The sequence below is a fragment of the Rufibacter ruber genome (assembly GCF_014138425.1).
In the GTDB taxonomy this organism is placed as follows: Bacteria; Bacteroidota; Bacteroidia; order Cytophagales; family Hymenobacteraceae; genus Nibribacter; species Nibribacter ruber_C.
In genome coordinates, this window is sequence record NZ_JACJIQ010000007.1 from 115,344 (window position 1) to 172,548 (window position 57,205).

Here is a 57,205-nt window from a genome sequence, read left to right on the forward strand (position 1 = left end):
GCAATACCAGCTCATTAGACCAGGCCATGTCGCCCCGCTCCACGTCAGATGTCAACTCTCCGGCTTCGGCTTTCAGCACCTCATCTGAGATGGGTTTTACCTGCAGGTTGTCTCGGTCTACAATCATGTATTCCATCTCCACCCCAAACCCCTGAAATAACCCTAGTCTATTGTTCATGTTGGTTCAGGTTCTTCTGGTTGTCAATGCGGCGTTTGATAGATTTCAGAATGGTTTGATACAGGTCTTTCTTCAGGATTTTGTCTTCCACGCCATAATCAATGTTGGGGTTGTCATTCACCTCAATGATATAGGCTTTGCCGTCTATCTCCTTCAGATCTACCCCATACAAACCGTCGCCAATCAAGTTGGCAGCTTTCAGGGCGGTATGCAGCACAAAAAAAGGAACATCTGCAAAAGGGACCGTTTCAAAATCACCGGTGATGTCTTTCTTTTTGCCGTCCCAGTTATAAATCTGCCAATGGTCTTTGGCCATGAAATATTTGCAGGCATAGAGCGGCTGCTTGTCCAGAATGCCAATGCGCCAGTCAAAATCAGTGGGCTTGAACTCTTGCCCAATGATGAGGTCAGACTCAGAGAGCATCTCCTGCAGCTGTTCCTGCAGCTCCTCTTCGGTTTTCACCTTCACCACGCCCTGGGAGAAAGAAGAATCTGGTTTTTTCAGGACGCAGGGCAAACCCAGCTCCTCGGTCACCTTGGCGCAGTTGTCGCGGTGAATGATCATAGATTTTGGAATGGGAACCTTCGCTTTGGTCAGAAGTTCAGCCAGATAGACTTTGTTGGTGCACCTCAGGATTGACACAGGGTCGTCAATCACCACCAACCCGTCAGCATGCGCCCTACGGGCGAAGCGGTACGTGTGGTGGTTCACAGAGGTGGTTTCCCGTATGAAGAGCGCGTCAAACTCTGAGAGCCGCCGGTAGTCTTCCTTGGTTATTAATTCGGTATAAAAACCAAGGGAGTCTGCCGCCTCTATGAACTGCTGAATGGCTTTGTCATTGCTGGGCGGGTCACTGTCTGCGTGGTTCACCAGAATGGCCAAATCATAGATTTTTTTGTTCGTTCTGATAGAAGAGAAACGGTTGCGGGCAAAATACGCCTTGGCAAATTTGTAGAGGTCCTTTAAATGGTGTTCTGGCACCTCGTTAACCGGAATGGGGTTAATGCTCTCCAGCACCCACTCCTTGTTGTAGACAAACTGCGCCCGGAGCAAAGGAGCCTGAAACAGGTCATGCAGTTGCTTGCTCAGTTTCTCATACTGCTTGGCCACATTCTGCCCAAAGTAAATACTCAGGGTGAAGTTCTTTGACTTTAACTTGGAAAGGCTTTTCTGGATGGTCTCATTGATCTCATCTGTAATGGCCCGCACTATGGTCTGGGATTTCAGGTCCTGAATGGTGGTGACGTTGGGAATTGCCCGGTGCCCGCGCGCCTCAGCCAGCAGTGATACATAGTACCCGCTGCTTTGGTATTTATAGGATCGGCAGAGGTTAAATATGCGGGCACTTTTAAGTTCAGTGTAGGCTGGGTCGGTGAGGTACCGCTGCGCGTCTACTATTTCCACGTCTTCTACGTCTAAGTCCCAGTCTTTGGGATTATTGACCACTACTAGTTTGCGCATGCAGGTGTTGGGGTTCGGTTGAAGTTTTGTTAGTGTTTTCTTTGGGTTCTATGGCGAGCAGATTGGCATCATAGGTCACTATGCCCAGCATAATGGCATTGATGAGACGCGACACCTGCACATTGTAATAGTTATTGCCAAAAAGGGGGTTCTCCTGATAAGGGTCCGCCACAATCACATGTTCTTTGTCCTGGTCATCTACAAACCCGGCCAGAACCACAAAATGGCCCAGGGGCTCCCCCCTTACATCATCATAGATAGACTCTCCCCGCTCATTGGTGCGCTCCCTGGCGCAGTTATAGAGGTAGGTGGCGCTGAGGCCGGTTAACAGGGGAATTCCGCGGGAGAAATAACTGTCCAGCAGGCTTGGGGTAAGGTCCCGGTAGCAGATCTCCCCTCCCAGCTCCAGAAACTCTATGTAAGCGCGGGTGGCCACCTGGAGTTTGGTATCAGACTTAAACAACAGTTGTTCCTTGAGGTTGGCAATGAGTTTCTCAGTGCTCTGCTTGAACCACGTGGGGTCAAACACGTGCAGGTTATAGGAGTAGATGCGGGCGCGGTACCCTCTTTTAAGGGCATGGCATCCCAATAAAACAGCCAGGGTTCCCCCTTCCTCCAGAAAAGACACCTCTGAGATCACCTGTTCCAGCGGTAGCGCATCCTGGAAATACTGGTATACCGCATGCAGGCTGGTGGGCCCGCAAGTGGAGTCATCTGGCTGGGTCAGGATTTTCAGGGAGTTGAGCAGCGTTACAGGTAGCACGGTCTAATTTTATTTGGCGTGCCTCTTATACGTTTTTTTACATAAGTGTTTTGCGCAATGGCCACAAGAACTGAGAAACAGGAGTGGTTTTACAGCCGTGTTATTTGTGAAGCAGGAAGATTTTCTTATCTTACCTGTAACAAACCGCCCCTATAGGTGTTATTAACTATAATTTTACCTTTACCCCTAGGCGCTGCAAACGTTTAGAACTAATTTTGGGGTAAGAAATAAATAGAAACAATTTGACACAGGTCTACAAACTAATTACCGCTTGAAAAAGGAAACCCCCTACCGCGCTATCATCATTGATGATGATGAGCTCAGCCGCATGATACTGGAGCGCCACATCAAGGCGACTCCTTCTTTGGAACTGGTAAAAGCATTCAACTCCAGCACTGAAGGCCTTGCCTGGCTTCTGCAGAACGAAGGTGTGGATATACTGTTTCTGGATGTAGAGATGCCCGAGATGACGGGCATTGACCTGCTCAGAACCCTCCCTAAAAAACCGCAGACCATTCTGATCACCTCCCACAAAGACTTTGCCCTGCAGGCCTTTGAACTTCAGGTGTCTGACTACCTGCTCAAACCGGTAGATTTCACGCGCTTCACCCAGGCCGTTCTCAACACCACCAGCAAACTGGAGGCAGTACAGAGCGCCCAGGCTGCACCGGCCCCACCAGCCGCGGCTGCGGCGGCCCAGCCAGATGAGTTGTTTGTAAAAGTAGACAACAAGATCATCAAGCTGAAATATGAGAACATCTCCTTCATAGAGGCCCGGGGTGACTATGTAGTCATCAACACAGAAAACAAGAAGCACATTGTCTATACCACCATGAGTGCCATAGACCAGAAGCTTCCCGCTGAGCTATTCCTGCGCATTCACCGCTCTTTTATCATCAACCTTAAGAAAATTGAGATGATAGAAGATGACTCCGTATTCATGCAGGAAAAATACATTCCTATTGGTGGCTCCTACCAGAGTAAATTTTACAGCAGAATCAACAAACTGTAAGTAGAGCCCACTATTTCCCTGACTCCCGTTTTCGGGCTGTTTTTACGAAAACAGCCCGAAAACGGGAGTTTTATTTTGTTCTTACTGAAGCAGTTACTAATATTGAACAAACGTTCAATCAATATGTCAAAAAGGGTTTTACAGCGAGAAACAAGCGTGCACGCGATCTTGGAGGCGGCCGTGGAGCTATTTGCTGAGCATGGATTTGAGGGTACCTCTATCCGGCAGATTGCGGTGAAGGCGGGAATTTCTTTAGGGCTTCTTTATAATTATTTCAGCAGCAAAGAAGAGTTGCTGAAAGCCATTATCTTGAGGGGAAGGAAAAGTGAAAAACTTGAGAAGCCCGAGGGATTAACGCCCTTTCAGGCGCTGGAGCACCAGGTCAGAAACTTTTTTCAGGAATTGCAGCAGCAACCTACTTACTGGCGCCTGCTTTATCTTCTGCGTTTACAGCCAAGCCTGAAGAACAGCCTAGGAGCAGAATTGGAAAAGGAAACACAGGCCCAAGCTAATTCTTTAGTCAGCCAGTTGGCAGCGGCGGGTTCCCATTCCCCTTCGGCGGAGGCGGCTTTGATGCTTGCTACCTTAGACGGCATTGCGCAGCAGTATCTCACGGTGCCAAATTTCCCGTTGCAAGATGTGATGATCCGGTATTTGCTCCAGCTCAAAAACCATCTTAACGCGTAAGTAAGAAACTAGTGCTTTGCGACCTTTCCATCCTTACAGCAAGCTTTTCTTTTTGCTCAAATCTATGTGAAGCGTTCTGTAGCAAATAGAGTTTACTTCTATCTGTTGGAGGGCTGCAAGACGGGTCAGGTATATTCTACCTACAGAATCTGCCGAAGCAATGTGGGGGTTCGGCTGCCCTGCAAAATAAATTTGGACTGAAGCCCCTGGAAGGACCTCCAGGGTTTTCGCATCTTTCACCTCTCCTACTATTCGCGGTCCTCCATCTGTAGCGAAAGAAAGCTGTATCTGCCTTTCCACTACACAACCGTCTGGCCTGCCATCTCCATATAGCGGTTTCCTGTTGACAATGAACCGGTTTTTAGGTGCCGAATCTACTATGAATTTGGGCAAAGCCACCTCCCTCCTGATAGAATTGCAGGATGACTGCCCCAGTAAAAGGCATAGGAGTAGAAAGGTAAAGAAGTAGTTCCGCATCAGCTTTAGTCTTAGGATTTACATCTCTGTGGGTTCTTTTCTGAGAATACCAGCTTCTGCGGTTCTGTCAATCAGGGCTTTGGCGAAGTCCCAAAGCGCCGCTGAACCGTTCTGGATGTGCTGGGTCTTCTGGATGACCTTCTCATACGGAATGCTGTGCTCTTTCCAGGTGCCGCCGCCGTTGGAGATGTTTTGCAGAATGGGCTCCAAGCGGTCCACCGCTTGGGCGTAGCGGGCTTCAGGTGTTTGGCCGGCTTCAAACTCTTCCCAGACATCAATGAATTCCCCGGCTTGTGCCTCAGGCAGCAACCTGAAAATGCGTTCTGCGGCTTTGCGTTCGGTTTCGGTATTGGTGTGGTTCAGCACCGTATCAAACAAGAAGGTGTCACCGGCGTCAATTTCCACCAGATCATGGATCAGCAGCATCTTGAGCACCTTCAGAATATCTACCGGCTCATTGGCGTGCTGCGCCAGAACCAGAGCCATGACCATGAGGTGCCAACTGTGTTCCGCATCATTCTCATGCCGGTCGCTGTTGAAGAGGCGGGTTTTGCGGGTGATATATTTCAGCTTGTCCACCTCATGGATGAAAGCCATCTGCTGGAGGAGCGTATCAAGATTTTCCATATGAAAAGGGCTGAGACGTTGAAGGGAAAGCAGTTCAGTAAAACTAAAATACAGTCAGCCAAGAGGAATTCTTCTGTAGCAGCCGTTTTTGGCCTGTTTTTCTGAAATCAGGCCAAAAACGGAAAAACCAGGAAGCGCTACTCTCTGGGTTTATGCCGGCTTTCCAATACCTGCACCACCTCGGCCAGAGAAAGACCGGAAGCTTCCAGCAGCACCAGCAGGTGGAAAATCAAATCAGCCGCTTCGCCTTTCATGGTGTCGGTTTTGCCGGCCACTGCGTCAATGACTACTTCCACGGCTTCTTCGCCTACTTTCTGGGCCATTTTGTTCAGACCTTTGTCAAACAGGAAGTTGGTGTAAGAACCTTCTATTGGATTTCTGCGCCGCTCTTTGATGGTTTGTTCCAGCTTGGAGATGAACTGCAAGGCTTTCTCAGTAGGTGAAAAGTTCTGGAAACTTCTTTGGTGGTAAGAATCTGCATCTCCCTCCACATCAAAGCAGGTTTCAGTGTTGCGGTGACAGGCGGGCCCGGTGGGATTTACCAGAATCAGGAGCGTGTCCTGATCGCAGTCCAGTTCTATCTTCACCACTTGGAGCGTATTGCCGGAGCTTTCGCCTTTGGTCCAGAGGCGGTTCTTGGAACGGGAGAAAAAGGTGACCAAGCCGGTTGTTTGTGTCTGCTGAAAGGCTTCTTCGTTCATGTAGCCCAGCATCAGTACTTTTCCGGTGGCGGCATTCTGTATGATGGCGGGCACCAGTCCCTCTCCTTTGTTGAAATCTATGGTCATATTTTTTGGATGTTAGACGCTAGATAGTAGATGTTAGATTTCTAAAAACTCAAAAGTCATATCACTAAAGTCTAGCATCTAAATACTAACATCTAATGTCTATTTTATTCTCTGCTAAAAACTGCTTCAGGCCGGGCAAGGGTACTTCCTGGAAGTGGAAAATACTGGCGGCCAAGGCGGCATCGGCACCGGCTTCAAATACATCTAAAAAGTGCTGGGCATTCCCGGCTCCGCCGGAGGCGATGACCGGCACAATCACGTTACGTGAAATCTCCCCCGTAATGTCTAGCGCGAAGCCGTTCTTAGTGCCATCGTTGCTCATGGACGTGAGCAGGATCTCTCCGGCGCCGCGCTCCACCACTTCCTTAGCCCAGTCCATGGCCCAGAGGCCGGTATCTACGGTGCCCGCTTTGCTGAAAACTTTCCAGCCTTCCGGCGTGCTTTTGGTGTCAATGGCCACGGTCACGCACTGGCTTCCGAAACGGCTGGCCAGCTCCGTGATCAGCTCCGGACGGTGAATGGCCGAGGAGTTCACCGATACTTTGTCGGCACCGTTCTGTAACAGCACCTCCACGTCTTCCACGGCACTGATGCCGCCGCCCACGGTAAACGGAATGTCAATGTAGCGGGCCACTTCGCGCACCAGTTCCACCAGGGTCTTGCGCTTTTCATTGGTGGCGGTGATGTCCAGAAACACCAGTTCATCGGCACCTTGTTTGGCGTACAGCGCCGCCAGTTCCACCGGATCACCGGCATCCCGGATGTCTTCAAACCGCACGCCCTTCACGGTACGTCCGTTCTTAATGTCCAGGCAAGGGATAATTCGTTTTGTGAGCATTTGGTTGACCTCACCCTAAATCCCTCTCCCACGGAGAGGGACTTTCAGGCTTTTCTGTTTTTTTCTTAATGGCGTTTTTGAGCTGTTTTCGCAAAAACGGTTCAAAAACAGCTTTACAATTTATGAATTCAACTGGCGCGAGTCTCTGGACTCGTGACAAAGGATGATGCGAGTCTCCAGACTCGCCGGGAGCCACCAGCCGGAATACGGGAGTCTGGAGACTCCCCACATCCCAAGTCACGAGTCTGGAGACTCGCGCCAGTTAATAGCCAGTAGAACGCTACCGAACCTCCTTCGCCAGGTCTTCCAACTTAATGGTGCCCTCATAGATGGCTTTGCCGATGATGGCGCCATGCAGACCGGCTTCGCGGAGCTGACGGACTTCTTCAATGGTAGTCACGCCGCCGCTGGCGATGAACTGCAAGGTGGGGAACTTTGTAATCAACTGCTGGTAAATCTCCAGCGAGGATCCCTGCAGTTTTCCGTCTTTGCTCACATCAGTACAGATGAACGTTTTAGCGCCTTTTTCAGAAAAAGAGGTCAAAAACGTCTCCAACGTGAGATCACTCTGCTCGGCCCAAGCATTGATAGCGATGCGGTTGTCTTTGAAATCGGCGCCCACAATAATTTTATCGGCACCATATTCCTTCAGCCATTTCTGCACGGTTTTGGGTTCGCGCACCGCAATGCTGCCGGCCGTGATCTGCTGGGCACCCGCATCAAACGCTTGTTGAATGGCTTCACTGCTTTGCAGGCCTCCGCCGTAGTCAATGTGCAGGCTGGTCTCGCGGGCAATGCGGGCCAGCACCGGCAGGTTCACCGGCTGTTTGGCGCGGGCACCGTCCAGGTCCACCAGGTGCAGGCGGCGCAGCCCGAGGCCTTCAAACTGTTTGGCTACTTCCACAGGGTCTGAGTGGTAAGTGGTCTGCTGCGCGAAGTCACCCTCGGTCAACCGGACGCATTTGCCCTCAATCAGATCTATTGCTGGAATAATTTCCATGGCTTAGAGATTTAAGAAGTTCTGGAGAATGTGCGCCCCCGCGGGACCGCTTTTCTCGGTATGAAACTGAACGGCGTAGAAGTTTTTGTACTGCAAGGCGGCACTGAACGGCTCTGGATACGAACTCTGCGCAATGGTATGCTCCGTGACCGGCGCATAGAAGCTGTGCACGAAGTAGGCATATTCATCTTCCTTGATACCAGCGAATAAACCGCTCTTGAGGTGGTGCAGATTGTTCCAGCCCATGTGCGGTACTTTGATAGCCGCATCAAACTTGCGTACGGGCACCGGAATGATGTTCAGCATCTCGGTATCGCCTTCCTCTGAGTGTTGGCAGAGCAATTGCATGCCCAGACAAACGCCCAGAAAAGGCTGCGTTAAGGTAGGCAACAGCGTGTCCAGGTTATTCGCTTTGAGGGCGCGCATGGCCGAGGAAGCCTCGCCCACGCCCGGGAAAATCACCTTGTCTGCGCTCTGAATTTCCTCGGCGTTGGAAGTAACGGTAGCCTGGGCACCCAGTCGCTCCAGCGCGAAGAGTACGCTCTGCACGTTTCCGGCTTTATAATCTACGATGACGATTTTCATTACAGTACGCCTTTGGTGCTGGGGATTTCCATCTTATTCACGTCGCGGACCAAGGCCATTTTAATAGCTTTGGCCACGGCTTTGAAGATAGCTTCGATTTTGTGGTGCTCGTTTTCGCCTTCAGCCTTGATATTGAGGTTGGCCTTAGAGGTGTCTGAGAATGATTTAAAGAAGTGCAGAAACATCTCAGTGGGCATGTCTCCTACTTTCTCGCGGGTAAACTTTGCGTCCCACACCAACCACGGACGTCCCGAGAAGTCGATGGCGGCATGCACCAAGGCATCATCCATTGGTAACAGAAAGCCGTAGCGGTTAATGCCGCGTTTATCACCAATGGCTTGTGCAAAGGCTTCGCCCAGCGCTAAAGCGGTATCTTCAATGGTGTGGTGCTCGTCAATGTGCAGGTCGCCTTTCACGTGGATGCGCATGTCAACGCCGGAGTGGCGCGCCAGTTGGTCCAGCATGTGGTCAAAGAACCCGAGGCCGGTCTGCATGTCTGATTTTCCTTCGCCGTCCAGGTTTATCTCCACGCTGATCTGCGTCTCGTTGGTGTTGCGCTGAATGGTGGCTTTGCGGGCGGGCAAACGCAGGAAGTTGTAGATTTCGTCCCAATCGGTGCTCACGAAAGTGGCGTCTTCATTGGTGCCTTCCTGCAGCAAGATGCTTTTAGAGCCAAGATTTTTGGCCATCTGCACATCCGTCAGGCGGTCACCAATCACGTAGGAATTGGCCAGGTCATAGTCACCGCTGAGGTACTGGCCCAGCATGCCCAGACGCGGTTTGCGGTTGGGGCTGTTCTCATGCTCAAAACTGCGGTCAATGTGAACGTGCGCGAATGTAATGCCCTCGCCTTCCAGAATCTCCAGCATCTTGTTCTGGTACGGCCAGAAGGTGTCTTCCGGGTATGAATCGGTGCCCAGTCCGTCTTGGTTGGTCACCATCACGAACTCGTAATCCAGCTCAATAAAGATTTTGTAGAGGTTCCGGATGACCTTCGGGTAAAAAGAGAACTTCTCGAAAGAATCTACCTGGTAATCGGTGGGCGGCTCCAGCAGAATGGTCCCGTCGCGGTCAATGAATAAGACTTTTTTCATTCGTTTAGTAGTAGCACGTATCGCGCAGCAAGTAGCACGACAATGGTTAAGTATGTGAGGCGCAAGCATCTGCTTGGGCAGAAGTTATTTCTGTTTTTGGGCTGTTTTTCAAAAAAGAGCCGCTAAACGCATTTTATATTTCTCTGGCGCGAGTCTTCAGACTCGTGACTTGGGATGAAGCGAGTCTCCAGACTTGCCGAGAACCACCAACCGGGACACAGGAGTCTGGAGACTCCGTTCATCCATCGGCGCGAGTCTCCGAACTCGTGCCAGTAGTTCTTGATTTCCGTTTTTGGCCTTTTTTGGAAAAACAGGCCAAAAACGGAAACGCGGTTATGCTTCCTGCGCCGCGTACGTTTGCAGTGCCTCCAGCAGATTGTAGTTTTCTGCGGGCGTACCTACCGTGATGCGCAGGCAGTTGGCGCAGCCGGGTTGGGTGGAACGGTTGCGCACGACCACGCCCCGCTCCAGCAGATAGCCATACAGTTCATTCGCGTTGGGCACCTGCACCAGCACAAAGTTCGCATCTGAGGGATACACCTTTTCAATGAGCGGAAGCGCTGCAAATGCATCTACCAAACGGGTGCGTTCCTGGATGATAACTTGCAGCATATCGTCTAGTTGGGCAGTTTTATCTAAAGCGGCACTTACCAGCTCCTGCGTCACCACGTTGATGTTGTACGGCGGCTTAATCTTGTTCAGGTAACCTATAATTTCCGGCGAGGCGAAGGCCATACCCAACCGAAGACCGGCCATGCCCCAGGCTTTGGAAAGGGTCTGCAACACCATCAGGTTCGGAAACTCATCTAAACGCGTGCTCCAGCTGGGCTCGTCGGTGAAGTCAATGTAGGCCTCATCTACCACCACCAAGCCGTTGAAAGACCGGATGAGCTGCTCAACCGTGGCAGAGTCCAGAATATTTCCGGTGGGGTTGTTGGGCGAGCACAGGAACAAAATCTTAGTACGCTCCGTCTGTTTAGCGGCTATTTTTTCAAAAACAGGCTGAAAACGCTCATCCAGCGGCACCCGCTGAATGCCCACGTTATGGATGTTCGCGCTCACCTCATACATGCCGTACGTGGGCGGCAGCAACAGCACCTCATCGCGGCCCGGTTCACACACCAGCCGCACCAGCAAATCAATGGCCTCGTCTGACCCGTTCCCGATGAAGATTTGCTCCGGCCGTACGCCTTTCAGCTTGCTCAGCTTCTCTTTGATAGTTTTCTGGTACGGGTCTGGGTAGCGGTTGTAATCCACGCCCCCGGCCAGGCTGCCCAAGTTGTTTTCGTTCGCGTCCAGATAGACGCTGGCCTCCCCCTCAAACTCATCACGCGCAGAGGAATAGGGCTTCAGTGACTTGAGGTGCGGACGGATGAAATTCTCTATGGTGAACATGTTTCAAATTTGGAGATTTGGAGATGAGGAAATTTGAAAATGGCTTCCTGCACCAAATCTTATTTCATTGTTTTACTTTTCTATTTATACAAGCTAAGCCTTCTTTTCCCTTTTGTCATCCTGAAAGGACCTTGTGGGCAAACTAGAAAAGCAGAAGCTCAACCGCTTCTACCGTTTGCCACCAAGATTCTTTCAGGATGACAAAGGAGGTCAGTTATGTTGATTAGATGTGTTGGCAAAAATAATTTTCTTATTTCCAAATCTTCACATCTTCTTATTTTCAAATCTTCGCAAGGCGAATCGTCACCGCGTTTTTATGGGCGTGCAGACCTTCGGCCTCAGCCATGGTTTCTACGGCGGGGCCGATGCGCTCCAGTCCCTCGCGGGTGAGTTGCTGGAAGGTGATTTTCTTCACGAAACTGTCTAAGGACACGCCGCTGTAGTTGCGGGCGTAGCCGTTGGTTGGCAAGGTGTGGTTAGTGCCTGAGGCATAGTCGCCTACCGATTCCGGACTGAAGTGCCCCATGAAGACCGAACCGGCTTGGGTAACGCCTTCCGCCAAAACCTCCGGCTCTGCCAACGACAGAATTAAGTGCTCTGGGGCGTACAGATTAGAGAAGGCTAACGCTTCGTCTAAAGAACCTACCACCACGCCCACGCTATTATCCAAGGCTTGCTGCGCCACCGTCTGCCGAGGCAGTTTCGTCACTTGTTCCGCCACTGCGGCTTGTACGTTTAGGAGCTGTTTTTCTGAATTCGTGACGAAAACAACTTGGGAATCCGGACCGTGTTCAGCCTGGGAAAGCAAATCGGCGGCCACGAAGTCGGCATCCGCTGAATCATCGGCGATGACCAAAACTTCTGACGGACCCGCCGGCATGTCAATGGCGACGCCCATTTGGGTTACCATCTGCTTGGCGGCCGTCACGTATTGGTTTCCGGGTCCGAAAATTTTATCTACCGCCGGAACCGTCTCCGTCCCGAAAGCCAGGGCCGCGATGGCTTGCGCCCCGCCCGCTTTGAGAATGCGTTTGATGCCGAGCCTATGGGCAGTGTAGAGAATAGTGGCGTTAATAGAGCCGTCTGCACTGGGAGGTGTGGCCAGAACAATCTCCTGGCAACCGGCAATCTGGGCCGGAATGCCCAGCATAAGCAGCGTAGAGAATAACGGCGCCGAACCGCCCGGAATGTACAAACCCACTTTCTGGATAGCCACCGATTTACGCCAGCAGGTCACGCCCGACATGGTTTCAAGCTGTTGTACCGGCTCCCGCTGCGCTTCATGGAAACGGTTTATGTTGTTGTACGCTAGCTCAATGGCGTCTTTTAACTCTTGGGCTACTTGCGGAACGGCAGCGGCAACTTCTTTGTCAGTAACCCAGACGTTTTGCAAGGTGGCTTTGTCAAATTTGGCCGCCAGTTCAATCAAAGCCGCATCGCCGCGCTGTTGTACCAGGTCGAAGGTCTGCTGAACGCCCGCCCGCAGTTGGTCCAATTTCTGGACCGAACGTTGGGTAAGGGCAGCCCATTCCTCCCGTTCAGGATAAAGATAGGTTTTCATCTTAGCCAATCATCTTTTCAATGGGAACCACCAAAATACCCTCGGCCCCGGCCTCTTTCAACTTCTGGATAATGTCCCAGAAATCGTCTTCGTTTACCACGGAATGCAACGAGCTCCAGCCTTCCTCGGCCAACGGAATAATGGTAGGGGATTTGATGCCCGGCAGCAGCGGCTTGATTTGTGGGATAGCCGAGTTTGGTGCATTTAAGACCACATATTTAGACTTCTGCGCTTTCTGCACGGCTTCCATCCGGAACAACAGTTGCTGGAGCAAATGGTTTTTCTCGGCATCCAGATTCTGGTTCGCAATCAAGACCGCCTCAGATTTAAAAACCGTTTCCACTTCACGCAGGCCGTTGCTGATTAAGGTAGAACCCGAAGAGACAATGTCACACACCGCATCGGCTAGGCCAATGCTGGGGGCAATCTCCACTGAGCCACTGATGGTATGGATATCCGCCTGAACACCTTTAGAAGTCAGGAACTCCTGCAGCAGGTTGGGGTAAGAAGTGGCAATGCTTTTGCCCTGCAGAGACGTTACATCAGCGTAGGCATCACCTTTAGAAACGGCCAACGACAGTCGGCATTTGCTGAAGCCCAGGTTTTTCACCGTCAATTGCTGCAGCCCTTCCTCCACCAGCACGTTCTGGCCCACAATGCCAATATCGGCTACGCCGTCGGCCACGTAACCGGGAATATCGTCGTCGCGCAGGAACAGGATTTCAAGGGGGAAATTGGTGGCCTCTGTCTTCAGTTTGGAAGAAGCACTGAGGAAAGAAATACCGCACTCACGGATGAGCTTCAGGGAGTCATCTGACAAGCGCCCGGATTTTTGGATAGCTAAGCGAATCATGTACTGGAAAATGCTGTAAAAACGTGGTAAACGCAAAACAAAGATAGGATCTGATCTGTGCCTCTCTCAGAAACACCTCAGATAAATGGAGCCCAGCCCCAGTATGGACGATATGATAGTTTTATTCCCCCTGAGAGGAATGGTGGAAATGATGGCAATGCACTCCGTGAACCGCTGCAGTGGCGGTCAAAGAAAGGAAGATATGTGCGAGAGTGCGGTTCATATTGCTGTGCCAAAGGTAAAAACCAATATTGAAGAAACAAGCATTTTCAATAAATGTTTTCCCTCTGCTGCCTCTTCTCCTCTCCATCAATTTCTATTTTTGGCCTGTTTTCATAAAAACAAGCCAAAAACAGCCTATGTGGCATTATTTTTTCTTAAAAAGATTGAGCCTTTTTCTGCAAGCCTTTGTTCCGATCAAACCAGGGGCTGTAATTTTGCCTAATACTTGCCGTGACCATGAAAAAAACATTAGTAGCTTCCCTCTTTCTGTTTTTAATCACCCTTTGCGCCAGCGCCCAGGTACAGCTTAAGCTACCGCAGGCCAGCCCTAGAAACAAGATCACCGCCACCATTGGCGTCACTGAAATAACCCTTGATTACGGGGCCCCCGGGGTCAAAAACAGAGAAGTCTGGGGCAAGCTGGTGCCGTATGGCCAGATTTGGCGCGCCGGGGCGAATGAAGCCACCACCATCACGTTCAGTACAGAGGCGCGCATGCTGCAGGAAAATATCCCGGCCGGGACTTATAGCCTTTTTGTGCTTCCCACAGACCCTGAGAATGCGTTGCTGGTTCTGAGCAAACAGAAGGGTTTATGGGGTACTGAAGGCTATGACCCTAAACAGGACGTAGTAAGGGTGCCCATGACGGCACAGGCCGCGCCCTTCCATGAAACCCTGCAGTATTCCATTAAAGATATACAGCCTTCCAGCGGCCGCCTTACCCTTAACTGGGCCGAGAAACAATGGTCAGCCCCCATTAGGGTGGAGACGCACAGCTTCGCCATGAAGGCCATCAAAGACTCCCTGGCAATGGCCAAACCCACTGACTGGAGTGCCTATGCGCAAGCGGTGAACTACCTGCTTCAGCAGAACCAGGACCACGAGCAGGCATTGACCTGGATCAACAAATCACTGGCCATTGAAGAAAATTTTTACAACACCTGGCTAAAAGCCAAGCTCCTGGCCCAGAAGAATGAATATGAAACGGCCCTTGAGCTGAACAAGAAAGCCCAGAAACTGGGTAAAAAAACCATGGAGTCTTACCAGGCCTACTCCAAAGAAATTCAAGAGGCTGAACAGATCTGGAAAGAGAAACGGTTCAACGTCAATTAATCCTGTTTTAGGCCTGTTTTGGTGAAAACAGGCCTAAAACAGAAGAAGCCCAGGCTTAGGTCTGGGCTTCTTCTGTTTTAGGCAATTGGTAAGTGCGTTAAAATTTGGCAATGAACCGCAGGTTCACCAGTCTCCCGGTGAGGTAGTTGGGGACTGCGTACGTGGTGTTGTTAAAGTCTTTGATGTAGTTGTAGGAAATCACATTGTTGGCCGCTATGAGGTTAAGCACCTCCAGGCTGAGCCAGAGACTCTTTAAACCAACTCCGTTTGCCTCTGGGGTGCCCGCAAGGGTAATGAGCTTGGAGAAGCCAATGTCAATGCGTTTGTACAGGGGGCCGGGGAAAATACTTCTGAAATTCAGCTCTCCGGGAGGACCAAACGGAAGCCCTGTGCTGAAGGCCATGTTCAGGTACATTCTAAGGGTGGGGTTGTTGGGCAGGTGGTCCTGAAAATAAACGCCCAGGTTCAGAAACTGGTCGGTGGGCCGTCTTATGTACCCTTTTGGCCCGGTGGTCTCCCGTTTGCCCGTTTCCTTGTTAAGGGCAACGGTGGAGTCACCGCTGATATCCTCCCGGGTTCTGAGAATCCCCAGGCTGAACCAGGACTCCTCCCCTTTCACAAACTCGCCGTTTACCCGCACATCAAATCCTAACGCATACGCAGTGGCCGGGTTCAGCGGCAGGTACCGGATACGCATGTTGTCCAGCTCATAGGGAATCACCGAGGGCAGGTATTTGTAATAGGCCTCTGTGGTAAGCTTGAACGGCCTTCCCCACTTCTGGAACCGGTATTCTGTGCCTGCAATGAAATGCCATGACTCCTGGTTCTGCACCCCGCGGTGAAGGTTGCCCTGCGGGTCACGCAACTCCCGGTACAGCGGTGATTGCACATACAGGCCCCCCGCTACTTTAAACGACCAGTCTGGCAACGAGGCAAACTGGCGGGCGTATTGCACCCTTGGGCTGAACGAGAGCTGCTGGTTTACAGACCAATAATGCAGCCGAACGCCGTAAGTCAAAGTTTGCAGGCTATCCAGGGCCCACTGGTGCTGGACAAATCCTTGCAGCCGCGTAGAAGCCAGGGTTTGGCTGCTGTTCAGGCTGGAAAGGTTGAAGACATAATCAGCTGAGTCCTGGAAGGCATACTCTTGCAAGACATCCTCTATCTCCTCCTGCCCCACTTTAAATCCCGCTGAAAATTCACTCTTCCGGGAGGCCTGCCAGGCCAGGCGGCCTTCTATGTTTTGGATAGCGGCTCTCAGGCGGTTTCTGGAGTAGTCATAGCGGGTGCCCACGCCGCGTTCGCCGCTGCAGCGGTTAAAGGGGGAAACTCCGGGGGCGGGCATCACATCACAAAACCGGTAGCCCGCCTCCAGATCACGGTACTCCCGCTCCTGGCTGTAAAGGCCTGACCAGATGAGTTCTGACCTGAAAGCAGAGTTGAATTCATGCTGCAGCCGTAGCCCTCCCTGCCACGTGGTGTACCGCATCAGCTCCTGCCCGTCATAGCCTACCAACAGCCGCAGCGGGGCACTCAGCGTCCCAAAGGTTGTTTCCCTGGTCTCTGGCCGCACCTGGTAATTGTTCCGGGCAATATTCCCCAGAAAGCTGATCTGGGTTTTAGGGGCGCTGCCGGTGGCTCTGTGCTCTCTGCTGGACAGGTCATAGGTCAAAAACGTCTGTACGTCATTGAAGGTAGGCCGGTAATCCCCTTCCACCTCCAGGCTGTTTAACACATAGGCAGCGTTTTTATGGCGGGCACCTAGCAGAAATCCCATTCGGCCGTTGGCCGAAGTGCCTTCTGCGTGCACAGAGCCGCCGGTTAAACCACCAGAAACCGAAGCGGCAAATTTGGTGGGGGTGCGGTACTGTATATCTAAGACCGAAGAAAGCTTGTCACCTAACCTGGGTTGCCAGCCCCCGGAAGAAAAGGTCACATCCTCCACCAGATCCGGATTGACAAAGCTGAGTCCCTCCTGCTGCCCGGTCACGGTCAGGAAAGGGCGGTACACTTCTATCCCGTTTACGTAGACCAGGTTTTCGTCATAACTGCCCCCGCGCACTGAATAACTAGAGGAAAGTTCATTGTTGTTGGTTACGCCGGGCAGCGTGAGCAGGATTTTGTTGAACTCCTGAAAAGGCGACGGCAGCGTTTGGGTAAGCCGCGGGTCCAGCCGGGTTATGCTCACCTGGCTGCGGGTGTCATTGGGCTTGCGGGCCTTTATCTCTACAGTCTCCAGTTGGCTAGCCCCCGCCAGCAGCTCCACCCGCAGAAACCTGGTCTCATTGGGAAGCAGCGTGACCTCCCGGGTTGCGGACTCGTAGCCTATATAGCTGAATGTAAGGGCATAGGCCTTGCCCGGCTGAAGCGACAGTTTAAACTGGCCTCTGGCGTTGGTTTGCGTGGAAAGTGGTGCCTCCCGCAAAGTCACAGAGGCGCCCACCAACGGATTTTGAACCGAGTCAGTGACAATGCCTTGTACGTACGCTTGCTGCGCCCAAGCAGGAAAGCTCAGGAAAACCCACATACACAGCCACCATACGCACCGCTTCGGCATTAAGCTTAGAAAGAAATTTGTTTTAAATCATGAATAGTCTGGGTGGGGTTGGCTGAGTTGAAGACAAAGGATCCTGCCACCAATACATCTGCCCCCGCTTTGAGTAACGCAGGCGCGTTCTCCTGGTTAACCCCGCCATCAACTTCTATAAGACAAGCAGACTGGCTTTCCTGAATCATAGCTTTCAGCTGCTCAATCTTCTTATAGGTATGCTGAATAAACTTCTGCCCGCCAAAACCCGGGTTTACTGACATAAGAATCACCAGGTCCAGATCCTGGATTACGTCTGCCAGCACTTGCACGCTGGTGTGGGGGTTTAACGCCACCCCAGCTTTGGCACCAGTGGCCTTAATCTGCTGAAGCGTGCGGTGCAGGTGCGGGCAAGCCTCATAATGAACAGAGATGTACTCGGCCCCGGCCGCTCTGAACTGCTCAATGTACTGCTCTGGCTGCTCTATCATCAAATGAACATCCAGGGGTTTGGTAGCTACTTTCTGGATAGCCTGTACCACCGGAAAGCCAAACGAGATATTTGGCACGAAGCGCCCGTCCATGATATCAACGTGAATCCAGTCAGAGGTGCTGTTGTTGAGCATTTGTACATCAGTGGCAAGTTGGCCAAAATTGGCAGCCAAGACAGAAGGGGCAATGAAATGAGGCATTTTCTTTGAATTTTACTTCTACAAAGCAACACTTTCTGCTCTCAAAAACCAATGGTAGCGCCAAGAAATGGCAACAGTGGCGGCAGATTATTTAAGAATGTTTGAATTGAGGTAACCCGGCAGATTCTGTTTTTGGCTTGTTTTTATGAAAACAAGCCAAAAACAGAATCTGCCGGGCTTGTAGGATAAAAAAAACGTCCATCAAGTTCTATTTGATGGACGTTTCAACTGATACTTATTTAAAAAGGTGGCGGTTATATTTTTCCGGTTTCCACCAGTTCTTCTATGACATCATTGCCTTCCTGAATGTAGTCAACCCCCCGCTCACAGGCGTTGCCAGAACCATCATTGCAGTATTGGTAAACTTTTGAGTGGCGGTACACCGGACCTACCTGAAATGCCAGCACTTCATAGCGGTCATCTAAGACCAGCAGGTCTTTGTAGTAGTTTTTCAGGATTTTCACCGTCTTGTCATACTTCCTGCTGTTCATCTCAAAGGCTTCCCCGGCGTTCTCGTAGGCATAGATGGTGTCTGTGGTCGAAATCTTAGAGAAGGCATCATGCACCCAGGTTTTGCCAGAAACCACCGGAAACACCATCAAGACCGTGCTTCTGTTGTTTTCCTGTACCTGCAGGCTGGTGGGTGAGGCAGATAAAAGCTTCACCCCTTTTACTGACCAGGAGCTGGCCCCCGGCTCTCTGCGGCTTACTTCTACTCTGTACCACTCTTTCCCGGTCTGGTCTTTGGTGATGGCATCTATCAGCTCCCTGCGCTCATACTCAGTGGTCTGCCCCACATTGTCGCGGTACCTGGTCTCCGTGACATGGTAGATGCGGTAGCTCCCTACTTCCAGGGGATAGTAGTCATAGCCCTGCTTGACAGGGTCTAACACTACCTCCTCATCACTGCAGGAGGAAAAGAAACCGGCAACCAGTGCCAATACGATCAAGATGCGTCTCATAGACTTTTATTACTCCAGGTTAAAGCTGGTTTCAATCCAGCCGCCGCCAATCACGTCATCGCCTTCATAGAAGACCGCCGCCTGCCCAGGGGCTATGGCGTTCACGCCCGCATGGAACTGCACCAGCATTTTATCACCTACCTGCTCAATGGTGGCGGCGGTGCCGGGGTCATTGTACCGTACTTTGGTGACCGTCTCAGTGGGCCTACCGTGCAGGTTCTCGTACTTGACCATGCTCAGTTTGCCTACGTTCATGCCGTTCTTGGCCAGCTGCTCGTAATTGCCCAGCACTACCCTATTCGTATCTTTCTCTATTCTGGTTACAAACGCCGGATACCCCAATGCCACCCCCAGGCCTTTGCGCTGCCCAATGGTGTAAAACGGGTAGCCTTCATGCTTGCCTACCACGGTGCCGTCTTCCAGCACAAACTCGCCGCCGGCCACTTCGGCCTGCAGAGTGGGCACCCGCCTTTTCAGGAAACCGCGGTAGTCATTGTCCGGGATAAAACAGATCTCATAGCTCTCGGCTTTTTTCACCAGTGCGTCAAAGCCGCGGTCCATGGCCATTTGCCTGATCTCGGTCTTATGCAGGTGCCCCAGCGGGAAAATAGTGCGGCTCAAGCTCTCCTGTGAGATTCCCCACAGCGCATAACTCTGGTCTTTGTTGTGGTCTTTGCCTTTGGAGATCACATACCGGCCGTTCTCCTCCCGTATGTTGGCGTAGTGACCGGTGGCAATAAAATCACAGCTCAGTTTATCGGCGCGTCTTAGCAGGGCATCCCATTTAATGTGGGTGTTGCAGAGAACACACGGGTTTGGGGTGCGGCCGGCAATGTACTCATCCGTAAAATGGTTGATCACATAGTCGCCAAACTCTTCCCTGATGTCAATGATATAGTGCGGGAAACCCAGTTGCACCGCAATGTCACGGGCGTCATTGATAGAATCCAGGCTGCAGCAGCCGGTTTCTTTTTTGCTTCCCCCGGAACTGGAGTAGTCCCAGGTTTTCATGGTCATGCCCACTACTTCGTATCCCTGCTCGTGAAGCAGCACGGCTGCCACTGAGGAATCAATGCCGCCACTCATGGCAACGAGTACTCGTCCTTTTGAACTCATTTTTTCTAGATTAAACGGGATTCACAGTCCCGCCGAAAAACAATGCTGCAAATATAGTAATTTTTGAAGGCTTTCTTTTCCAGAGATGCAAGCCTTCCCTTCAAACCAAAGCCAATCTGAAAAAGTTTAGTAAAAAAGTAGGCTTTAACGTTGATAATGAAAGGTTTACCCGCTCAGGAGGCAGATTTAACCTGAGTTGGCGCAATTGTTAAAGGAAACGCATTACTTTTGGCGTAACAAACACCCGTTTAGGGGCAGTTTTTCTCACATTACGCATAAAACTGACATGGCACTAAGTACAATTGTTCTGGTCAACCAAATCAACAACCTGAGTGACGCGCGCTATTGCGCCGGCATGGGGGTAGAAATGCTGGGCTTCAATCTCCAGGAAGGTCAGCCTGGGTATGTTTCGCCGGAGGCGTTCAAAGAAATTTCTGGCTGGGTATCTGGCGTAAAGCTGGTGGGCCAGGTGCAGGAGCTGCCTATTCCTGATCTGGAAGAATTGCTGCTTACGTACAAAGTAGACATGGTGCAGCTCAACAGCCTGTACCTGGTTGAGGAGCTGGACGAAATCCCCATGCCCATCATTTTCAGGGTGATGATTGACAAGGACACCGTGGAGGAGAATATCCAGAGCCTGCTGGAGGTGTACCACCCCCACGTTGAATATTTCTTGATTGACTCAGAAGACTTCACGTCAATTGATGCCACCAACCTGCGTTTCCTGAAAGACCTGTCTAAGAAATACCCAATTCTCCTGGGTTTCGGGCTCACGAAGGAAAATACCAAAGAAGCGTTAGACAAGGTCTCCCCGGCCGGTATTGCCTTAAAAGGCGGCGAAGAGATACGCCCCGGCTACAAAAATTTTGACGAGCTGGAGGAGATCTTTGAACAGCTGGAAGATTAAGCCAACGTTCTGGAACATTGCGGCGCTGATGGGCTAATTCTTCTCCTTTCATCAGGCATCCCTCCTACCAAACCCCCTCTTCTGTTTTTGGCCTGTTTTTCATAAAACAGGCCAAAAACAGAAGAGGGGGTTTATTTTAGATAAAGCCGTGCTTTTGCTGCTAATGACCATAGGAGCGGTACAAACAAAGTCTCGCCCGCAGGAATTATCAGCATTATGAAAGCTTGTTATGGCAAAATTCAGGAAGCTGTTTACTGTTAATTTCTAATTCCCTGGCGGATATGTGCATCTGGTTCCTTTTGTGGAATTTTCGTTTCCGGGCTGTTTTTCTAGAAACAGCGTCAAAACGTTAGCGCAAGCGACCGCTTGCGTTGCGACAGGAATAAGCCCAAAAGAGAAGGTTTATTCAAATAATCTCATGGAGAAAAAATTACTGACTATGTCATGCGAGTTTCCGTTTCTGGGCTGTTTTTCAGAAATCAGCCCGGAAACGGAACAGTAAGGCTAGCTCCAATACAACCCATTACCCCACAGAGTACTGCAGGTATTTAATAGGAACACCCTTCTCCAGATACGTTTTCTCAAAGGTGGTGTAGATGCCCATGGTGTGCTCCTGCAGATCAGACTGGTAGAGGTCTTTGGTAAAGATCAACCCTTGTGCCTTACGTTCTTCCAGAACCTCCAGGGTATAGTCGAACAACAGTTCGCTGTCGGTTTTGAGGTGGATTTTTCCGCCTGGCTTAAGAAGGCGGTGGTACATCTCCAGGAAGCGGGGCGAGGTGAGGCGGCGTTTGATGTCGCGCTTACGGGGCTGGGGGTCAGGAAACGTAATCCAGATTTCAGACACCTCCTGCTCACCAAAATGCTGGTCAATATTTTCAATGAAAGTGCGCAGGAAACCCACATTGGTCAGTTCCCCCTCCAGGGCCAGGGTACTGCCCTTCCAGATGCGGTTGCCTTTGATGTCAATGCCCAGAAAGTTCTTCTCCGGGAATTTTGAGGCCATGCCCACGGTGTATTCGCCTTTGCCGCAACCTACCTCCAGCACCAGCGGCTGGTCCTGAGGGAAGAAATCCTGGTTCCAGCGGCCCCTCAGCTGTTCGTAATTTTCTTTGCCTGGTTCTACTATGTTCGCCCGGGTGGCGTTGACTGCAAATTTCTCTTGTTTACCTCTGCCCATGTATTATAGTTCGGGAATTTCCGCGACCACAAAGGTACTACCGCCAATGAAAATTACCTCATCTTCCTGGGCAAAGGCTTTGGCGGCCAGAATAGCGTCTTCCACGGTGGGGTACGCGTGGCCTTTGAGACCGGCAAACTGCGCCTCCTCCCACAACTCCTGCACCGGCAGGGCCCTGGGGATCTGGGCCTGGCAGAAGTAGTAGCGGTAAGCCACCGGCAACAGCCTGAGCACACTCCTAATGTCCTTGTCATTGACGGCCCCAAACACAAAATGCACCTGCCGCCGCTTCAAGGCCAACAACTGTTTCACCACCTGGGTAAGACCGTCTATGTTATGGCCGGTGTCACAGATGGTCAGCGGCTTCTCAGCCAGCACCTGCCAACGACCCTGTAACCCTGTAAGCGCTTGAATGTTGCGCAATCCCTCCCTGATCTGCTCATCTGAAATGGCATAGCCCTGGTGTCTTAATTCAGCCACCGTGGCCAGCACCCCTGCCAGGTTTTGTTGCTGATAATTGCCTAAGAGAGACACCTCTAATCCCTCCAGCCACAACTGTTCCTTTAGGTAGACATCAAACAGGGAGTACATACCTGCGGTTCCCTTTGGCACTACTCCATAGATTTGATCAGCAAACAAAAGCGGGCTTTGCGTTTCCTGGCTCCTTTTCGCAAAAACCGCTGAAACTGACGGTTGGGTGGAGCTCACAACGGCCGGTACACCGGGTTTGATGATGCCCGCTTTCTCGCCGGCTATCTCCTCTAACGTATTCCCCAGCAGTGCCTGGTGGTCCAGGCCAATGTTGGTGATCAGGGACACCAGCGGAGTGATGATGTTGGTAGAGTCCAGTCTTCCGCCCAGCCCAACCTCAATCACAGCAATGTCCACTTCCTCGGCTGCGAAATGATCAAAGGCTAAGGCCACTGTCATCTCAAAGAAAGAGGGTTTTACCTGCTCAAACAGCTGCTGATGCCGCTCTGTGAAGCGCGCCACGTTCTCTTTGCTGATCATCTCCCCGTTCACCCGTACGCGCTCCGTAAATTCTTTCAGGTGGGGCGAGGTGTAGAGGCCGGTTTTATAACCAGCCGCCTGTAAAATGGCGGCCATCATGGAAGAGGAGCTGCCTTTGCCGTTGGTGCCCGCCACGTGCACCGTCTTAAAGTGCTGCTGAGGATTATCAAGTGCTTTCGTAAGGGCAATGATGTTGTCCAGGCTCTTCTTAAAAGCAGCGTTGCCGATGCGGTGAAACATCGGCAACTGCTGGTAGAGGTATTCTAAGGCTTGTTCGTAGGTCACGAGGTCAGCGGTTAGTTGGATCTGATGATAAAGGTGATGGTTCCGGTGGCGCCTGAGCTGGGGTTGTCGCCTTTGATTCTGCTGAAGGTGGTTTTCTGAATCTGGCCTTTGTACCAGTTCACAACTTGTGGGCTCACATTGCTTTCCACCACATCAATATTGACCAACTCCCCTTCGGCATTAATCTTAATGCTGAAAACCACCCGTCCGCTTTCGTTCTCATACGGGTCAGTCTTGGGCGTGATATCATAGCGCCAGCCGGGCATGTTCAGGGAGCCTCCGCCGCTACCGCCGTTGCCGGTTTTCTTTCCCGGGTAAAGGCCTTCCGGTTTGCCTTTGTCGCCAATCACGCCTTCATCGCCGTTGTTGTTGCCGGTGGGCTTGTTGCTGGTTCCGGCGGTTCCGTTACCGGCACCGGTCTTCGATTTGCCGGGGAATAAAGCGCGGGAGTCAACTTTCTTCACTTCCTCTTTGGGGGGCTCGGGCGTTGGTTTCTCCACCTCCTTCACACTTACCGGCGACTCTACCGGGGAAGTCACCACTTTGGCAGGTTCTGCGGCAGTGGTGGGTTGGGGTTTGGCTTCTGCCACCGGGGTTGGCACGGTTTCAGGGGCTTCTGCCGCGGGTTTGCTGTCTTCTGGGTTGGGAGAGTCATTTGGCGTGGCTTTGCTGTTGACATCACCGCTACCGGCATCTGTGGTTCCGTAGGAGATTTCAATTCCTCCTTCGGGCAACACCGGCGGGTCATTGGCTTTCCAGGCCAGCATATAAAACAGGAACAGCAGCAAAAGCACGTGCACGGCCACGCTCACCGCCATCGCGATTCGCTGGTCCTTTTTCTCTTGTGCGGTTACGGCTAACATAGTTTTGTTTATTCAGCTTGTTCAGCGGCAATACTGATTTTGGCATTCAGCTTGGCTGCCATGCCGGCCACCTTTACAAAATATTCTACGGGAACAGATTTGTCTACGTTCAGAACAACAACCCCCTGCCCCTGTTCAGTTCCAGACAGAGCCTGCTCCAGGGCGGCCGGCAAGGCTTCTAACGACGTGGGCTGGTCGTTCAGGAAGTACTGCAGGTCTTTGGTGATGGTCACATTGGTTTTCTCCATCACAATGCTGGTAGAGGCGCTGGAAGGCAGACTCACCGGCATGCCCGTAGGCGTCACAAAGCTGGAGGTCAACATGAAGAAGATCAACAACAGAAAGATAATGTCTGTCATTGATGACATGTTGAAGTCTGGGTTGACCTTATTTTTGGAGCGTAAATTCATCAGGCTTGCGGTTCTTGTAACAGATCAATGAACTCAATAGAGCTGTACTCCATGTCATGCACAATGCTGTCAATCTTTGACACCAGAAAGTTGTAGCCCACATAGGCAGGCAGACCAATGATCAAACCAGTGGCCGTGGTCACCATGGCCTCATAGATACCGCCAGACAACAGCTGCGGGCTCACAGACCCTTCTGCCTGGGCAATGGCGATAAAGGCGGAAATCATACCCGTTACCGTACCCAGGAAGCCCAGCATGGGGGCGGCACCGGCCACGGTAGCCAAACCAGACAGGTTCTTCTCCAGGCGGGCAATCTCAATCTTTCCTACGTTCTCAATAGAGGCTTCAATGCTTTTCAGCGGCTGGCCAATGCGCGAAATCCCTTTCTCCAGCATGCGGGAAATGGGGGAATTGGTCTGGGCACATAGCATTCGGGCGCCCTGCACGTCTCCAGCCAGCACCAGTCCTTTCAGTCTGCCTACAAAATCATTGGGGTTTTTAGCCGCTTTCTGAATAGTAAGGTACCGCTCCACAAAAATGTAAATGGCTACCAGCGAAAGAATCACCAACGGAATCATTGCCCACCCGCCGTTCAGGGCGAGATCCAGCAACGAAACTGATTCTTGGGTGGCTTCTGCGCCAACAGCGGCGGCAGTGGTGTCAACGGCAGTAGGAGCAGTAATCTGAAGTAGGAACGCGTTCATGTTAATAGTTTAATACCCAAAGTTCTTGGCTTATTTTACTGCGCAACGCTGGCAGGGCAGCTTGCGCCTCTTCGGCGGTGCTATAGTCAGCAACTGAGACGCGCTGACGCTTTCTGTCATGGGCGGTCACCACAATCTTGGCCTCGTAGCCTTTTTTCTGCAGACGCTTCTGGTTCATTTCAGCGTATCCGTCCTGCGCAAAAACGCCCATGATGACGTAGAAACGTCCCGTCCGGGTTTTAATTGTAGAACCGGTAGCGGCATTTTCTTTCACCTCGGCGGGCGCCGAAACTTTTTTCTCCACCTTGGCCACCGGGGCAACCACGGCCGGCGCGGCCTTTTCTGCTTTCACTGGGGCGGCAGCTACTTCAACCTTTGCTTGAGGTGCAGCTGCCCAGTCATCTTTTGGGGTTTCTGTTTCCGGGCTACTTTTCGGAAAATCAGCCAAAAGTACATCTTCAGCGGCCAGCTCTTCCTCTAGGGTGGGTTCTGCCAGCTGTGAGGTATATTGTTCCGTTAACTGCTGCGCATCAAAGGCGTCTAAATCAGATATTTGTGCGCTAGAATCAACCGCAGGAACAGCCGGGGCGCTCGCAGAGAGCAGCGTAAACGGGTTTAATGAGCTTAACGCCACATCTGCCTGTAACGTGTACAGGTAAACGGCAGACAGAGACAACCCGCCTATCACCAGGCTCGCCCCAACGCGGTACAGGCGGCGCAACCGCGAAACCGGTTTCTTGCCCTCGACTGTGCCGCCAGCGGTTTGGTCTGCGTATTTACCCCGCAGCACCAGCGTCTCTTTCCCAAGAATGGGCCTAGACACCAGTTCTGGCAGCCCAAAGCTGTGCTCCAGGAAATTCTCCTCCTCCAGGCTTTCAAACACCAGTTTGCGCTCAGCGTTGTACCTGAACACCCCCACGTCTTGCAGCTCAAAGCGGTGCTGGGTCTGGAGCTGTTGTTTCAGGTCACGCACAAACTCAGATACCGCCTGCTGGGCCTGCGCCAGAGGCCACTGCTGCCGGTGGGCAAGCGTGGTAATCAGGAGACCGTCATTGACCTGGAGCTGCTCATTGAACGCAATACGCTTTGACGGCGGCGTGAAGGTGTGTTTTACCGGATGGATTTTGGCGTGCGCATAATGCGTGATCAATCCCCCAAAGTCTGGAATGATCACGCAGTCATACGCGTAAAGCAAAGATTTAATGTGCCCTTGAACCATATGTTTTTCAATGACTGTCAGCAGATAAAAGTTTATTTAAACCCTCTCTGCCCTCAGCCGTACTTGTTTGTCTCTTCGGCTTACTTTTCCTGTTTTAGGCCTGTTTTTGCAAAAACAGGCCTAAAACAGCGGCTTATGCCGTAAAGAAAAGTCTCTACTTAAAATGAATAAGTAGCTCCGCCCAGCACAGATATTCCCTGGGTTGGGTAATTTACCAGACGCTGGTATTTGTTGCTCAGCAGGTTGTTACCCATCAGGAACACAGAGAAACGCGGCGAGAAACGGTAGTCGGCCTTCAGATTGAGGTCAATCACCGAGTCGGTTTCGCGCAGCGCAGAAGTCCCATCTTCCCGGAAGATCCGCCCAAACGAACTGCTAATATAGTAAAGTTCGGTGTTCAAGAGAATCTTATTGTAAAGATTATACGACCCGAAAGCGGTCACCACCATTTCTGGGCGGTGATAAGGCTCTTCTAGCGAGGCGGTTGAATAGCTGTTGCTTTCAGCTTTGATTCCAATGCGTAAATCTTCTGACTGGTTAAAGGTCAGCTGCCCAAAAATGTTGAGCACCTTGGTCACGCCGTCATCATACACCAGGTCAAATTTGGCTGAATCTCTTCCAAACGCGTTGTTGTAGAAGTACAGGTTGCGGTAGCTCTGGTGCGCCACTCTACCGGTAAAGGAGACAAAGCGGCCAATGCTCCCGTTCACCCCGCCGTAGAACTCCAAGCCCTTGTTCACGTCAGCTATGTACTGGTTGTGGTTCAGGAACGGGTTCTCCTGGCTGAGGCTGTACAGAGTGGTGCGCTGCAAATCCCCGCCGGCACCGGCAAACAGGACCAGTTTGTTCTCAATAGCCTGGAAAGTAGCCTCCAGCGCCGGGTATACATTGAATTTGCGGGCGTCATTGATGGTATCTCCGGTGTAGGCAATGGTAGCCCCCAGTACCAGTCCCAGCTTATCTAACTGGCGGGTGTAGGCGGGCCGTACCTTAAAGAAGCCGCGGCCATGCTTCTCCAGCCCCTCCAGGTTGGTGTACGCCAGGTCAATGTCTACCAGGATATTTGATTCTTTGCTTAGGTTGTAGCTGGTCTTGGCACCGGCAAAGAGGTGCGTCTCTTTGGCGTTATAGTTATCTCCGGTGTAGTGGAGCCCCACTTTCCCCTCATACTTCAAGCCCGACTTCACATCTATGAGGTTGTTGAAGTGCCCCTCTACCGCAAAACGGTTGTAGATCTGCTTGAGGGTGTCAGGCGTAATCTCCTGTGACTGGTCATAGCCGTAAAAGTGGCGCATGTCCCGCTCATAGCGCAGGCGGCCGCCAAAAGTCAGGTTGCCCTGGTACATGTCGCCGTGGGCCTGCAAGAAGCTGCTGGCCGCGCCGGAGTTCTCTACCGGCCCGTTGGCCGAAGACAGGTGCCCCACCTCTGCCCCAAAAGAGGCTTTGTCACTGCGCTTGTTATGGAAATAGCCGCGGGCATAGACGGTCCCGTAATTCCCAAAGCCGCCTTTCACGTAGTTGCCGTACAGTTTAGAAAGCTCCTCCTGGCGTATGGTCAGCACGCGCATGGGCAGGTTAATGAAATGCTCGGGTAAGCGGTACTCATTGAAACGGTAGGTCACATTGCGGTCCTGCAGCTGCGGCGGGTCAATCCTGAACTTCTCAAAGTTCCGGTTGGCCTCCGGCAGTTCAATCACACGGTTCTTCTCTACCACAATCTCAGTGCTCTCCAGTTTGTTGCCTTCGCCCCAACCGGTTTGCTGCGCCTGGGCGGCCGGAAGCAAGCCCACTAAGAAAAGCGCAGAGATGCCTGCTAGTCTAGCTGTATTTCTCATTTTTTTGAATCGTTTGGAGTGGAAGATGGAGCGGTAACGGTATTTTTTTCCAGTTCGGCCAGCTTGGTTTTGGCCTCTTCCACAATCTCCTGGTTGGTGGCTCCCTCTATAATTGACTGCAAAGTAGATTTCGCCTGAAAGGCCTCATTCTGCACCACATAGATGTCAGAGATGAGCAGGAAGGTTTTACCCAGCCAGAAATCATAATCGGCAAAGGCGTTGCTGAAGGCGAAGGCGTTGTCTAGCGCTTCTTTGTATTTCTTCTGCCTGAAGTACACCTCAGACAACAGGAAATGCGCCTCAGCCCCGTTTACATCAGTGGCCGAGGTGGCCGCAGTGCTGAACTCCTTGGCCGCCTGATCAAGGCGGTTCAGCGCGTAATTGGCTTTGCCTCTGTACAGCAATGCCGAGTTATAGGCATTCAGCGTGGAGTTACCGCGGGCAATGAGCTCATCTGCAATTAAAATGGTGTTGTTGAAGTCATTGGTGAAGTAGAAGCTCTTCATCAAGCCCATCAGCGCGTTGGCCTGCTCCTTCTTGTTAGCGGCCACATCACGCAGGCGGGAATAGAATGCGGCGGCTTCGCCGAAGTTGCCGTTCTCAAACTCCATATCAGCCACGCGTTGCAGAGCCCGGCTCAGGTACTCAGACTTTCCTTCAATGGCCACCTCTTTCAGGCTGCGCAGGGCGTTGGCCTTGTCACCAGCCCGCCAGTAAGAGTCTCCCAGGAAATAACGGGCGTTGGCCACAGAGGCACTTGCCGGGTATGTCTTCAGGAAAGCTTCAAACTTAGGAATGGCCTGCTTGTACTTCTCATTAAAGTAAAGGGATTTAGCCGCTTCAAACTCAACGCTTTCCAGGGCGTCGCTTTCTGGGTTAGCCGCTTTGAATTTGGTCAGATAGGTATCCAGTTGCTCGGTCTGGTTGTTAGACCCCAGCGCCTCCTGCAGCGAGTAAATTGCATTGTTGGCGATGGGGTGCGTTGGGTACTGGTCAATTACCCGTTTGAAATCTGCGATGGCCTCTGTTGGCTTGCGCAGGTTCATATACGCCACCCCGCGTTTCTGCAGGGCTTGCGGCACCAGCGTGCTGCCAGAGCGGTTGTCAATCAAATCACTGAAACTGGCAATGGCCGGGGCGTAGTTGGAGTTTTCAAAATCAATGATCCCTTTCTGGTACACCGCGTCATCTGCGTAGCGGGATCTTGGGTATGATTTCAGCAGCGTCTGCAAACTCTGGATGGCCTGATCCCGGCGGTTGGTCAGGTTATACACCACCCCGCGCTGGAACAGCACATAGTCAGAGTCAATGGACTTGGCGGCCAGTGCCTGGTCATACCAGTTCAGGGCCTGGCTGTAATCTTTGGTCACATAATAACAGTCTGCCAACCGGATCATGGCATCTGCATAGTTGGGGTTGCCGGCCTTGATGGTATTGTCGTTCAGGTACGCCTTGAAATGCACCAGCGCCTTCTCATACTGCTTGTCATTGTAGTACGCATACCCTATACCGTAGCGCGACTTCACATAATACTCTGTGCGCCCGGAATTGGGGGTCTGGAACACGGCCCCGTAGCTGACAATGGCCTGGGGCCAGCGCTGCCCAATAGAATAGGCCTCCCCTTTCAGGAAGTTGCTGGCGGCCTGTATCTCCTTGTCATACGGGAAGCCCAGTGACTTGTCCAGCATCTGCACCGCCTGCTGGAACAGCTGGTCATTGTACAGTTTTACCGCCTGGTAGTACGTTACCCGCTGGTACGTCTCATTGATGCGGTGGCTGCGGCGCGGCAGTTTCTCTATGTGCGCTATGGCTTCCAGGTAATTGTTGGAGTTGAGGTAGGCCTCACTCAGGATATCATCTGCCTCATCTGCAAATTTGGAGTTGGGAAAATCTTTGCTGAACGAAGACAGGGAACTGATCACCTCAGAGAAATTACCCAGCTCATAGTTCAGCTGCGCATATTTGACGGTGGCGCCCTCTTTTACATTCTTGTCAATGTTCAGTTTGCGGGCCTGGTCAAATGCGCCCAGGGCAAACTGCTTGTTGTTGTCTTTGAGGTAGCTCAACCCCAGGTGGTAAGACGCATTCTGACCCAGCGAATCTGAATGGAACGCAACAGCCTTTAGATTATTGATGGCGCCCTTGATGTCGTTGTTCTTGTAATCGGCGAAGCCCATCTTGTACTGCACTGTCTTGTCCAGCGTCTTCTTGCCCTCTGCGTAGTTCCTGAAATACTGCGAGGCGGTTTTGAAGTCATTGCGCTGGAAGTAAGCATCCCCTACCAGCAGCTCTATCTCGTCTGGGTTCTGCACCTTGGGTGTCATCTGCAAAGACTTTTCGCCGTAGCTGATCACTTCAGCAAAGTTGCCTTCTTTGTAGAGAACCTCCGTGAGCATGTAGGGCACAATGGTGCGGTAATTATCATCCCGCTCAGCCACTTTCAGGTCCAGCTTGGCCCCAATGTAGTCGCCTTCGCGGTACGCGAGGTAACCGGCGTAATAGCTGGAGGCATAGGAGTAGCGGTGGTTGCCTTTCTTGTTGCGGTCAAACAGCAGCTTGGCTTTGGTGAAGTTTTTCTTGGAGAAATACGAGTAACCCAGCTTGAACTCAGACTCTTTCAGCTGGGCCTCATCTAAGCGGTCTGCCGGCGCCTGCTCCAGGTACTGAATGGCTTTGTCATAGTTCTTCTTGTCAAAGAACGACGTACCCAGCTCAAAGAAGGCTACGGCTGCCTTGGGGTGCGCCGGGTACCGGGCGGCAAACTGCAGCACCAGCTGCTCTGCGTCTGGGTGAAACAGGTGTAAACCGCTTACCGCGTAGTAGTATTGGGCATCTGCGGTTTTGGTGGGGTCATTGATAAGGCGGATGTACTGGGCGAAGGCCTGTTGGGCGGCACCGTATTTCTCGCGGTCAAACAACTCCAGCCCTTCCTGAAAGAACCGCTCCTCAGACGTAAACGTGAGAGGCTGCTGCGCCTGCGCAGCGTGGGCTCCACCCAGCAAGGCCGTGGCCAAGGCAAACTTGTGAGGTAGTTTCATAGTGTATTGGATTTAGGCATTTGCCGTGAAAGAAGCCTGGGTTGGCGCCTTTCTGGTTGCCCGTCCTTCAAAAATAGAAAAAATGTGGGTAAGCGGCAGCTAAAATTCATTTCTATCCGTGCTAGCACAACGTTGCAACCCGCTGCTTTAGCATCTGCCGCTTCTACTATTTGTTTCTGTTTTCGGGCTGTTTTCCTGAAAACAGCCCGAAAACAGAAACGGCAAAGATGGTTTCTCTAGGGTTTTCTGCTGATCATCAGGCCTAAGTGCTGCCCCTGTGTCAGGGAGCAGGGTCAAAACCGTACATCCAGTTGTTCAGGATGCCCCCTGAGCTCTCCAGCCCCACCATGTCCATGAGTTCTTCATAGTAGGCGCAAACCCTTGCGCGGTCTTCGGTATCCAGTTGAAGCGGGGTAAACCTTGACAGGCCAATGCTGATTTTCTCCTGAAACTGCTTCTCAGTGGGCTGATCACTCACTGCCACTTCTTTAAAATCATCAACTGACTGGTTAATGAGGTCTGTCAGCAATGGTTTAACCTCAGGATCTGCAAGTCCGGGATAAAAAGTCCGCACCGTGTCCTGATCAAACTTTGAAGCAGATTTAAAAAGATCCAGGTCGCTGATAGCCTTTTCTGGAATGGTCATGTTGTTCTCAATTAAAAGTACACAGGAAAAAGGCGGGAAAATACCAGTTTGTCACAAAGGAGGGCACATTAGGTTATTTTGTGGCGTTGCCCTTACCTGCTCCCCGGTATAGGATGCAGCACCTTGAACACCAACTCCTTTAGAATAGCGGCATCTGCCATGCTCCCTCCGGTAATCCCTTTGCTCTGCAAATCTGCCTGGTGAATAAACCCTATGATCTGAAGCACCCGCCCATAGGGGTAATTTCTGAGCGCCTGCATATATTCCTTGGCCAGGAAACCACGGTTCCCCAGACTCTTGGCCACCGTCTGCTCGTTTACCTGCGGCAGCAAGTGCAGGGTCAGCAGCTTAGAGAAGAAGGAAAACAGCAGCACCAGATTCGGGATGAGAGGGTTATCCTTGGGGTTGGACTCAAAGTAATTCAAAATCCGGTTGGCTTTGAGCACGTCCTGCCGGGTAATGGCATTCTGCAGCTCAAAGATGTTGTATTCTTTGCTAATGCCAATATTCTCCTGCACCAACCCTTCATCAATGGTCTGCCCCGGCTTCATGTTGATGGCCAGTTTCTCAATCTCATTGGCCAGCCGTGATAAATCAGCGCCAATATACTCCCCCAGCATCATGACCGCCTGCGGCGTGGCCAGCAGGTTTTTACTCTTGATGAACTGGCTGATCCAGGCAGGGACCTGGTTCTCGTACAGTTTTTTGGTAGTGAGGAGCACCGCATTTTTGGTGAGCAGCTTGGCCAGCCGCTTGCGCCCGTCCAGCACTTTGTGCTTGTGGCAGAACACCAGAATGGTAGACGGCAGCGGATTGTTCAAATACGCATCCAGCTGCCGGGCGGCCGGGTCTTTCTCAGGGTCGGCCTCCAGGTTGGCCAGGTTCTGCGCCTCTTTCACAATCACCACCTGGCGGTCACTCATCATGGGGAACCGCTTGGCCTGCAGCAGCACCGTGGGCACATCAACGTCTTTGCCGTACATGACCACCTGGTTGAAGCCCTTCTCCATGTCATTGAGCGCGTGCTGCTCTATATAGTCAGAGATGAGGTCTATGTAATACGGTTCTTCGCCCTGCAGAAAATACACCGGGGCGAATTCACGGTTCTTGAGTTGCTTTAAGATGTCTTCTGCGGTCAGGGCCATGGGGTGTGCAAAGAGATAAGGTAATGCGGGTTTGGGCACCCAAAGTTACCATTGATTAGAAAGGAAACCAGCAGATGGCGGCAGAAATTAAAGAAATGCGTTTTGGGTCTGTTCTTCAGAAAACAGGCCATAAACAGAAAATCCCCTCCCAGCATACTAAGTCAGAGGCACCTACAGTTATTTATTTACTTCTACTTGTATTCCCCCTCATCCCTCTGGTTTGGCTATGCAGCTTGTTCAGGATTTAGATGGTGCCCAAAGTATTCTGCCCTTCTTTGACTACACCAACACAGACCTGAGCCGGAAACGGTTGCAGAAGCTCTTTTCTGATGTCCCGGCCACCCTGGCAGGCGTGCTGGAGCGGCAGGAAACCATTAAAGCGTTTCTCGCCAACTGGCCACATCTGGAGCATTACAATTACCAGAACATTGACTTCAGGGAAGCCCACGCCTACAGCACCCAACTGCTCCAGCAGGACCCTCATGAACCCCAACGTCTGCTAGGCAAGCAGTTCACGTTACTTTTCCAAGAAAAGGAAGTCCGGCAGAAGAAGTCAAAAGTGGTTCAATTGATACTGCTGTTTGACCATCTTTATTCCCGCTTTTTCAGCCGGTTAAGCAAAGACAGCTTTCCCAGCTCCTTTCAGCCAGCCCTCCACTCTTTTTACACCTTTATTAAGCAGGCCGAAGTGCAGAGGTTCAGCACCTTCATTAAACAGAATACATTTTCCAATGCCCAGGCCCTTGAGTATGAAGTAAAGCTACAGCACCTCGCCCCAGGCCTGCTGACCGCCGCCTGGGAGTTTCTCTTTCTGTTTGAGGCGTATTTCTCCGTTGCCAAAGGGATTCAGAAGCAGGGATTTGTTTTTCCTCAGTTTCAGGAAGGTGTATTTATTCTGAAAGACTTTTACCACCCGCTTCTAAAAGCTCCGGTCAAAAATTCCATTGCCCTGACCAAATCAGAGAACGTAGTCCTGCTCACCGGGCCCAACATGAGCGGTAAATCTACTTTGCTCAAATCCATCAGTATCTGCGTCTACCTGGCCCGGCTGGGTATGGCGGTTCCGGCTGCCGCGTGCACCCTTCCCTTTTATGCCGCCTTGTCTATCAATATCAACAGCAAAGACAACCTGGAAAGCGGCTATAGCCATTTCATGAATGAACTCCTGTCCCTGAAAACAGCCGTGAAGATAGCCCAAGCCGGTAAGGCTTGCTTTGTGGTCTTTGATGAAATCTTCAAAGGCACTAACGCAGATGACGCCCAAGCCCTTCTCCTGGAAACCGTACAAGGTCTAGGTTCCCTTAAGGGCAGCCTTTTCTTTATCTCCACCCATTTTCTGAACCTGAAAGAGCACCAGCAGATACAGACGCCGCATGTCAAGAAATACCACATCCCCTGCGCTCTCCTTGACGGAAAACCTGTTTTCACCTATCAGTTAGCAGAGGGCTGGACTGATGTGAAAATAGGCAAAGTGCTCTTTGAGCAGGTGGGGCTGTCTGCGTTACTGAAGAAATAATTGACTGGATTACCCATCTTCACATTAATCCGCACCGCGCTTTCCCAGTAAGCGGCACAGAATCTTCTTAAATTCCTAAAGTCCTGCCATGTGCAACTTTGCGTTTTGGGCCTCTTTTCTGGAAAACAGCCCCAAAACGCACATGGGTTCTCTTGAAACTAAGAACGAACAACTACCAACTAAAAACTAATTTGATACCTTTGCCGCAGTAAAACAGATGATTTCATGAATTTGATTGAAGAACTACGTTGGCGCGGAATGCTCCACGATTTTATGCCGGGCACTGAGGAACAATTGGCTTCCGGTATGACCACCGGCTATATCGGTTTTGACCCTACCGCGTCTTCCCTGCACATAGGCAACCTGGCCACCATTATGTTATTAGTGCACCTGCAGCGCGCCGGCCACAAGCCCGTAGCGCTGGTGGGCGGGGCCACGGGTATGATTGGGGACCCTTCGGGGAAATCCGCAGAGCGGAACCTGTTGTCTGAAGAGGTGCTGCGCGCGAACCAGGAAGGCATCAGAAAGCAGCTGGAGAAGTTCCTGCACTTTGACGGGGCCCAGAACTCAGCTGAGATTGTGAACAACTATGACTGGTTCAAGGAGTTCAGCTTCCTGGGTTTTCTGCGCGATGTGGGCAAGCACCTCACGGTGAACTACATGATGAAGAAAGACTCGGTGAAGAACCGAATCAATGCCCAGGAGGGCGACAACGCCGCCGAGGGGCTTTCTTTCACCGAGTTCTCATACCAACTGCTGCAAGGTTACGACTTCTACCACCTGTACAAGCACAAGAACGTGCGGCTGCAGATGGGAGCCTCTGACCAGTGGGGCAACATCACCACCGGCACCGAACTGATTAGACGGATGGACGGCGGCAAAGCGTTTGCCTTAGTGGGCAAATTGGTGACCAAGGCAGACGGAACCAAATTTGGCAAATCTGAGGGCGGCAACATCTGGCTGGACCCAGAGATGACCTCGCCGTACAAGTTCTATCAGTTCTGGCTGAATCTGGCCGATGAAGAAGCCGCCAAATTGATTAAGGTGTACACCCTGCTGCCGCAGGATGAGATTGCCAGAATCACTGAAGAACACCAGCAGGCGCCGCACCTGCGCGTACTGCAGAAAGCCCTGGCCAAAGAAGTCACCACCACCGTGCACTCTGCTGAGGAGTATGAAAGCGCGGTAGAGGCTTCTGAGATCCTGTTTGGGAAAGGCGATTTGGAAACCCTTCGTAACTTGAAGGAAGATACTTTGCTGGCCGTGTTTGAGGGCGTGCCCCAGATCACCGTTTCTAAAGATGCCCTGGCCACTACCGCCAATGCCGTAGACTTCCTGTCTGAACTGACCAACGCTGAGATCTTCGCCTCTAAAGGTGAGGCCAAGAAAATGATCCAGAACGGCGGGGTGAGCATTAACCGCCAGAAGGTGGCGCGGCCAGAGGAAGCGGTGACCACTGATCTGCTGCAGGGCAAGTACCTGGTCGTGCAGAAAGGCAAGAAAAATTACTACCTGGTGAAAGCCGAATAGAGTTCAGACACCGTTAAAGAATCCCCCGTGGTTTCTAAAGCCAATGGCTGAGAAACCACGGGGGATTTCTGTTTTTGGGCTGTTTTCTGAAAAACAGCCCAAAAACAGAAAAGGAGTAAACTTGGAGCAATGCTATTTCAGGGGCAATAAAAAAGGCGGGCCTCAACAGCCCACCTTTTCAGTATCATCTTTATACAAGCAACTTATTTTTTGTCAGCGTCCTGGCTGTTTTTCATGTCCTGAACCTCCTTACGGATGTCCTGAGCCATGTTTTTCAGATCTTGCATGCCTTTTCTCACACGAGTTCCGGCTGCTGAGTTCCCTTTGTCATAGAATTTCTCAAAGTCACCTTCCAGAGAGAGAACCAGATCCTTAATCTTAGAAAAATTGTTCATTAGAGCTTGTTTTAAAGGTTTAACATTTCGTTTAATGGCTCTAATATAGGAATTATAAAATAAGGTGCAAAAAAAAGTGCGTTTGTATTATTTTATTAGCAAATGCCGTTTCTAGACTTCTACCGTAGTTTTAGTATAAAGTCCTTTATCCAATTTGGCGGCCACGGCCTCAAAGGCGGCAATGGTCTCAGCCACATCTTCCAGGGTATGAGATGCAGTTGGGATCAAACGCAACATAATCACATCTTTGGGTACCACCGGATACACCACAATTGAACAGAAGATGCTGTAGTTCTCACGCAGGTCCAGCGTAAGCGAGGTGGCATCTGGAATCTGGCCGTTGAGCAACACCGGAGTCACAGGAGACTCCGTGGTGCCAATGTTGAAGCCTTTCTCCCGCAGCCCAGACTGCAGGGCGCGCACCACCTTCCAGAGGTTTTCTTTCAGCTCTGGCTGGTTGCGCAGCAGTTCCAGACGCTTGAGGGCACCCATCACCAGCGGCATAGGCAGGGATTTGGCAAAGATCTGCGAGCGCATGTTGTAGCGCAGGTAGTCAATCACGTACTGCTCACCGGCCACAAATGCCCCAATGCTGGCCATTGACTTGGCAAACGTAGAGAAATACACGTCAATCCCGTCCTGGATCCCCAGGTGCTCGCCGGTACCGGCACCCGTTTCGCCCATAGTCCCGAAACCGTGGGCGTCATCTACCAACAGCCTGAACTGGAATTTTTCTTTCAGGGCCACCACTTCTTTCAGCTTGCCCAGGTTACCGCTCATGCCAAACACGCCCTCTGTGATCACCAGAATTCCACCGCCGGTTTCCTGGGTCATTTTAGTGGCGCGCTGCAGTTGCTTCTCCAGGCTTTCCATGTTGTTGTGCGTGTACACAAACCGCTTCCCCTGGTGCAAGCGCACCCCGTCAATGATGCAGGCGTGAGACTCAGCGTCATACACAATCACATCATGGCGGCTTACGAGTGAATCAATGATAGACACTACCCCTTGGTACCCAAAGTTCAGCAACAGGGCAGAAGGCTTCTGCACAAACGCTGCCAGCTCATTCTCCAACTGCTCATGGTAGTTGGTGTTCCCAGACATGATGCGTGCCCCCATGGGCGTAGCCATGCCCCATTGGGCGGCTGCTTCAGCGTCAACTCTTCTAACTTCGGGGTGGTTGGCCAGGCCCAGGTAGTTGTTCAAACTCCACGTTAAAACTTCTTTTCCCCTGAAAACCATACGCGGCGCAATCTCCCCCTCCAGTTTTGGGAAGGTGAAGTAACCATGGGCATAATGAGAATGGCTGCCAAGCGGTCCGCGGTTGGCCAAAAACTTTTCAAATAAATCCACTTTAGTAAGGTTAAGGCGGTAATAATAAGATGGTCAGAACTTTAAAAGTCTACAAAAATTTCTTAAAAAGAAACCAGGCAGACGCGCAAATTTACATTGATCTCCTGCAAATACAAAGCCAATCCTTTAGAAGCTAGCTTATTTTAAACCAGTTTTTATGTTTGCCCTGAATACTGTTTCTTTGGAGTACCAATTGATGAACCTCCGCCACATGAAAAAAATAAATAAGATTCTGGTTGCCAACAGAGGCGAGATTGCCCTCAGGGTGATGCGCAGCGCCCGTGAAATGGGGATTAAAACGGTAGCCATTTACTCTGAGGCTGACCGCCAGGCCCTGCATGTACGCTTTGCAGATGAGGCCGTGTGCGTGGGTCCGCCGGCCTCCAGCGCGTCTTATCTACGGGCTGAGGTAATTCTGGAGACCTGCAAAAGACTGGGCGTAGACGCTGTACACCCCGGTTACGGCTTCCTGTCTGAGAATGCGGGCTTTGCCCAGATGGTAGAAGACGCAGGCATCACCTTTATTGGCCCCTCCCCCTACGCTATTGAGCTCATGGGCAGCAAATTGGCCGCTAAAGCCGCTGTGGCCCAGTATAACATACCCATGGTGCCCGGCACAGAAGGCGCCATCAGTGATGTGGAGGAGGCCAAAAACATAGCCAGCCAGATTGGGTTCCCAATCCTGATCAAAGCCAGCGCCGGGGGCGGCGGAAAAGGCATGCGCGTGGTAGAGAACGTGGCAGAGTTTGAAGAACAGATGAAACTGGCGGTAAGCGAGGCCACCTCCGCCTTCGGCGATGGCTCTGTTTTTATAGAGAAATACATTGGCTCGCCCCGCCATATTGAAATTCAGGTACTTGGCGACACCCACGGCAACATAGTGCACTTGTTTGAGCGGGAGTGTTCTATCCAGCGCCGCCACCAGAAAGTGGTGGAGGAAGCCCCTTCAGCTGTTCTCACCCCGGAGTTGCGCGCTGAGATGGGCCGTTGCGCGGTAGACGTAGCCAAGGCCTGCCAGTACAAAGGGGCCGGTACCGTAGAGTTTCTGCTAGATGAAAACCTGAACTTCTACTTTCTGGAGATGAATACCCGCCTGCAGGTGGAGCACCCGGTAACGGAGCAGATCACCGGGCTTGACCTGGTGAAGGAGCAAATCAAGATTGCCCAGGGCGAGCCTCTCTCCTTCTCGCAAGAAGACCTGGCCATTTACGGCCACGCCCTGGAGCTAAGGGTGTACGCTGAAGACCCTGCCAACAACTTCCTCCCTGACATTGGAACCCTCACCACCTATAAGCGCCCGCAGGGGTTGGGGGTGCGCGTAGATGACGGGTTTGAGGAAGGCATGGAGATCCCCATCTATTATGACCCCATGATTGCCAAGCTGGTGACTTTTGGCAAAGACCGGCAGGAGGCCATAGAGAAAATGATCAGAGCCATTGACGAGTACCAGATCACCGGCATTGAGACAACGCTGCCCTTCGGGAAGTTTGTCATGGAGCATGAGGCCTTCCGGAGCGGGAAATTTGACACCAAATTCATTGAGCGCTATTTCAAAGACCCTTCAGTCCTGAAAGCAACGCCCTCGCAGGAGGAAGAGGAACTGGCCGCCGTTCTCGCGGCTCTCTTTGCCGGCCAGGCCAAAGCAACCACTGGCACAACCCCAAATGCAGCCCCCGCCTCGGGCGTTTCTGAATGGAGACGGAATAGGTTGAAATAAACACCTTTTCTGTTTTTAGCCTCATTTTCTGAAAACAGCCCAAAAACAGATGAGCGTTAGCCCTCACAGGTTTTGAAAACCTGTGAGGGTTTTTTATTAGAAGCAGGACTATCTGGAGCACCTGTATTTTCAGAACAGGGTAACTGATACAAGTATCCTCTGCCGCGGCTCACCAGACTAGCTCCAAGGAGTGGTTGGAGTCTCCACACTCCCTAATTTCTTCAGGTGGTTCACGGGGTGTCTGGCCACCCGCCGCACAGTTGGGCATGAGGCATTCGTCTCACGGCAGCATCTCAAAATCATCAACAATCTGCACAAGATCCCGCCGTGTCTTTAGACCTGCGGGTGTCTGAACCAGTAACTGTAGTCACTGCCAATTGAATCGCGGCTCCCTCACTCTGCCGCCCCTACAGGTAACGGGTATGCCGCAGTTGCGTTTTTGGCCTGTTTTGGCCAAAACAGGCCAAAAACAGAACTCCCCCGCACCAGGTAAGATGCGAGGGAGTTCTTGGGATGAAGGCAGTGAGCATTAGATCAGGTCAAACAAATTCCTCACCCCCAGGTTCCGTTCTTTGGTGAAGCCTTCACCGTAGGTTACGCCTATGGAATGCCCAAACTCCATGGCTCTGGCTTCAATGAACCTAATGAAGTCAGGCGAGGAGATATAGGTGGCCGGCTCATCTGAATTCTTGGTGTCTGGGGTATGGAACTGGCTGTTGAACGCGTAGATCGCCTGTACCTTCTTCTCCCAGTGCGCAGTGATGTCTACCACCAGATCTGGGGCAATGAGCCTGTCCTGAATGTAATGGTACACGGCTTTGGGTCGCCAGGCCTCCTGCTCCCGCCCGTTCTCATCCTGGGTTTTAATTTGCCTTAGGCCGGCCAGGAAGCAGGACTCTGAGACCAGCTGGCTTCCGCGGCCGTGGTCTGGGTGACGGTCATAAATGGCGTTCATGAGCACAATCTCCGGGCGGTATTTCCGCAGGGCGGCAATTACCTTGCGCTGGTGGGCTTCGTCGTTCCGGAAAAATCCATCAGCTAAGCCCAGATTCTCCCGCGCATCCAGCCCCAAAATCTGGGTAGACGCCTCAGATTCGCGGGCGCGGGTCTCGGGGGTGCCCCGGGTGCCCAGCTCGCCGCGCGTTAAATCTACAATGCCAACCTTCTTGCCTTGGGCTTTGTGCGCCAGCAGGGTTCCTACACAACCTAATTCTGCGTCATCTGGGTGCGAGGCAAATGCTAAAATGTCAAGTTTCATGGACAAGGTTATTTGATGCGCAGCCTGCGGCCTAATTTTAAGGTAGTTCTGGTGGTGATGCGGTTCAGGCGGGTGATCTGGGAAACTGACACGCCATACTTGCGGGCAATGCTGCCCAGCACGTCTCCGCTTCTCACCGTATGGTACACGGTCCTTCTTGCCCGGCTGGCTGATGAGGAACCTTTTTTCTTTGCCCGGTTGTAATAATTGAACAGCGCCGATGTCACCTGGAAGCTCTCCCCTTTCAGAAGATAGTCTGGGAAGTCGTACAGTTCCTCCGGGTCAATGGGGTTGCCTTCATACCGGACTTCATAATGCAGGTGCGGCCCCGAGCTGCGTCCGGTGCTTCCGCCCCAGCCAATCAGCTCCCCCGCTTTCACATACTGGCCAACTTTGGCTACCGGTTTGCTCAGGTGGCCGTACAGCGTCTCCAGGCCGTTTACGTGGCGCACCACCAGGTAATTGCCGTAGCCGCCGCCGTCCCATTTGGAGATTCTGATAACACCGTCAAACGCGGCTTTCACTGAGTCGCCGGTATCCAGGTCCAGGTCAGTGCCATAATGCCAGCGGTAGCCCCTGAACCCGAAATCTGAGGTAATGGGGGTTTTCACCAGTGGCATCTTGTACGGGTGGTTTTCATCAAAGAGCTTGAGGTCAATGGTGTCTTTGATCTGGCGCCCGTCTTTGCGGTACGGGTTAATGTTGTGCGTGTCCCAGATGGCGTAGTAGCCGGCAATCTTCACCCATACACTGTCATCCATCTGTATCTCCTCAGACATCTCCACAATGCTTTGCTCCCCCAGGTCAAGGGAGCTGGTGTCTTCGCTTACAATAGAGAGCTTTTTAATTGGGCTGAAGGCGCCACGGCTCTTTGGGTCCCCGTCCTGAATCTCCTCGTGCTTGATCAGCACGGTGGTGTCAGGCTTCACGTATTTGATTTTGGGGGCTTTTACTTTGAACAGGTCTTTTTTCGCCTTCTTCTGCGCCTGTGCCGTAAACCCCAACAGGGTACAGATGCAAAGCAGAAGAAAGAAAGTTATTTTTTTCAGCAGCATTTAATCTGATTAATCACCAACGCCTGGTGCGGTCCAGACTCGGTTTTAAAACTGAACAAGCCGTCATTTTATTGCCTTGGGCAGTTGAATGGCGGCTTGTTCTTCTACATTTCTTAATGCACCTCCATTGAGGCCAGGTACCGTTCAGCGTCCAGGGCGGCCATACAGCCGGTGCCGGCGGCGGTCACGGCCTGCCGGTACACGTTGTCCTGCACATCGCCGCAGGCGAACACGCCATCAACATTGGTTTTAGAGGTACCCGGAATGGTTTTCAGGTAACCGCTGGCGTCATGCTCCAGGTAAGGCTGGAAGATCTTTGAGTTTGGCTCATGGCCTATGGCCACAAAGAACCCTTTCACGGCAATCTCCCTGGTTTCACCGGTGTTGGTGTCTTTCAGGCGAACCCCTTCCACGCCATGCTCGCCCAGAATCTCATCTGTGATGCTGTTCCAGAGGATTTCAATGTTGGGCGTATTTTTAACACGGTTCTGCATGATGGTAGAGGCGCGCATCTCATCACGGCGTACAATCATGTACACTTTGGAGCAAAGGTTAGACAGGTAGTGCGCCTCTTCACAGGCGGTGTCACCCGCCCCCACTATGGCCACTTCCTGGCCGCGGTAGAAGAAGCCGTCACACACGGCACAGGCAGAAACCCCGCTCCCGTTCAGGCGCGCCTCAGACTCCAGCCCCAGCCATTTGGCAGACGCCCCGGTGGCAATGATCACCGTGTCTGCCTCAATCTCTTTTTGTTCGTCAATGGTGACACGGTGCGGCTTGCCGGAGAAATCTACCGCTGTGGCAATGCCATACCGTATATCTGCCCCAAAACGCTCAGCCTGCTGCTTGAAGTCCTCCATCATCTGCGGGCCATTGATTCCCTGCGGGTAGCCTGGGTAGTTTTCAACGTCATTGGTGATGGTCAGCTGACCACCGGGTTGCAAGCCTTGGTACATCACCGGCTTCAGTCCGGCCCGTGAAGCATATATAGCGGCGGTATACCCGGCGGGGCCGGAACCTATAATCAGGCATTTTACGCGCTCTTTCTGGTTTTCCATATCTGGTAAAGATTTTGCGAGTGCAATATTACAAATAAATTCAGAGACCGTGGCGGCCGGGGAGGTAACTGGCCCAGACATACTCCAGGGCAGTGACCGTACCTGCCTCAAGAATCAGGCCTAAAAGCTTAACAGTTTGAATGGTTGGGGTGGTGTGCGGGAAATGGGCCACCCCACAGAGGCCGCCTTATGAAACCGGGGCAGACCTGCCACAATTTCCGTTTCCGGGCTGTTTTTTTAAAACAGCCCGGAAACGGAAACCCATCATTTCTGTCAAGGAAGGAGCTCTGTTCTGGGTCTGTTTTCTGAAAAACAGCGCTAAAACAGAAAAGCCCTGGCTCAACGCCAAGGCTTTTGAAATTGTTCATGCGGTCAGACTAACCTAAATAAGGCTTCAACGCCTTGCTACGGGACGTGTGGCGCAGACGGCGGATGGCTTTTTCTTTGATCTGGCGCACGCGCTCTCGGGTCAGGTTGAATTTCTCACCAATTTCCTCCAGGGTCAGGGAATGCTCCCCGTTCAGCCCGAAGTAGAGGGTGATCACATCTGCCTCCCGTTTGGTCAAGGTAGAAAGAGCCCGCTGCACCTCTTTGCGCAAAGAGTCATTCATAAGACCGGTGTCCGGAGATTCCTCGTCTTCATTTTCCAGCACGTCCAGCAGGCGGTTTTCTTCGCCTTGCACGAATGGCGCATCTACTGACACGTGGCGGCCGGAGATCTTCAGGGTGTCTACCACTTCAGCGGTGGTCAACTCCAATACTTCGGCAATTTCCTCTGGTGACGGCTCGCGTTCAAACTTCTGCTCCAGCTCTGAGAAAGACTTGGAGATTTTGTTCAGAGAACCTACGCGGTTCAAAGGCAGACGTACAATTCTTGACTGCTCAGCCAAGGCCTGCAGAATTGACTGACGGATCCACCAAACGGCGTAAGAGATAAATTTGAAACCGCGGGTTTCGTCAAAACGCTTAGCGGCTTTGATAAGACCCAGGTTCCCTTCATTGATCAAATCCCCCAGGGAAAGCCCCTGGTTCTGGTACTGCTTCGCCACTGACACCACGAAGCGCAGGTTGGCTTTGGTTAATTTCTCGAGGGCGAACTGGTCGCCTTCACGTATGCGCTGGGCAAGCGTTACCTCCTCGTCTGGGGTGAGCAGGTCTACCTTGCCAATCTCCTGTAAATACTTGTCAAGGGACTGGCTTTCACGGTTGGTAATCTGCTTGCTTATTTTCAGCTGTCTCATTGGAGTGTATGTCTAACTATGTGTATCTGTGTATGTAGGTCTGGTGGGATAACACCTTCCCCGGCTCCAAAAGTTCTCATTAAATGAAAACGCGCGCCAACTCCTTCTGTTTCTGGCCTAATTTTTCAAAAATAGCCTCAAAACCCAGCCAGTCCTTTTCTTATGAAACGGGTTTGGCTGGGTTTAGATGTATAAAAGACTATTGGTTGCCAGGGGCAGCCTCTTTGCGCTCAGGCTTGGGAAGCAACGCTTTGCGAGAAAGTTTGTATTTACCGGTCTTAGGGTCAATGTCTACCAGTTTCACCTGGATTTCCTCGCCTAGCTCCAGCACGCCTTCCATGCTTTCCAGACGCTCCCACTTCACCTCAGAGATGTGCAGCAGACCGTCTTTGCCCGCCATGAACTCCACAAACGCACCGTACGGCTGAATTGATTTCACTTTACCGGTGTACACCTCGCCCACTTCTGGCACGGCCACAATGGCTTTGATTTTAGAAACCGCCTGCTGCATAGACTCCTGGCTGGTGGCGAACACGTTCACATAGCCTTTGTCATTCTTCTCCTCAATCTGGATAGTGGCACCAGAGTCACGCTGAATCTGCTGGATCACTTTACCGCCTGGTCCAATGACCGCACCAATGAATTCTTTGTCAATGATGATGTTCTGAGAACGCGGCGTATGTGGCTTAAAGTCTGCGTTAGGCTGTGCGATGGTTTTGTTCATCTCGCCTAAGATGTGCAGACGTCCGTTTTTAGCCTGTGCCAGTGCCTGACCCAGGATTTCAAACGAAAGGCCTTTCACCTTGATGTCCATCTGGCAAGCGGTGATTCCTTTTGAGGTACCGGTTACTTTAAAGTCCATGTCACCCAGGTGGTCTTCATCACCCAAGATGTCAGAAAGAACCGCAAAGTTGCCAGTCTCCTCGTCCATGATCAAGCCCATGGCAATACCAGAAACCGGTGCTTTGATCTGGATACCGGCATCCATCAAGGCCAAGGTTCCGGCACATACGGTAGCCATAGAAGAAGAACCGTTTGACTCCAGAATGTCAGAGACAATCCGGATGGTGTAGGGGTTCTCATCTTCCGGGGGCAATACTTTCTTCAAAGAACGCATGGCCAGGTTCCCGTGCCCAACCTCCCTGCGGCCAGTGCCGCGCATAGGCTTCGCCTCACCGGTAGAGAACGGAGGGAAGTTGTAGTGCAGCATGAATTTATTGTAGCCAGAGAACATGGCCCCGTCAATCATCTGCTCATCTAATTTAGTACCCAGCGTAACGGTGGTCAAAGACTGGGTTTCACCGCGGGTGAAGATGGCTGAACCGTGCGCAGAAGGCAGGTAATTCACTTCTGACCAGATAGGTCTGATCTCATCCAGGGCCCGGCCATCCAGACGGCGGCGCTCTTTCAGCACCACATCACGAACGGCCTCTTTCTCCGCATCATGGAAATACTTTCCAATTAAGGCTGAATCATAGGTATGATCTTCCGGAAGGGAAGCCACAAATTCTTCTTTGATGGCTTTGAAGGCGTCTTTGCGCTGAGCTTTTACATTGTTACCAGAGGCAGCAACGGCATACGCTTTCTCATACACTGCTTTGAAGATACGCTCTTTCAGCTCCAGGTCATTTGTCTCATGGCTGTAGGTACGCTTGGTGGTATTACCCACTTCCTGGGCCAGCTCCACCTGCGCCTGCACCTGGCCTTTGATGGCCTCATGCGCTACGCGAATGGCCTCCAGCATGTCTTCTTCAGATACTTCGCTCATTTCGCCTTCTACCATGGCTACGCTGTCAGCAGAACCACCCACTATCAGGTCAATATCAGCACGGCCCAGGTCAGACAACAAGGGGTTGATCTGGAACTGGCCGTCAATGCGGGCCACGCGCACTTCAGAGATAGGGCCGTTAAACGGAATATCAGAAACCGAAATGGCGGCAGAAGCAGCCAGGGCGGCTAACGCATCCGGCAGGATTTCAGAGTCGGCCGAGATCAGGTTGATGATTACCTGCGTTTCTGCATGGTAGTCATCTGGGAACATAGGCCGCAGAATACGGTCTACCAGACGGCTGATCAGGACTTCATAGTCAGAAAGGCGGGCTTCTCTTTTCAGGAAACCGCCCGGTATTTTACCGGAAGAGGCAAATTTTTCCTGATAGTCAACTGAAAGAGGAAGGAAGTCAACCCCTTCACGGGCTTCTTTGTTAGAAACCACAGTGGCCAACAGCATGGCGTTTCCGCATTTCACTACCACAGAACCGTCTGCCTGTTTGGCAAGCTTGCCGGTTTCAATGGTAATATCACGGCCATTGGCCATGCGGATGGTTTTATTTATAGCGTTGTATGACATCGGTCTTGATATAAGATGCAATCAAAGTAAAAGGCACCCAGAGGCAGAGAGCCAAGGGCGCTTAAAAGAAGGGAAAGCAAAGGCAATAAAAAAGATTAGGGAATCCCGTTAATGAATTCCCTAATCCTTTATAGATGTTATTTACGAATGCCTAATTCAGCGATAATAGCACGGTAGCGCTCAATGTCGGTTTTGGTCAGGTAGTTCAGCAATCTTCTTCTCTTACCAACCAGTTTCAACAGACCCAAACGGGTAGAAAAATCTTTCTTGTGGGTCTTCAGGTGGTCTGTCAGGTGATTGATACGAGCCGTAAACAGAGCGATTTGAGACTCAGCAGAACCGGTGTCAGTAGCTGATTTTGCAAAACCGTTGTTTTGGAAGATCTCTTTTTTTGCTTCAGTAGTTAATTTCATTGCGTGTAACTGTACTTGTCTTTTTTATCGCAGTTCAGAATATAAGGCGCAAAGATAGACAACAATGCCGAATATTCAAACCTTTCAATTTATTTTAATCTATTCTTTCTCTTTCACTGGGCGGTGGCGGGCCTTCTGAAACGGGCAGTGATTTTCCGCCAGAAGTCAAACTCCAACAGGTTGGAATCATTGCGCGCCTGGTACAGGAAGAACAACCCCACGGGCAGCAGGATCATATTGGCTGCCCACATGCCCAGCCACACCGGCGCCACCCCTTCCCGGCCCCACTTCTCGCCCAGGATACTCATCACGTAGTAGATGATGAAGAACGCAATAGAAATGATGACCGGCATGCCCAGGCCGCCTTTCCGGATAATGGCCCCCAGCGGCGCCCCAATCAGGAACATGATAAAGCAGGCCAAAGACTGGGTAAACTTGCGGTAAATCTCTATCTCATAGTTGTTCTTGTCGCGCTGTATGCTGGCCAGGCGCGAGGCGTACGAACTGGTAAAGCTCTTCACATTACGCGCAGCGTTGGTGGCAGACTGCACCTCCTGCAAACTGGCAGCTGCCAGTTTTTTGCCCAGCTTAAAGCCTTTGACATTTGCCGTGTCTTTGGCCATGCTGGCGGCAAAGTAGGTATAGTACGGCCTGATGTTAGGCTCCAGCAGTTTGGTCTCCTGCCCTACCTGCCTCTCTAACGAGTCAGTGATCTGCACCAGCTGGTTGATGTTCTTCATCATCTTATTGTCAGCGAAGTACTGGGCGTCACTGCGGGTCATCTGGAAACTGGACAGGTTCACCATGATTTTATTCTGGGAAAAAGCCTGCCTGAAATAACCGCTGCCCTGTGAATAATTGTTGTTGCCAGAACGGTCCTCGGCAAAGGTCTTCCCGTTGAACAACTCCAAGACCAGATACTGGTCATTGAACTTAGTGTACATCTTGCCAGAGTCTGCCAGCACCACCACCGCGTTGCCCTGCCCGTTGCTATGGTCATAGATCATGATGTCTTTCATGGTCTGGCCATCTTCAAACTTCTTCCCCACCTTGATGCTGCGGTTGGGCAGCCCGTTGTAAAATGACCCTGCCTTGATATCCAGAGCCGGTTTTTTCTGTCTTATGTCCCACATGAGGCTGTACGCGCGCAGGTTGGCTTTGGGAACAATGGTATTATGGAAGTTGAAGGCGGCAATGGTTAGGAGTACCGCAAAGAAAAACACCGGGCGCAAGGCGCGCACCAAAGAAATTCCTGAGGTTTTGATGGCCGTGAGCTCATGGTGCTCCCCCAGATTCCCAAACGTCATGAGTGACGAAAGAAGAATGGCCAGCGGGAAAGCCATTGGGGCCAGGTTCAGGCTGAAATAGAACAGCAGCTCGGCAATGACATCTGCGCCCAGGTTTTTCCCCACCAGGTCATCCAGGTACTTTAAAATCACCTGCAGCAGCAGAATGAATTCAACAACGGCAAACGTGAGAAAGAAAGGCCCTAAGAAGGACTTGAGTATAAGTTTATCTAATTTTTTCATGTACCAGTGCGCCACTGTTTCCCGCGCCGGTCTTGCATTGAAGCCGGAAAAATCCTGGGGAGGTGGCCAAATTTACGAAAAGCGGCGGATATGGCTGCCTAACCGCCTATTAACTCCCGCAAATTCTGAACCAGGTTGTCCCAGAGTTCGGTTAACTGTTCAACGTCGCCTACGTCTGTATAGTCTATGATGCGTAGAAATTGCTCCTGCGTCAGCTCACTGGTCTCTATTGAAAAATCTATGTAGCTGTTGTCATGCGGTATGCCCTTGTTGGTGTTCTGAAAGGTAAACCGCACAGATTTATTTGTCCGTTGGCTCGTCATTTCAGCCAGGTGGTCCTGGTTATCCCACCGCAGGTTGAACACGCGGTCATTCATTTGAATGGCCTGGTCACACAGCCACTGCCCCAGCCCCGACGCAGTGCTCAGGTACGGGTACATCATTTTGGCTGAGGCGTTTAAAGGGTATTCACGTACAAACTTTATTTTACTCATGCGTTTCGAGAGCTAAAGTTAAGGGTATAGGTAAGGGTTGGGTTCATTCACTTTCTCAAATAAAGGAAAATATTTTATAGAAAAAAGTTTGTGCATTTTTAAATCTTTCTCCTACATTTGCACCACAATTCGGCGGGGTAGCTCAGATGGTTAGAGCGCAGGATTCATAACCCTGAGGTCGGCAGTTCGATTCTGCTCCCCGCTACAAACCCGCTTCATGCACATGAAGCGGGTTTTCTTTTTCTCCCCAAATGCCAAAAAGTTCTGGTGCGCAGCTGCTTTGCTTTTCACCCCGCTGGTCTTAAATTCAAAATTATTCCCGTCCAATCAATCCTTTATTGGGTTTGCTGCTCATGGCCTGTCCCCTCATACTTTATTTCTGCAGGTACTTTAAAATCCATACCCGAAATACCTACCTCACGTGCCTGCACGAAAACTGGATCAATGCCGCCTGAAGATCCATTGCGCTTTGGGCCTCTTTTCCGAAAAACACCTTTAAACTACGAATATGAACAGGCATAAATTTTCCTTCAGAACTATCCCGGGATGGGTCTATACGTTGACAATTATCGGGGTGCTCTACGCCACCGGCCTGCATACGGAAGTGATTGGTCAGGTGCAGCGCCTTCTTTTGGCCACCGGCCTCAAAAACGCTGAGGTGCCTTCCGTGGAGGATACAGTTCCAACCTCGGCATCTTCTACATCTACCTTGGCTTCTAAGGCGGGAGCCGGTTTCGAGATGAAAGATGTAGAGGGCAGAGTTGTTTCTTTTGAGTCGCTCCGCGGAAAAGTCATCTTCCTTAACATCTGGGCGACCTGGTGCCCACCTTGCATTGCCGAGATGCCCAACATCCAGAGCCTCTACGAAAAAGTTGGCTCTGGCGAGATAGCCTTCGTGATGCTGTCTGTAGACCGAAAAGGCCTGGATAAGGTGAAGAAATTCATCGACAGGAAAGGCTTCACGTTTCCTGTTTACCTGCCCATCAGCCAGATACCCGAAGAATTCAACAGCCCGTCTATTCCCTCCACTTACATTATTTCTCCCGAAGGCAAGATAGTGGCCCAGCAAAGCGGAATGGCCGAATATGACACGCCTGAAATGCGCAATTTTCTCCTGAAGCTGGCCAAGAAAACTACAAACCCTCTTACACCAACAACGTAAACGCAAACGTACTTCCCTGCCCCACGGCACTCTCCACCCAAATGCGGCCGCCCTGCGTCTGGATGAACTCGCGGGAGATGGAAAGGCCTAACCCAGAACCGCCTTTATATGCTTCTTTTCCCGGAACTTGCACGAAGCGCTGGAAGATGCGTTCATGGTTCTGCGGTTCAATGCCGGGACCGTGGTCTTTCACTTGCACCACTACTTCTCCATTACCTTCGCTGGCCGACAAAACAATGGTCTCATTTTGGGCCGAGTAGCGGATGGCGTTGCTCAGGAGGTTCAGCAGCACCCAGGAGGTTTTCTCCACATCGGCTTTCACGGGCGGGAGCTGGGGCGGCAGGGAAATCTCCAGGTGGATGTTCTTCTCGCGGAGCTGGAGCTGGATGGTGTTGGCGGCGAACTGCACAATATCGGCTACGTTGGCGGTGGCAATGTTGAGCTGGATGTTGCCGTTCTCTAGGCGGGCTACGTCCAGCAGCTCGGTGACCATCTTCTGGAGGCGCTGGTTCTCGGTTTTGATGGTGGCGACCAATTGCTGCTGCTCCTGGTTCATCTCCCCGATGCGCTGGTTCTGCAACAGCTTGAGGGAATAATTGATGGAGGCCAGCGGGGTTTTCAACTCATGCGAGACCGTAGCCAGAAAGTTAGACTTGACCTGGTCCAGCTTCTTAAAATCACTCACGTTGCGCAGGGAGAGAATGTAACCGGCAAATTCCTGCTTGCCCAGCACCTCATTGTAGGCCAGCACCTGAAACACCGATTTGCGGTAGTACGCCTCCTCGCCCAGGTCGGTGATGGACAGTACCGCCTCCGGCGAGGCACTGCTTCCGGCTTCCATTCCTTTCAGCAGTTCCTTAAATAAATCGTTCTGCGCGGCCACGTCCTGGGTTTTGGCACCAATCAGTTTTTCGGGGGGCAGGCCCAGCAGACGGCAGGCGACGGGGTTGGCGAGAATGATTTTCCCTTCGGCATCTAGTAAAATAATGGCCTCGTCCAGGTTGGTGATGATGGACTGGATGCGGTTCTTCTCGGTGATAAGTTCAGATAGGGTCGATTTTTCGTATTCGCGCAGGCGCACCAGCATCTGGTTAAAGACTTTGGACACCGCCCCAAACTCGTCGTTCCCCTTCAGGGGCAAGGTCTGGGAGAAGTTCCGCTGGGCCACGTACTCCAGCGAGGTGATGAGCTGCTGGATGGGCTGGGTCAGGGCCTCGGGCACGCTGAAACAGAATACCAGCGCAAACAAAACGCTACAGGCCAACAAGGCCAAAGTGTACTGCCACACCCGTTGCGAGGTCTCCTGCGCCTGTTGGTTTTTGAGTTGGAGGGCATCGGTGTTCAGGCTCACCATCTGGTGGATGTTGTCCTGCAGCAACTGGTACTTGGGCATTACGGTCACAAAGTAGGTCTCAGACGGCACTGCGGCCGAGGTGTGCAGCAAGCGTTTCAACTCAGCGAAGGTCTGGCGCATGGACTCTACCGTCTCTCGTTCGCCCGGCTCCGTGATGTTCAGGCTTTCTTTTTGTAAACTGGCCTCAAAACGCAGGAGGTCGGTGCGGGTGCTTTCGGCAATCTCCAAGGAGTCGGCTTTCAGGAAAACCAGTTGCTGCTGCGTGACCAGCAGATGGCTCAGGGCGTTGTTCATCTCCTGCCCCAACTGCACCGAATACAAATTGTCCTTGAGGATGTTCTGCGCGGCGCGGTCCAGGCGGTTCAGGTTGTAGAGGTTGTAACTGCCCAGGCCCAGCAGCAGGGCCAGCACCACCAGATACCCCAGCAGGATTTTGGTCTTAAGTTTCATGTAGAATGTATGTGGGCAATGTTTTTAGTCATGGAAGCTGTTTGGCGTTTTCTTCATTGCTAGTTCCGAGTGCACGTGCGCCGTTTATGCATTAAGAGTTCAGATTTCCGTTTTTGGCCTGTTTTCTGAAAAACAGGCCAAAAACGCGAGCCAGCCAGAATCACATTAAGTAGTAGACCAAATTAAAACATACCTTTTGTCATCTTGGAAAGATCTTAGGGAACAGTGGGCGAACTAGCAAAGCTTTAATCAGACGTTATTACCGTTCGCCCACTGTTCCCTAAGATCCTTTCAGAATGACAACGAGAAGAGAAGGTGTACTTAATTCTGTCAACTTACTTAAATATGAAAACTCTAAACAGCTTCCTCTTAAAAAGACCTATTGGCAAGCTTAGCAAGCGGTGATTGCTCGCCACTATCGCTCTTTCCTAAAGACTTTTCCAGAGAACAAGATGTATCAACCAAGCACCATTTCCGTTTAGCGGCTCTTTTTCTTAAAACAGGCCAAAAACGGAAAGGTAGTCTTTTTCCGCTTGCCGAAAGTTTCCGACTAATAATTCACCAAATAAATATCCGTCTCGGTATTGGCCGCGGTGATGCGGGAAATTATTTCGCCGGTGATGCTTTTGCGCCACCAGCGCTGCCAGAAAGAACCCGTGGTGATGCCCAGCGTCACCAGCGTGATTTGCCGTTCGTTTACCTCGCGCAGCACCTCCTCGGCCACGTCTTCGGCTTTCACTTTGAGCACCTGTGCGCCCAGCTCGGTGGCCAACTGTAAATTATTGAGGAGGTGTCGCTGGGTGGCCAGGTTGATGTTGAGGCTCGTCTCGCGGGAGGTCTGCACGTAAAGCAGATACCACTCGGCGTGGTACCTATCGGCCAGGCGGGCCGATTTTCTTATGATTTCCCGCGCGCCCTTGGCGTTGGTGCCTATGCAGGTGAGCAGCTTTTCCGTGTGCCGTCGGTCTGGGGTAATGTGGGCGGTGTCAATCTGGCGCTCCAGCTGGTTGGCTACTTCGCGCAGCGCCAACTCGCGCAATTGCAGCAGGTGGTCTTTCTGGAAGAAATTCTTGAGTGCCGCTTCCACTTTAGCGGGCTCGTAGATTTTGCCCGCCTGCAACCGCTCCAGCAGCTCCGGAATGGTCAGGTCAATGTTCACCACTTCATCGGCGAGGCGCAGCACGCTGTCGGGTACGCGCTCGGTCACTTCCACGCCCGTGATTTTCTCTACTTGCTGGTTCAGGCTTTCCAGGTGCTGAATGTTCACGGCGCTGATTACGTGAATGCCCGCCTCCAGCAGCTGTACCACGTCTTGCCAGCGTTTCTCGTGCGCCGAGCCCGGCACGTTGGTATGCGCCAGCTCATCCACCACCACCATCTCGGGATGGCGTTGCAGAATGGCGGGCACGTCCATCTCCTCCAGCGAGCGGCCCTTGTAGAAAACAGCTTTACGCGGAATAACCGGCAGCCCTTCCAACTGTTGCACCGTCTCTTTGCGGTTGTGCGTTTCCACGTACCCCACCACCACGTCCACGCCCTGCGCCAGCAGCGCGTGCGCCTCCTGCAACATGCGGTACGTCTTGCCCACGCCCGCCGCCAGCCCGATGTAGATTTTGAACTTCCCCCGCCGCGCGTGCCGGATCAACTCCAGAAACTTCCCGTCCGCCGCGTTTCCGCCTGAAACCATGAATATGAAAACTTAAGTTGAAATGTGGTGAAACCCACCCCTACCCCTCCGAGGAGGGGAATTCTTTCCAAGAGTAAGAATAACCGAAGCTAGGAGAAAATTCCTTTCTTGGGAGAGGCAGGGGTGGGTCCACACGGTTGCAATTCCCCTCGCCCCACCGCTAGAAAGCGAAAGACAAAGACGTAGTCAACGCCCTATTCTTATCTGTAGGGTTGCCGCTTTGTTTGGTAAAAATGTCATCCTTGGAATCCAGCACGCGCGCCTCCACCCGCCAGAGCACCTGCGTAGTGGGTGCGAAATCCAGGTTCAATGAATAGCCTGCCGTCTGGAAACCGTTGGCAGTTTCAGTTCCGATGATTACGCCGTGCTTGTCATGGTAGTACTCGCTGCGGGCCGCGATGCCTAGCTGGGGCAACACCTGGTATTTTACGGCCAAAGTAGGGTTCCACCAGCGGTTGTAGCCGTCTTCATCGCCCGCTTTTTCCTCCAACCCAAAGTCGAAGGCAGCAATCAGGCCCCACTTATCGGCGGGCGAGACCGAGGCATAGAAGTTATGGAAATACCGCCGCTGTTTGGCCTTGTCCGGCTTCTCATTCCCGAAGAACGTGCTGGAGTTCAGCACCACTTTGCTGGACGGTTTAAAAGTAATCTGCGTGCCCAGCGCCTTGTTCTGGTTTCCATCCGCCTCGCGGATGTTCTGCCAGCCGTTGAGCACCAGCCCGGTCAGCGTCCACTTCTCCGATACCTCAAACGTGATTTTCGCGCCCGCTTCATAGTACGGCGTGTTCTCGGCACTCAGGGAGCGGGTGAGCGTCAGGTTATCGCGGGAGATAGCCGACTCAGCCCCAATGTGCGAAGGGAAAATACCCGCGTCCAGCCACACCTTAGGCAACAGTTGTATGCCCACGTTGGCCTCGTACACGTGCCGCAGCAACTCCTGTTCGGCGGCCAGGTTGTACTGGGCGTAGGTGCCCGCCATGAGCCCCAGGTTCCCGCGCACCTTGTCCTGCGTGTAGTTGACCCGCAGCAAAGCCAGGTTCACATTAAACTCGTTGTGCCGATTGTGGTTGTACAAAAATCCCGGCCGCAGATGGTTCTCTGGTTTATTGAAGTTATAGGCATAATACACATCCACAAAACCGCTCAGTTGCCAGGGTTTGGCCGGGGCATCCTCTAGCGTAGTTGAAGTTGTGGTGGCAACATAAGTTGAATCTGAAACGGTTTGCGCCTGCGTGGGCACCGTCAAACATAAATATAGGGCAATGGAAAGGGAGAACTTGGTTCTCATGGTGTTAGTTTTAAATTTCATGTTGATTGATGAGAGGCTACATCAAGCCTCAATTAATACGTGTTTAAATTGTCCCCCTTTGAAGGGGGTAGGGGGATGACAAAGGCGCATCAAATTAGAGCTTCTGTTCAATCGCGGCTGTTCACTGCTGCCACAGCTGTTCGGGATTTGCAATCCGCCGCATTGCTGCTGCTCTGGCGTAGGTACTCAGGGATTACAAATCCCCTTTCTCCTTACTTCCGGATTGCAAATCCGGAAGAGCGGCTTGGCTTTAGAAGCAGTATCACTTAGTCACGGAAGTAACTTCCGCGCCATAGATAGTGAAAAGCCAGAAATCTTATTCTCAGCAAAAGTCATCATCCCCCTACCCTCTTCAAAGGGGGACGGAATAGGTGAAGCTGTACCTTCCGTTTTTGGCCTTTTTTCTGAAAAATAAGCCAAAAACGGAAAGCGGCTTTCAATTACTTCAAAGCATCCAACGCCAGGTTGAGTTGTAGCACGTTCACTTTCTCGGGACCTAAAATACCTAAGAGCGGGGCTTCTACGTGTTGCTGCACCAGCGCCTGCACTTTCTGCTCGGGTAGGTTTCTGGCTTGGGCCACGCGGGCAACTTGCAAGTACGCCGCCTCGGGGGAAAGGTGCGGGTCCAGACCGGAGCCGGAGGCGGTCACCAGTTCCGTAGGGATTTGGTCGCGTTGCACGCTAGGGTTATGCGCGAGAAACGTGTCGATGCGGGCTTGCACGGTGGCCAAGTAATCGGGGTTGGACGGTCCTTTGTTGGAGCCTCCCGAGCCAGCCGCATTGTAGTCCACAGCCGAGGGTCTGCCCTGGAAATACCTGTCCTGGGTGAAGGCTTGCCCCACGTTGGCGAAGCCGATTACTTGGCCGTTGCGCGAAACGGTTTCACCACCTCCGCCGCCCGGCGAAAGTTTGCCAATGCCCGCCACTAGCACGGGGTACACACCTGCCAGCAATACCAGCAGCACCAAAGTCAATTTAATAGAGGCGATTAAATACGTTTTCATGTAATTACGTTTTTGAGCTGTTTTTAGAAAAAGAGGCCTAAAACGGCGTCTATAAGTTTAATACCAATGAACGGGGCCACCACGCCACCCACGCCGTAAAGCAGCAGGTTCCGGCGCAACAGCGCACTTGCCCCGATGGGTTTGTAGGCTACGCCGCGCAAGGCCAATGGAATGAGCACCGGAATGATGATGGCGTTGAAAATGACCGCACTCAGAATGGCGCTTTCGGGACTATTTAAACCCATGATGTTGAGGCCCTGCAGGGCGGGAATGGCCACAATGAAGAGCGCGGGCACAATGGCGAAGTACTTGGCCACATCATTGGCGATGGAGAAAGTGGTGAGCGTGCCGCGGGTGATGAGCAGCTGTTTGCCAATCTCCACGATCTCAATGAGCTTGGTGGGGTCGTTGTCCAGATCTACCATGTTGCCCGCCTCCTTGGCCGCCTGCGTACCCGAGTTCATGGCCACGCCCACATCGGCCTGGGCCAGGGCGGGCGCGTCATTGGTACCATCGCCCATCATGGCTACCAGTTTGCCCGCGGCCTGCTCTTTTTTGATGTAGTTGAGCTTGTCTTCGGGCGTGGCCTCGGCGATGAAATCATCTACGCCCGCTTTTTCGGCGATAAATTTGGCAGTCAACGGATTGTCACCGGTCACCATCACGGTTTTCACGCCCATCTTCCGGAGGCGCTCAAAGCGTTCCTGAATGCCGGGTTTGATGATGTCTTCCAACTGAATCACGCCCTGCACTTTCTCGTTCTCGGTGACCACCAGTGGCGTGCCTCCGTTGGCCGCAATCTCGTTCACTTTCTCGGCCACGGCTTTAGGATAGGTGTTGCCTGCGTTCTCGGTGAGGCGGCGCATGGAGTCAGAAGCACCTTTTCGGATGCGCAACCCGTTGGGTAAGTCCAGGCCGCTGGAACGGGTCTCGGCGGAGAACCTGATGAACTGCACCTGGCTTAAATCGGGCATGGGCACTTCCACGCGCTGTTGCTGGGCCAGTTCTAGGATGGATTTTCCCTCGGGCGTATCATCAGAAATAGAACTGAGCACGGCTTTGGAAATGAACTCCCGCTCCTCCACGCCGGGCGCGGGCCAGAACTTGGTGGCCTTGCGGTTCCCGATGGTGATGGTGC

General features: G+C 52.0%; 52 protein-coding genes and 1 tRNA gene (2 of these 53 only partly in view). 11 read left to right on the forward strand and 42 right to left on the reverse strand.

The features are described 5' to 3' along the window. The 3 genes in view from FHS90_RS09990 to FHS90_RS10000 are tightly spaced (each overlapping or abutting the next) and all read right to left on the reverse strand, a layout consistent with a single transcriptional unit that may run on beyond the window. Positions 1-178: the beginning of a carboxylate-amine ligase gene (locus FHS90_RS09990; RefSeq protein ID WP_182512944.1), read on the reverse strand. The gene continues 1,058 nt to the left of window position 1, outside the view; the window shows 178 of its 1,236 coding nt (coding positions 1-178); it begins with the start codon at positions 176-178; its stop codon lies beyond the left edge, outside the window. Then, positions 168-1,640 carry a RimK family ATP-grasp domain-containing protein gene (locus FHS90_RS09995; RefSeq protein ID WP_066835452.1) on the reverse strand — a complete coding sequence of 491 codons (1,473 nt, stop codon included), beginning with the start codon at positions 1,638-1,640 and terminating at the stop codon, positions 168-170. Before FHS90_RS09995 ends, FHS90_RS09990 begins: the two co-directional genes overlap by 11 nt. After that, positions 1,615-2,403 (reverse strand): peptidase-C39 like family protein, encoded by a 789-nt coding sequence (locus FHS90_RS10000; RefSeq protein ID WP_082893614.1) that lies wholly within the window; start codon positions 2,401-2,403, stop codon positions 1,615-1,617. The genes FHS90_RS09995 and FHS90_RS10000 overlap by 26 nt, the downstream gene beginning before the upstream one ends. Before the next feature lie 271 nt (positions 2,404-2,674). On the opposite strand from FHS90_RS10000, the gene FHS90_RS10005 reads away from it, so the two are divergent. Next, positions 2,675-3,415, forward strand: a complete 741-nt coding sequence (locus tag FHS90_RS10005; RefSeq protein ID WP_182512945.1) for a LytR/AlgR family response regulator transcription factor — start codon at positions 2,675-2,677, stop codon at positions 3,413-3,415. Positions 3,416-3,490: 75 nt separating this feature from the next. Beyond that, positions 3,491-4,102, forward strand: coding sequence for a TetR/AcrR family transcriptional regulator (locus tag FHS90_RS10010; protein WP_182512946.1), 612 nt, complete (start codon positions 3,491-3,493; stop codon positions 4,100-4,102). 33 nt (positions 4,103-4,135) lie between these two features. Here the strand turns inward: FHS90_RS10010 and FHS90_RS10015 are convergent, their stop codons facing one another. From FHS90_RS10015 to hisG, 10 genes are all read right to left on the reverse strand, one after another. Further along, on the reverse strand, positions 4,136-4,579 hold the full coding sequence (locus tag FHS90_RS10015) for a hypothetical protein (protein ID WP_182512947.1): 444 nt from the start codon (positions 4,577-4,579) through the stop codon (positions 4,136-4,138). A gap of 18 nt (positions 4,580-4,597) precedes the next feature. Further along, complete coding sequence (locus FHS90_RS10020) at positions 4,598-5,206, reverse strand: HD domain-containing protein (RefSeq protein WP_182512948.1); 609 nt, start codon at positions 5,204-5,206, stop codon at positions 4,598-4,600. A 137-nt stretch (positions 5,207-5,343) separates the two neighbouring features. Continuing rightward, positions 5,344-5,994, reverse strand: a complete 651-nt coding sequence (hisIE, locus tag FHS90_RS10025) for a bifunctional phosphoribosyl-AMP cyclohydrolase/phosphoribosyl-ATP diphosphatase HisIE (RefSeq protein ID WP_182512949.1) — start codon at positions 5,992-5,994, stop codon at positions 5,344-5,346. Positions 5,995-6,079: 85 nt separating this feature from the next. After that, positions 6,080-6,832: an imidazole glycerol phosphate synthase subunit HisF gene (gene hisF / locus FHS90_RS10030; RefSeq protein WP_066835442.1), complete on the reverse strand. Its 753-nt coding sequence runs from the start codon at positions 6,830-6,832 to the stop codon at positions 6,080-6,082. A gap of 280 nt (positions 6,833-7,112) precedes the next feature. Next, positions 7,113-7,832 (reverse strand): 1-(5-phosphoribosyl)-5-[(5-phosphoribosylamino)methylideneamino]imidazole-4-carboxamide isomerase, encoded by a 720-nt coding sequence (hisA, locus tag FHS90_RS10035; RefSeq protein ID WP_182512950.1) that lies wholly within the window; start codon positions 7,830-7,832, stop codon positions 7,113-7,115. 3 nt (positions 7,833-7,835) lie between these two features. Continuing rightward, a complete protein-coding gene (gene hisH, locus FHS90_RS10040; protein ID WP_182512951.1) occupies positions 7,836-8,417 on the reverse strand; it encodes an imidazole glycerol phosphate synthase subunit HisH in 582 nt (193 codons plus the stop codon). Continuing rightward, positions 8,417-9,511, reverse strand: a complete 1,095-nt coding sequence (gene hisB / locus FHS90_RS10045; protein WP_182512952.1) for a bifunctional histidinol-phosphatase/imidazoleglycerol-phosphate dehydratase HisB — start codon at positions 9,509-9,511, stop codon at positions 8,417-8,419. Before hisB ends, hisH begins: the two co-directional genes overlap by 1 nt. A 333-nt stretch (positions 9,512-9,844) precedes the next feature. Continuing rightward, on the reverse strand, positions 9,845-10,906 hold the full coding sequence (gene hisC / locus FHS90_RS10050) for a histidinol-phosphate transaminase (RefSeq protein ID WP_182512953.1): 1,062 nt from the start codon (positions 10,904-10,906) through the stop codon (positions 9,845-9,847). Between the two features lie 280 nt (positions 10,907-11,186). Then, a complete protein-coding gene (hisD, locus tag FHS90_RS10055) occupies positions 11,187-12,467 on the reverse strand; it encodes a histidinol dehydrogenase (RefSeq protein WP_182512954.1) in 1,281 nt (426 codons plus the stop codon). A 1-nt stretch (position 12,468) separates the two neighbouring features. Further along, complete coding sequence (gene hisG, locus FHS90_RS10060; RefSeq protein WP_182512955.1) at positions 12,469-13,320, reverse strand: ATP phosphoribosyltransferase; 852 nt, start codon at positions 13,318-13,320, stop codon at positions 12,469-12,471. 103 nt (positions 13,321-13,423) lie between these two features. Between hisG and FHS90_RS10065 the strand changes: the two genes are divergently transcribed. Beyond that, positions 13,424-13,765, forward strand: coding sequence for a hypothetical protein (locus FHS90_RS10065; protein WP_182512956.1), 342 nt, complete (start codon positions 13,424-13,426; stop codon positions 13,763-13,765). Positions 13,766-13,779: 14 nt separating this feature from the next. After that, complete coding sequence (locus FHS90_RS10070) at positions 13,780-14,655, forward strand: DUF2911 domain-containing protein (protein WP_182512957.1); 876 nt, start codon at positions 13,780-13,782, stop codon at positions 14,653-14,655. Between the two features lie 97 nt (positions 14,656-14,752). On the opposite strand, the gene FHS90_RS10075 is transcribed toward FHS90_RS10070, so the two are convergent. From FHS90_RS10075 to mnmA, 4 genes are all read right to left on the reverse strand, one after another. Continuing rightward, positions 14,753-17,182 carry a TonB-dependent receptor gene (locus FHS90_RS10075; RefSeq protein WP_182512958.1) on the reverse strand — a complete coding sequence of 810 codons (2,430 nt, stop codon included), beginning with the start codon at positions 17,180-17,182 and terminating at the stop codon, positions 14,753-14,755. A 35-nt stretch (positions 17,183-17,217) separates the two neighbouring features. Continuing rightward, on the reverse strand, positions 17,218-17,874 hold the full coding sequence (rpe, locus tag FHS90_RS10080; protein ID WP_182512959.1) for a ribulose-phosphate 3-epimerase: 657 nt from the start codon (positions 17,872-17,874) through the stop codon (positions 17,218-17,220). A gap of 254 nt (positions 17,875-18,128) precedes the next feature. Continuing rightward, positions 18,129-18,836 (reverse strand): hypothetical protein, encoded by a 708-nt coding sequence (locus FHS90_RS10085; protein WP_182512960.1) that lies wholly within the window; start codon positions 18,834-18,836, stop codon positions 18,129-18,131. Between the two features lie 9 nt (positions 18,837-18,845). Next, positions 18,846-19,952 carry a tRNA 2-thiouridine(34) synthase MnmA gene (gene mnmA, locus FHS90_RS10090; RefSeq protein ID WP_182512961.1) on the reverse strand — a complete coding sequence of 369 codons (1,107 nt, stop codon included), beginning with the start codon at positions 19,950-19,952 and terminating at the stop codon, positions 18,846-18,848. A 286-nt stretch (positions 19,953-20,238) separates the two neighbouring features. On the opposite strand from mnmA, the gene FHS90_RS10095 reads away from it, so the two are divergent. After that, entirely contained in the window at positions 20,239-20,859 is a 621-nt protein-coding gene (locus tag FHS90_RS10095) for a phosphoribosylanthranilate isomerase (protein ID WP_066835415.1), read from the forward strand. 523 nt (positions 20,860-21,382) lie between these two features. Here FHS90_RS10095 and trmB read toward each other — a convergent pair. The 10 genes from trmB to holA form a co-directional block, all read right to left on the reverse strand. Continuing rightward, on the reverse strand, positions 21,383-22,039 hold the full coding sequence (gene trmB, locus FHS90_RS10100; protein WP_182512962.1) for a tRNA (guanosine(46)-N7)-methyltransferase TrmB: 657 nt from the start codon (positions 22,037-22,039) through the stop codon (positions 21,383-21,385). A 3-nt stretch (positions 22,040-22,042) separates the two neighbouring features. Then, positions 22,043-23,335, reverse strand: coding sequence for a bifunctional folylpolyglutamate synthase/dihydrofolate synthase (locus tag FHS90_RS10105; protein ID WP_343049654.1), 1,293 nt, complete (start codon positions 23,333-23,335; stop codon positions 22,043-22,045). Positions 23,336-23,346: 11 nt separating this feature from the next. Beyond that, positions 23,347-24,198, reverse strand: coding sequence for a hypothetical protein (locus FHS90_RS10110; protein WP_182512963.1), 852 nt, complete (start codon positions 24,196-24,198; stop codon positions 23,347-23,349). Between the two features lie 8 nt (positions 24,199-24,206). Then, on the reverse strand, positions 24,207-24,608 hold the full coding sequence (locus tag FHS90_RS10115) for an ExbD/TolR family protein (RefSeq protein WP_066835822.1): 402 nt from the start codon (positions 24,606-24,608) through the stop codon (positions 24,207-24,209). Next, complete coding sequence (locus FHS90_RS10120) at positions 24,608-25,312, reverse strand: MotA/TolQ/ExbB proton channel family protein (protein ID WP_066835824.1); 705 nt, start codon at positions 25,310-25,312, stop codon at positions 24,608-24,610. The genes FHS90_RS10115 and FHS90_RS10120 overlap by 1 nt, the downstream gene beginning before the upstream one ends. Before the next feature lies 1 nt (position 25,313). Further along, a complete protein-coding gene (locus tag FHS90_RS10125; protein WP_182512964.1) occupies positions 25,314-26,531 on the reverse strand; it encodes an HU domain-containing protein in 1,218 nt (405 codons plus the stop codon). A 158-nt stretch (positions 26,532-26,689) separates the two neighbouring features. After that, complete coding sequence (locus tag FHS90_RS10130; protein WP_066835827.1) at positions 26,690-28,366, reverse strand: TonB-dependent receptor; 1,677 nt, start codon at positions 28,364-28,366, stop codon at positions 26,690-26,692. Then, complete coding sequence (locus FHS90_RS10135; protein ID WP_066835829.1) at positions 28,363-31,404, reverse strand: tetratricopeptide repeat protein; 3,042 nt, start codon at positions 31,402-31,404, stop codon at positions 28,363-28,365. The genes FHS90_RS10130 and FHS90_RS10135 overlap by 4 nt, the downstream gene beginning before the upstream one ends. Before the next feature lie 280 nt (positions 31,405-31,684). After that, on the reverse strand, positions 31,685-32,050 hold the full coding sequence (locus FHS90_RS10140) for a DUF4844 domain-containing protein (RefSeq protein WP_182512965.1): 366 nt from the start codon (positions 32,048-32,050) through the stop codon (positions 31,685-31,687). Between the two features lie 92 nt (positions 32,051-32,142). Continuing rightward, positions 32,143-33,195: a DNA polymerase III subunit delta gene (gene holA / locus FHS90_RS10145; RefSeq protein ID WP_182512966.1), complete on the reverse strand. Its 1,053-nt coding sequence runs from the start codon at positions 33,193-33,195 to the stop codon at positions 32,143-32,145. Positions 33,196-33,421: 226 nt separating this feature from the next. Between holA and FHS90_RS10150 the strand changes: the two genes are divergently transcribed. Together FHS90_RS10150 and tyrS are read left to right on the forward strand one after the other, a co-directional pair. Further along, positions 33,422-34,711 (forward strand): MutS-related protein, encoded by a 1,290-nt coding sequence (locus tag FHS90_RS10150; protein ID WP_182512967.1) that lies wholly within the window; start codon positions 33,422-33,424, stop codon positions 34,709-34,711. A 225-nt stretch (positions 34,712-34,936) separates the two neighbouring features. Further along, entirely contained in the window at positions 34,937-36,241 is a 1,305-nt protein-coding gene (gene tyrS / locus FHS90_RS10155; protein ID WP_066835835.1) for a tyrosine--tRNA ligase, read from the forward strand. 203 nt (positions 36,242-36,444) lie between these two features. On the opposite strand, the gene FHS90_RS10160 is transcribed toward tyrS, so the two are convergent. Beyond that, positions 36,445-36,636 carry a BF3379 family histone-like protein gene (locus FHS90_RS10160; protein WP_066835836.1) on the reverse strand — a complete coding sequence of 64 codons (192 nt, stop codon included), beginning with the start codon at positions 36,634-36,636 and terminating at the stop codon, positions 36,445-36,447. A 111-nt stretch (positions 36,637-36,747) separates the two neighbouring features. Next, positions 36,748-37,986 (reverse strand): aminotransferase class I/II-fold pyridoxal phosphate-dependent enzyme, encoded by a 1,239-nt coding sequence (locus FHS90_RS10165; RefSeq protein WP_066835837.1) that lies wholly within the window; start codon positions 37,984-37,986, stop codon positions 36,748-36,750. Positions 37,987-38,197: 211 nt separating this feature from the next. Between FHS90_RS10165 and accC the strand changes: the two genes are divergently transcribed. After that, entirely contained in the window at positions 38,198-39,703 is a 1,506-nt protein-coding gene (gene accC / locus FHS90_RS10170) for an acetyl-CoA carboxylase biotin carboxylase subunit (RefSeq protein ID WP_182512968.1), read from the forward strand. 529 nt (positions 39,704-40,232) lie between these two features. Here accC and bshB1 read toward each other — a convergent pair. From bshB1 to FHS90_RS10210, 8 genes are all read right to left on the reverse strand, one after another. Continuing rightward, positions 40,233-40,961: a bacillithiol biosynthesis deacetylase BshB1 gene (gene bshB1, locus FHS90_RS10175; protein WP_182512969.1), complete on the reverse strand. Its 729-nt coding sequence runs from the start codon at positions 40,959-40,961 to the stop codon at positions 40,233-40,235. An 8-nt stretch (positions 40,962-40,969) separates the two neighbouring features. Next, positions 40,970-41,965, reverse strand: a complete 996-nt coding sequence (locus tag FHS90_RS10180; protein ID WP_241499028.1) for a LysM peptidoglycan-binding domain-containing M23 family metallopeptidase — start codon at positions 41,963-41,965, stop codon at positions 40,970-40,972. Positions 41,966-42,129: 164 nt separating this feature from the next. After that, positions 42,130-43,074, reverse strand: coding sequence for a thioredoxin-disulfide reductase (trxB, locus tag FHS90_RS10185; RefSeq protein ID WP_182512970.1), 945 nt, complete (start codon positions 43,072-43,074; stop codon positions 42,130-42,132). Positions 43,075-43,451: 377 nt separating this feature from the next. Next, positions 43,452-44,315, reverse strand: a complete 864-nt coding sequence (locus FHS90_RS10190; protein WP_048920485.1) for a sigma-70 family RNA polymerase sigma factor — start codon at positions 44,313-44,315, stop codon at positions 43,452-43,454. A 199-nt stretch (positions 44,316-44,514) separates the two neighbouring features. After that, on the reverse strand, positions 44,515-46,665 hold the full coding sequence (pnp, locus tag FHS90_RS10195) for a polyribonucleotide nucleotidyltransferase (protein WP_182512971.1): 2,151 nt from the start codon (positions 46,663-46,665) through the stop codon (positions 44,515-44,517). Positions 46,666-46,802: 137 nt separating this feature from the next. Then, positions 46,803-47,078 (reverse strand): 30S ribosomal protein S15, encoded by a 276-nt coding sequence (gene rpsO, locus FHS90_RS10200; RefSeq protein ID WP_066835841.1) that lies wholly within the window; start codon positions 47,076-47,078, stop codon positions 46,803-46,805. A gap of 113 nt (positions 47,079-47,191) precedes the next feature. After that, the gene (locus tag FHS90_RS10205) at positions 47,192-48,607 is read right to left on the reverse strand and encodes an LptF/LptG family permease (protein WP_182512972.1); all 1,416 of its coding nucleotides are present in this window, start codon (positions 48,605-48,607) and stop codon (positions 47,192-47,194) included. Between the two features lie 98 nt (positions 48,608-48,705). Continuing rightward, the gene (locus tag FHS90_RS10210) at positions 48,706-49,101 is read right to left on the reverse strand and encodes an START-like domain-containing protein (protein ID WP_066835843.1); all 396 of its coding nucleotides are present in this window, start codon (positions 49,099-49,101) and stop codon (positions 48,706-48,708) included. Positions 49,102-49,232: 131 nt separating this feature from the next. On the opposite strand from FHS90_RS10210, the gene FHS90_RS10215 reads away from it, so the two are divergent. Together FHS90_RS10215 and FHS90_RS10220 are read left to right on the forward strand one after the other, a co-directional pair. Then, a tRNA-Met gene (locus tag FHS90_RS10215) sits at positions 49,233-49,306 on the forward strand. 303 nt (positions 49,307-49,609) lie between these two features. Next, positions 49,610-50,263 carry a TlpA family protein disulfide reductase gene (locus tag FHS90_RS10220; protein WP_182512973.1) on the forward strand — a complete coding sequence of 218 codons (654 nt, stop codon included), beginning with the start codon at positions 49,610-49,612 and terminating at the stop codon, positions 50,261-50,263. Here the strand turns inward: FHS90_RS10220 and FHS90_RS10225 are convergent. The 3 genes from FHS90_RS10225 to FHS90_RS10235 form a co-directional block, all read right to left on the reverse strand. Next, positions 50,247-52,067, reverse strand: a complete 1,821-nt coding sequence (locus tag FHS90_RS10225) for a sensor histidine kinase (RefSeq protein WP_182512974.1) — start codon at positions 52,065-52,067, stop codon at positions 50,247-50,249. The genes FHS90_RS10220 and FHS90_RS10225 overlap by 17 nt on opposite strands. A gap of 550 nt (positions 52,068-52,617) precedes the next feature. Continuing rightward, entirely contained in the window at positions 52,618-53,754 is a 1,137-nt protein-coding gene (locus tag FHS90_RS10230; RefSeq protein WP_182512975.1) for a sensor protein KdpD, read from the reverse strand. Between the two features lie 160 nt (positions 53,755-53,914). Beyond that, positions 53,915-55,063, reverse strand: a complete 1,149-nt coding sequence (locus FHS90_RS10235; protein ID WP_246386869.1) for a porin — start codon at positions 55,061-55,063, stop codon at positions 53,915-53,917. Positions 55,064-55,307: 244 nt separating this feature from the next. On the opposite strand from FHS90_RS10235, the gene FHS90_RS10240 reads away from it, so the two are divergent. Further along, positions 55,308-55,478, forward strand: coding sequence for a hypothetical protein (locus FHS90_RS10240; RefSeq protein WP_182512976.1), 171 nt, complete (start codon positions 55,308-55,310; stop codon positions 55,476-55,478). A 25-nt stretch (positions 55,479-55,503) separates the two neighbouring features. Here the strand turns inward: FHS90_RS10240 and FHS90_RS10245 are convergent, their stop codons facing one another. Further along, the gene (locus tag FHS90_RS10245; RefSeq protein ID WP_182512977.1) at positions 55,504-56,067 is read right to left on the reverse strand and encodes a K(+)-transporting ATPase subunit C; all 564 of its coding nucleotides are present in this window, start codon (positions 56,065-56,067) and stop codon (positions 55,504-55,506) included. A 23-nt stretch (positions 56,068-56,090) separates the two neighbouring features. Then, on the reverse strand, positions 56,091-57,205 hold the 3' portion of the coding sequence (gene kdpB / locus FHS90_RS10250) for a potassium-transporting ATPase subunit KdpB (protein WP_220483037.1). The gene runs 943 nt beyond the window's last position; 1,115 of the gene's 2,058 nt are visible here — the last part of the coding sequence; its start codon lies off the right edge, out of view; it ends in the stop codon at positions 56,091-56,093.

What these genes read in the sequence shown, in the direction of transcription:
- FHS90_RS09995 (WP_066835452.1), bottom strand. Translation starts at nt 1,640, where the DNA reads ATGCGCAAACTAGTAGTGGTCAATAATCCCAAAGACTGGGACTTAGAC.
- FHS90_RS10015 (WP_182512947.1), bottom strand. Translation starts at nt 4,579, where the DNA reads ATGCGGAACTACTTCTTTACCTTTCTACTCCTATGCCTTTTACTGGGG.
- FHS90_RS10020 (WP_182512948.1), bottom strand. Translation starts at nt 5,206, where the DNA reads ATGGAAAATCTTGATACGCTCCTCCAGCAGATGGCTTTCATCCATGAG.
- hisIE (WP_182512949.1), bottom strand. Translation starts at nt 5,994, where the DNA reads ATGACCATAGATTTCAACAAAGGAGAGGGACTGGTGCCCGCCATCATA.
- hisF (WP_066835442.1), bottom strand. Translation starts at nt 6,832, where the DNA reads ATGCTCACAAAACGAATTATCCCTTGCCTGGACATTAAGAACGGACGT.
- hisA (WP_182512950.1), bottom strand. Translation starts at nt 7,832, where the DNA reads ATGGAAATTATTCCAGCAATAGATCTGATTGAGGGCAAATGCGTCCGG.
- hisH (WP_182512951.1), bottom strand. Translation starts at nt 8,417, where the DNA reads ATGAAAATCGTCATCGTAGATTATAAAGCCGGAAACGTGCAGAGCGTA.
- hisB (WP_182512952.1), bottom strand. Translation starts at nt 9,511, where the DNA reads ATGAAAAAAGTCTTATTCATTGACCGCGACGGGACCATTCTGCTGGAG.
- hisC (WP_182512953.1), bottom strand. Translation starts at nt 10,906, where the DNA reads ATGTTCACCATAGAGAATTTCATCCGTCCGCACCTCAAGTCACTGAAG.
- hisD (WP_182512954.1), bottom strand. Translation starts at nt 12,467, where the DNA reads ATGAAAACCTATCTTTATCCTGAACGGGAGGAATGGGCTGCCCTTACC.
- hisG (WP_182512955.1), bottom strand. Translation starts at nt 13,320, where the DNA reads ATGATTCGCTTAGCTATCCAAAAATCCGGGCGCTTGTCAGATGACTCC.
- FHS90_RS10065 (WP_182512956.1), top strand. Translation starts at nt 13,424, where the DNA reads ATGGACGATATGATAGTTTTATTCCCCCTGAGAGGAATGGTGGAAATG.
- FHS90_RS10070 (WP_182512957.1), top strand. Translation starts at nt 13,780, where the DNA reads ATGAAAAAAACATTAGTAGCTTCCCTCTTTCTGTTTTTAATCACCCTT.
- FHS90_RS10075 (WP_182512958.1), bottom strand. Translation starts at nt 17,182, where the DNA reads ATGTGGGTTTTCCTGAGCTTTCCTGCTTGGGCGCAGCAAGCGTACGTA.
- rpe (WP_182512959.1), bottom strand. Translation starts at nt 17,874, where the DNA reads ATGCCTCATTTCATTGCCCCTTCTGTCTTGGCTGCCAATTTTGGCCAA.
- FHS90_RS10085 (WP_182512960.1), bottom strand. Translation starts at nt 18,836, where the DNA reads ATGAGACGCATCTTGATCGTATTGGCACTGGTTGCCGGTTTCTTTTCC.
- mnmA (WP_182512961.1), bottom strand. Translation starts at nt 19,952, where the DNA reads ATGAGTTCAAAAGGACGAGTACTCGTTGCCATGAGTGGCGGCATTGAT.
- FHS90_RS10095 (WP_066835415.1), top strand. Translation starts at nt 20,239, where the DNA reads ATGGCACTAAGTACAATTGTTCTGGTCAACCAAATCAACAACCTGAGT.
- trmB (WP_182512962.1), bottom strand. Translation starts at nt 22,039, where the DNA reads ATGGGCAGAGGTAAACAAGAGAAATTTGCAGTCAACGCCACCCGGGCG.
- FHS90_RS10110 (WP_182512963.1), bottom strand. Translation starts at nt 24,198, where the DNA reads ATGTTAGCCGTAACCGCACAAGAGAAAAAGGACCAGCGAATCGCGATG.
- FHS90_RS10115 (WP_066835822.1), bottom strand. Translation starts at nt 24,608, where the DNA reads ATGAATTTACGCTCCAAAAATAAGGTCAACCCAGACTTCAACATGTCA.
- FHS90_RS10120 (WP_066835824.1), bottom strand. Translation starts at nt 25,312, where the DNA reads ATGAACGCGTTCCTACTTCAGATTACTGCTCCTACTGCCGTTGACACC.
- FHS90_RS10125 (WP_182512964.1), bottom strand. Translation starts at nt 26,531, where the DNA reads ATGGTTCAAGGGCACATTAAATCTTTGCTTTACGCGTATGACTGCGTG.
- FHS90_RS10130 (WP_066835827.1), bottom strand. Translation starts at nt 28,366, where the DNA reads ATGAGAAATACAGCTAGACTAGCAGGCATCTCTGCGCTTTTCTTAGTG.
- FHS90_RS10135 (WP_066835829.1), bottom strand. Translation starts at nt 31,404, where the DNA reads ATGAAACTACCTCACAAGTTTGCCTTGGCCACGGCCTTGCTGGGTGGA.
- FHS90_RS10140 (WP_182512965.1), bottom strand. Translation starts at nt 32,050, where the DNA reads ATGACCATTCCAGAAAAGGCTATCAGCGACCTGGATCTTTTTAAATCT.
- holA (WP_182512966.1), bottom strand. Translation starts at nt 33,195, where the DNA reads ATGGCCCTGACCGCAGAAGACATCTTAAAGCAACTCAAGAACCGTGAA.
- FHS90_RS10150 (WP_182512967.1), top strand. Translation starts at nt 33,422, where the DNA reads ATGCAGCTTGTTCAGGATTTAGATGGTGCCCAAAGTATTCTGCCCTTC.
- tyrS (WP_066835835.1), top strand. Translation starts at nt 34,937, where the DNA reads ATGAATTTGATTGAAGAACTACGTTGGCGCGGAATGCTCCACGATTTT.
- FHS90_RS10160 (WP_066835836.1), bottom strand. Translation starts at nt 36,636, where the DNA reads ATGAACAATTTTTCTAAGATTAAGGATCTGGTTCTCTCTCTGGAAGGT.
- accC (WP_182512968.1), top strand. Translation starts at nt 38,198, where the DNA reads ATGAAAAAAATAAATAAGATTCTGGTTGCCAACAGAGGCGAGATTGCC.
- bshB1 (WP_182512969.1), bottom strand. Translation starts at nt 40,961, where the DNA reads ATGAAACTTGACATTTTAGCATTTGCCTCGCACCCAGATGACGCAGAA.
- trxB (WP_182512970.1), bottom strand. Translation starts at nt 43,074, where the DNA reads ATGGAAAACCAGAAAGAGCGCGTAAAATGCCTGATTATAGGTTCCGGC.
- FHS90_RS10190 (WP_048920485.1), bottom strand. Translation starts at nt 44,315, where the DNA reads ATGAGACAGCTGAAAATAAGCAAGCAGATTACCAACCGTGAAAGCCAG.
- pnp (WP_182512971.1), bottom strand. Translation starts at nt 46,665, where the DNA reads ATGTCATACAACGCTATAAATAAAACCATCCGCATGGCCAATGGCCGT.
- rpsO (WP_066835841.1), bottom strand. Translation starts at nt 47,078, where the DNA reads ATGAAATTAACTACTGAAGCAAAAAAAGAGATCTTCCAAAACAACGGT.
- FHS90_RS10205 (WP_182512972.1), bottom strand. Translation starts at nt 48,607, where the DNA reads ATGAAAAAATTAGATAAACTTATACTCAAGTCCTTCTTAGGGCCTTTC.
- FHS90_RS10210 (WP_066835843.1), bottom strand. Translation starts at nt 49,101, where the DNA reads ATGAGTAAAATAAAGTTTGTACGTGAATACCCTTTAAACGCCTCAGCC.
- FHS90_RS10220 (WP_182512973.1), top strand. Translation starts at nt 49,610, where the DNA reads ATGAACAGGCATAAATTTTCCTTCAGAACTATCCCGGGATGGGTCTAT.
- FHS90_RS10225 (WP_182512974.1), bottom strand. Translation starts at nt 52,067, where the DNA reads ATGAAACTTAAGACCAAAATCCTGCTGGGGTATCTGGTGGTGCTGGCC.
- FHS90_RS10230 (WP_182512975.1), bottom strand. Translation starts at nt 53,754, where the DNA reads ATGGTTTCAGGCGGAAACGCGGCGGACGGGAAGTTTCTGGAGTTGATC.
- FHS90_RS10235 (WP_246386869.1), bottom strand. Translation starts at nt 55,063, where the DNA reads ATGAAATTTAAAACTAACACCATGAGAACCAAGTTCTCCCTTTCCATT.
- FHS90_RS10245 (WP_182512977.1), bottom strand. Translation starts at nt 56,067, where the DNA reads ATGAAAACGTATTTAATCGCCTCTATTAAATTGACTTTGGTGCTGCTG.